The organism is Niabella pedocola, from assembly GCF_021044425.1.
Lineage (GTDB): Bacteria > Bacteroidota > Bacteroidia > Chitinophagales > Chitinophagaceae > Niabella > Niabella pedocola.
Window position 1 is genome coordinate 1 of record NZ_JAJNEC010000004.1, and the last position, 57,671, is coordinate 57,671.

42 protein-coding genes and 1 riboswitch (1 of these 43 running past the window's edge) are annotated in these 57,671 nt (G+C 47.7%); of the genes, 8 read left to right on the forward strand and 34 right to left on the reverse strand.

Annotated features, from left to right (window positions below; translation table 11 throughout):
- Positions 1-758: 758 nt before the first annotated feature.
- The 8 genes from LQ567_RS03835 to LQ567_RS03870 form a co-directional block, all read right to left on the reverse strand.
- The gene (locus LQ567_RS03835; protein WP_231002783.1) at positions 759-4,142 is read right to left on the reverse strand and encodes an ATP-binding protein; all 3,384 of its coding nucleotides are present in this window, start codon (positions 4,140-4,142) and stop codon (positions 759-761) included.
- On the reverse strand, positions 4,114-4,704 hold the full coding sequence (locus tag LQ567_RS03840; RefSeq protein ID WP_231002784.1) for a DUF4194 domain-containing protein: 591 nt from the start codon (positions 4,702-4,704) through the stop codon (positions 4,114-4,116). The genes LQ567_RS03835 and LQ567_RS03840 overlap by 29 nt, the downstream gene beginning before the upstream one ends.
- 10 nt (positions 4,705-4,714) lie before the next feature.
- Positions 4,715-6,184 (reverse strand): DUF3375 domain-containing protein, encoded by a 1,470-nt coding sequence (locus LQ567_RS03845; protein WP_231002785.1) that lies wholly within the window; start codon positions 6,182-6,184, stop codon positions 4,715-4,717.
- A gap of 284 nt (positions 6,185-6,468) precedes the next feature.
- Positions 6,469-7,671: a DsbA family protein gene (locus tag LQ567_RS03850; protein WP_231002786.1), complete on the reverse strand. Its 1,203-nt coding sequence runs from the start codon at positions 7,669-7,671 to the stop codon at positions 6,469-6,471.
- An 82-nt stretch (positions 7,672-7,753) separates the two neighbouring features.
- Positions 7,754-8,107: a hypothetical protein gene (locus LQ567_RS03855; protein ID WP_231002787.1), complete on the reverse strand. Its 354-nt coding sequence runs from the start codon at positions 8,105-8,107 to the stop codon at positions 7,754-7,756.
- A 343-nt stretch (positions 8,108-8,450) separates the two neighbouring features.
- Positions 8,451-9,104, reverse strand: a complete 654-nt coding sequence (locus tag LQ567_RS03860) for a class I SAM-dependent methyltransferase (RefSeq protein ID WP_231002788.1) — start codon at positions 9,102-9,104, stop codon at positions 8,451-8,453.
- A 62-nt stretch (positions 9,105-9,166) separates the two neighbouring features.
- Positions 9,167-10,297, reverse strand: coding sequence for a TlpA disulfide reductase family protein (locus tag LQ567_RS03865; RefSeq protein WP_231002789.1), 1,131 nt, complete (start codon positions 10,295-10,297; stop codon positions 9,167-9,169).
- A gap of 275 nt (positions 10,298-10,572) precedes the next feature.
- Positions 10,573-11,811: a sensor histidine kinase gene (locus LQ567_RS03870; RefSeq protein ID WP_231002790.1), complete on the reverse strand. Its 1,239-nt coding sequence runs from the start codon at positions 11,809-11,811 to the stop codon at positions 10,573-10,575.
- A 101-nt stretch (positions 11,812-11,912) separates the two neighbouring features.
- On the opposite strand from LQ567_RS03870, the gene LQ567_RS03875 reads away from it, so the two are divergent.
- A complete protein-coding gene (locus LQ567_RS03875; RefSeq protein WP_231002791.1) occupies positions 11,913-12,851 on the forward strand; it encodes a sugar phosphate isomerase/epimerase family protein in 939 nt (312 codons plus the stop codon).
- Positions 12,852-13,122: 271 nt separating this feature from the next.
- Here the strand turns inward: LQ567_RS03875 and LQ567_RS03880 are convergent, their stop codons facing one another.
- The 5 genes from LQ567_RS03880 to LQ567_RS03900 form a co-directional block, all read right to left on the reverse strand.
- Positions 13,123-14,406, reverse strand: a complete 1,284-nt coding sequence (locus LQ567_RS03880) for a DUF2264 domain-containing protein (protein WP_231002792.1) — start codon at positions 14,404-14,406, stop codon at positions 13,123-13,125.
- 54 nt (positions 14,407-14,460) lie between these two features.
- Positions 14,461-15,753: a glycoside hydrolase family 88 protein gene (locus LQ567_RS03885; RefSeq protein ID WP_231002793.1), complete on the reverse strand. Its 1,293-nt coding sequence runs from the start codon at positions 15,751-15,753 to the stop codon at positions 14,461-14,463.
- A gap of 37 nt (positions 15,754-15,790) precedes the next feature.
- Positions 15,791-17,317, reverse strand: a complete 1,527-nt coding sequence (locus LQ567_RS03890) for a right-handed parallel beta-helix repeat-containing protein (RefSeq protein ID WP_231002794.1) — start codon at positions 17,315-17,317, stop codon at positions 15,791-15,793.
- A gap of 480 nt (positions 17,318-17,797) precedes the next feature.
- Positions 17,798-19,582: a RagB/SusD family nutrient uptake outer membrane protein gene (locus tag LQ567_RS03895; RefSeq protein WP_231002795.1), complete on the reverse strand. Its 1,785-nt coding sequence runs from the start codon at positions 19,580-19,582 to the stop codon at positions 17,798-17,800.
- Between the two features lie 195 nt (positions 19,583-19,777).
- Complete coding sequence (locus tag LQ567_RS03900) at positions 19,778-23,122, reverse strand: SusC/RagA family TonB-linked outer membrane protein (RefSeq protein WP_231002796.1); 3,345 nt, start codon at positions 23,120-23,122, stop codon at positions 19,778-19,780.
- Between the two features lie 594 nt (positions 23,123-23,716).
- Here LQ567_RS03900 and LQ567_RS03905 point away from each other — a divergent pair.
- Positions 23,717-27,757: a hybrid sensor histidine kinase/response regulator transcription factor gene (locus LQ567_RS03905; RefSeq protein WP_231002797.1), complete on the forward strand. Its 4,041-nt coding sequence runs from the start codon at positions 23,717-23,719 to the stop codon at positions 27,755-27,757.
- 384 nt (positions 27,758-28,141) lie between these two features.
- On the opposite strand, the gene LQ567_RS03910 is transcribed toward LQ567_RS03905, so the two are convergent.
- From LQ567_RS03910 to LQ567_RS26160, 4 genes are all read right to left on the reverse strand, one after another.
- Positions 28,142-28,426, reverse strand: coding sequence for a hypothetical protein (locus LQ567_RS03910; protein ID WP_231002798.1), 285 nt, complete (start codon positions 28,424-28,426; stop codon positions 28,142-28,144).
- 161 nt (positions 28,427-28,587) lie between these two features.
- Entirely contained in the window at positions 28,588-29,871 is a 1,284-nt protein-coding gene (locus LQ567_RS03915) for a voltage-gated chloride channel family protein (RefSeq protein WP_231002799.1), read from the reverse strand.
- Positions 29,872-29,905: 34 nt separating this feature from the next.
- Positions 29,906-29,980: riboswitch (Fluoride riboswitch) on the reverse strand.
- Between the two features lie 85 nt (positions 29,981-30,065).
- Entirely contained in the window at positions 30,066-32,000 is a 1,935-nt protein-coding gene (locus LQ567_RS03920) for a menaquinone biosynthesis decarboxylase (RefSeq protein WP_231002800.1), read from the reverse strand.
- 63 nt (positions 32,001-32,063) lie between these two features.
- On the reverse strand, positions 32,064-33,089 hold the full coding sequence (locus LQ567_RS26160; protein ID WP_231002801.1) for a dipeptide epimerase: 1,026 nt from the start codon (positions 33,087-33,089) through the stop codon (positions 32,064-32,066).
- Between the two features lie 228 nt (positions 33,090-33,317).
- Here LQ567_RS26160 and LQ567_RS03930 point away from each other — a divergent pair, with 228 nt between their 5' ends.
- Positions 33,318-34,163, forward strand: a complete 846-nt coding sequence (locus tag LQ567_RS03930; RefSeq protein WP_231002802.1) for a universal stress protein — start codon at positions 33,318-33,320, stop codon at positions 34,161-34,163.
- A 267-nt stretch (positions 34,164-34,430) separates the two neighbouring features.
- Here LQ567_RS03930 and rmuC read toward each other — a convergent pair whose 3' ends face one another.
- The 5 genes from rmuC to LQ567_RS03955 form a co-directional block, all read right to left on the reverse strand.
- Positions 34,431-35,957 carry a DNA recombination protein RmuC gene (gene rmuC / locus LQ567_RS03935; RefSeq protein WP_231002803.1) on the reverse strand — a complete coding sequence of 509 codons (1,527 nt, stop codon included), beginning with the start codon at positions 35,955-35,957 and terminating at the stop codon, positions 34,431-34,433.
- A gap of 102 nt (positions 35,958-36,059) precedes the next feature.
- Positions 36,060-37,061, reverse strand: coding sequence for a bestrophin family protein (locus tag LQ567_RS03940; RefSeq protein ID WP_231002804.1), 1,002 nt, complete (start codon positions 37,059-37,061; stop codon positions 36,060-36,062).
- A gap of 41 nt (positions 37,062-37,102) precedes the next feature.
- Positions 37,103-37,450 carry a hypothetical protein gene (locus LQ567_RS03945; RefSeq protein WP_231002805.1) on the reverse strand — a complete coding sequence of 116 codons (348 nt, stop codon included), beginning with the start codon at positions 37,448-37,450 and terminating at the stop codon, positions 37,103-37,105.
- Positions 37,451-37,642: 192 nt separating this feature from the next.
- On the reverse strand, positions 37,643-38,398 hold the full coding sequence (locus LQ567_RS03950; protein ID WP_231002806.1) for an SDR family oxidoreductase: 756 nt from the start codon (positions 38,396-38,398) through the stop codon (positions 37,643-37,645).
- Positions 38,399-38,460: 62 nt separating this feature from the next.
- Complete coding sequence (locus LQ567_RS03955; RefSeq protein WP_231002807.1) at positions 38,461-38,856, reverse strand: helix-turn-helix domain-containing protein; 396 nt, start codon at positions 38,854-38,856, stop codon at positions 38,461-38,463.
- A gap of 151 nt (positions 38,857-39,007) precedes the next feature.
- Here LQ567_RS03955 and LQ567_RS03960 point away from each other — a divergent pair, with 151 nt between their 5' ends.
- The gene (locus tag LQ567_RS03960; protein ID WP_231002808.1) at positions 39,008-39,244 is read left to right on the forward strand and encodes a hypothetical protein; all 237 of its coding nucleotides are present in this window, start codon (positions 39,008-39,010) and stop codon (positions 39,242-39,244) included.
- 7 nt (positions 39,245-39,251) lie between these two features.
- Here LQ567_RS03960 and LQ567_RS03965 read toward each other — a convergent pair whose 3' ends face one another.
- From LQ567_RS03965 to LQ567_RS03975, 3 genes are read right to left on the reverse strand one after another with little or no spacing between them, the layout of a single operon-like run.
- Positions 39,252-39,965: a LytR/AlgR family response regulator transcription factor gene (locus LQ567_RS03965; RefSeq protein WP_231002809.1), complete on the reverse strand. Its 714-nt coding sequence runs from the start codon at positions 39,963-39,965 to the stop codon at positions 39,252-39,254.
- Entirely contained in the window at positions 39,943-41,073 is a 1,131-nt protein-coding gene (locus tag LQ567_RS03970) for a sensor histidine kinase (RefSeq protein WP_231002810.1), read from the reverse strand. Before LQ567_RS03970 ends, LQ567_RS03965 begins: the two co-directional genes overlap by 23 nt.
- A 23-nt stretch (positions 41,074-41,096) precedes the next feature.
- On the reverse strand, positions 41,097-41,291 hold the full coding sequence (locus LQ567_RS03975; protein ID WP_231002811.1) for a hypothetical protein: 195 nt from the start codon (positions 41,289-41,291) through the stop codon (positions 41,097-41,099).
- 1 nt (position 41,292) lies between these two features.
- Between LQ567_RS03975 and LQ567_RS03980 the strand changes: the two genes are divergently transcribed.
- Together LQ567_RS03980 and LQ567_RS03985 are read left to right on the forward strand one after the other, a co-directional pair.
- Complete coding sequence (locus tag LQ567_RS03980) at positions 41,293-41,832, forward strand: class I SAM-dependent methyltransferase (RefSeq protein ID WP_231002812.1); 540 nt, start codon at positions 41,293-41,295, stop codon at positions 41,830-41,832.
- Positions 41,816-42,391: a TVP38/TMEM64 family protein gene (locus LQ567_RS03985; RefSeq protein WP_231002813.1), complete on the forward strand. Its 576-nt coding sequence runs from the start codon at positions 41,816-41,818 to the stop codon at positions 42,389-42,391. The genes LQ567_RS03980 and LQ567_RS03985 overlap by 17 nt, the downstream gene beginning before the upstream one ends.
- Before the next feature lie 433 nt (positions 42,392-42,824).
- On the opposite strand, the gene LQ567_RS03990 is transcribed toward LQ567_RS03985, so the two are convergent.
- From LQ567_RS03990 to LQ567_RS26165, 3 genes are all read right to left on the reverse strand, one after another.
- On the reverse strand, positions 42,825-45,179 hold the full coding sequence (locus LQ567_RS03990; RefSeq protein ID WP_231002814.1) for a PDZ domain-containing protein: 2,355 nt from the start codon (positions 45,177-45,179) through the stop codon (positions 42,825-42,827).
- A 112-nt stretch (positions 45,180-45,291) separates the two neighbouring features.
- Complete coding sequence (locus tag LQ567_RS03995) at positions 45,292-46,743, reverse strand: alpha-L-fucosidase (protein WP_231002815.1); 1,452 nt, start codon at positions 46,741-46,743, stop codon at positions 45,292-45,294.
- 83 nt (positions 46,744-46,826) lie between these two features.
- Positions 46,827-47,687, reverse strand: coding sequence for an AraC family transcriptional regulator (locus LQ567_RS26165; protein WP_231002816.1), 861 nt, complete (start codon positions 47,685-47,687; stop codon positions 46,827-46,829).
- A 317-nt stretch (positions 47,688-48,004) separates the two neighbouring features.
- Between LQ567_RS26165 and LQ567_RS04005 the strand changes: the two genes are divergently transcribed.
- Entirely contained in the window at positions 48,005-48,493 is a 489-nt protein-coding gene (locus LQ567_RS04005; protein WP_231002817.1) for a hypothetical protein, read from the forward strand.
- 28 nt (positions 48,494-48,521) lie between these two features.
- Here the strand turns inward: LQ567_RS04005 and LQ567_RS04010 are convergent, their stop codons facing one another.
- From LQ567_RS04010 to dnaK, 6 genes are all read right to left on the reverse strand, one after another.
- A complete protein-coding gene (locus tag LQ567_RS04010; RefSeq protein ID WP_231002818.1) occupies positions 48,522-50,429 on the reverse strand; it encodes a glycoside hydrolase family 2 protein in 1,908 nt (635 codons plus the stop codon).
- Positions 50,430-50,612: 183 nt separating this feature from the next.
- Positions 50,613-50,906 carry a hypothetical protein gene (locus LQ567_RS04015; protein ID WP_231002819.1) on the reverse strand — a complete coding sequence of 98 codons (294 nt, stop codon included), beginning with the start codon at positions 50,904-50,906 and terminating at the stop codon, positions 50,613-50,615.
- A gap of 382 nt (positions 50,907-51,288) precedes the next feature.
- Positions 51,289-51,516, reverse strand: coding sequence for a hypothetical protein (locus LQ567_RS04020; protein ID WP_231002820.1), 228 nt, complete (start codon positions 51,514-51,516; stop codon positions 51,289-51,291).
- A 162-nt stretch (positions 51,517-51,678) separates the two neighbouring features.
- Complete coding sequence (locus LQ567_RS04025; protein ID WP_231002821.1) at positions 51,679-52,218, reverse strand: lipocalin family protein; 540 nt, start codon at positions 52,216-52,218, stop codon at positions 51,679-51,681.
- A 275-nt stretch (positions 52,219-52,493) separates the two neighbouring features.
- Positions 52,494-53,942 carry a Gfo/Idh/MocA family protein gene (locus LQ567_RS04030; RefSeq protein WP_231002822.1) on the reverse strand — a complete coding sequence of 483 codons (1,449 nt, stop codon included), beginning with the start codon at positions 53,940-53,942 and terminating at the stop codon, positions 52,494-52,496.
- Positions 53,943-54,544: 602 nt separating this feature from the next.
- A complete protein-coding gene (gene dnaK / locus LQ567_RS04035; RefSeq protein ID WP_231002823.1) occupies positions 54,545-56,461 on the reverse strand; it encodes a molecular chaperone DnaK in 1,917 nt (638 codons plus the stop codon).
- Between the two features lie 286 nt (positions 56,462-56,747).
- On the opposite strand from dnaK, the gene LQ567_RS04040 reads away from it, so the two are divergent.
- Positions 56,748-57,671: the 5' portion of a DUF4403 family protein gene (locus tag LQ567_RS04040; RefSeq protein ID WP_231002824.1), read on the forward strand. The gene runs 498 nt beyond the window's last position; only the first 924 of its 1,422 coding nucleotides appear in the window; the start codon lies at positions 56,748-56,750; its stop codon lies beyond the right edge, outside the window.

The following is a 57,671-nucleotide window of genomic DNA, read 5'->3' on the forward strand; positions in this document are numbered from 1 at the left end:
ATCACCATAGTACTCATCCGCAGCGTCCCCTACGGGAGACGCTGCGGCGAACGAGATCTCTCTTCCTTTCCATGTCTCCTGGAAGAGACGTAGAAAGCAGCATCACCATAGTACTCATCCGCAGCGTCCCCTACGGGAGACGCTGCGGCGAACGAGATCTCTCTTCCTTTCCATGTCTCCTGGAAGAGACGTAGAAAGCAGCATCACCATAGTACTCATCCACAGCGTCCCCTGCGGGAGACGCCGCGGGGAACGAGATTTCTTTTCCATTCCATGTCTCCAGGAAGGGACGTGGAAAGCGCCATCACCACGATATTGTTCCGCAGCGTCCCTCCCGGGAGACGCCGCGGGGAACGAGATCTCTCTTCCTTTCCATGTCTCCTGGAAGGGACGTGGAAAGCAGCATCACCATAGTACTCATCCGCAGCGTCACTCCCGGGAGACGCCGCGGCGAACGAGATTTCTCTTCCTTTCCATGTCTCCTGGAAGGGACATGGAAAGCAGCATCACCATAGTACTCATCCGCAGCGTCCCCTACGGGAGACGCCGCGGGGAACGAGATTTCTCTTCCTTTCCATGTCTCCTGGAAGGGACGTGGAAAGCAGCATCACCTTGATACTCATCCGCAACGTCCCCTACGGGAGACGCCGCGGGGAACGAGATCTCTCTTCCTTTCCATGTCTCCTGAAAGGGACGTGGAAAGCGCCATCACCACGATATTGTTCCGCAGCGTCCCCTGCGGGAGACACTGCGGGGAACTAGGACGCTTTCTTCATCTGCTTCTGCAGTTCTTTGATAGTCATATTATACATGATACTGTGCCGGTTGTTCACGCGTTGTGCCAGGTGCACATGGGCAATGTAATCCTGCACAATCTGGATCTTATCGCTGGGTGTTACCACCAATAACTGTAAATGCAATTGTTTACACAGCTCCATCAGGTAGGTTGCCTTATCCTCATCCTGGTTGCTGAAGCTTTCATCCACGGCTATAAACCGCAAACTGCGGCTGTTCTTTCCTTCACGGGTAATACCAAACTGGTAGGCAATGGCACTGCAAAGAATGGTATAGGTAAGCTGCGCCTTTTCTCCGCCGGATAGTTGTCCCATCTGGCGATAGGTCTTTTTAAGTTCGCCGGTGTTCCGGTATTTTTCGTCTGCCCAAAACTCAAACCAGTTCCGTACATCCATTACCCTTGCCCGGTAGGTTTCGCTTTCATCCAGACTGTCGATCAACGGCTGTACCTTTTGACGAAAATGCGTTGCTTTGTCTTCAAAGCTGCTCTGCTGCCAGTTTGCCGCCTGGGGTAACGCGTCCAGCAGCGCATTACGGAACGCATTTACGGTGGCATCCTGCACCTTCCGTTTTCCCAACTGAATATAGGTATCCGGAAGCTTATTAAAGTTGATGCCGCCCAATGACTGGTTCAGCTTATTTACGCTGTTATTAATTTCCCGTTCCCATTTTTCCATTTCTTCATTTAACCCACCGATCTTATACGTGATCGTGTCGTTCACAAAGTTTTCAAAATCCTTGCGATAACGGGGAAGGTTTTCGCTGGCGAGTTTATCAAGCCATTCTTTAAATTCCTCTGCATGGGCGGCCTCTTCCGGCAGGAACTGTACATCACTGTACCAGTCTGGAAAACGCTGTAGCAATGCCGGGGACGGGTTTTTGATCTGGCTGATACTGCGGTTCAGATAGGTTTCTTCCTTATGCAATAACCGCTGTACTTCCTGCGCTTCGCTTTCCAGCTTTGCTTTAAACTGCCCATACACCGTTTCCACATTTTCCAGTGTTACGGCTGCCAGCACCAGGGCATGCTGCTGCTGAAACTGAATCAATTCTTCTTTATCCGTTTCCGTAATGTGCTGCAACAGTAAATGCAGTTGTTCCCGCTGCTGTTCCATAGCTGCGGCACTGTTTTGCAGGGTTGTTTTTTCCTGCGCGGCACGCTCCCAGTTCCTTTCCACTTCCTGCCGTTGCCGGAGAATCTCTTCCAGCTGGGCAGTAAGTTCCTGCAGCTGGTTATTGCTTTTACTCAGTGCACCGATCTGTTCTTCTGTTTTATGTATGCTACGTTGTATACCGGCTACATCCAGCAATGCAAAGCCGCCATGTTCCTGCAGGCGGTTCAATGCATAAAATTGCTTTTGCAACCGGGTGGCCCGGTTACGGCAACGTTCGATGATCTCCGCGGCATTGGAAAGTTCATCGGCCAGCCGGTTACGATCGCGGATCAGCGCTTCCTTCTTGTTTTCGTTATTCCATCCCATCACATAACGCCCCGGATCATTGCTGCCCGGCCGGTCATCCTTCTCATGCCGGTCGCGGTTCTTGATCAGTCCGTTTACGGTGATGGCCTTATCATAGCGCTCCATTGTCTTTTCGTCTTCCAGGCAAGTATAGGAAAACTGCTGTACCACCTGTTGTTCTACCCAACCGGAAAGCGGATGTTCCGGATGAAAATCCAGCTTATGATACACCGTGCCATCTTCTGCCAGTGCATGAAACGTATCCAGTACACGGTAATACACCATTCGGGTACCTGTATTGGTTTGGTTGATGTACCGGGTTACTTTTTTATAATATTGATCCGGTATGAGCAACCGGAGCGAAAAGCCATACAATAATTTTTCAATGGCCGGTTGCCAGCGCTGCTCCTCCGGTTTCACCTGCATCAGTTCGCCTGCAAAAGGCAGCTCCGCCGTGTCCAGCTTCAGTGCCGCACATAATTGTTTGCGCACCTGCACCAAATGGGCCGGGATATTGCTTTTACTGTGGAGCAATATATTCAGTTCCTCCTCCAGTTTATTCTTGGCGTCGCCTGCTTTTTTATGCTGATTCTTGGCATCAAAATCATCGGCCTCATTCAGCCGGTTTTCTTTTTCCAACCGCTGTGCCGATTGTGCGGTTTCTTTCAACACCCGTTTATAGGCTTCTTCATCCGAAGCACTTTTATCTTCCAAGTGCAGGATACTGCACCAATCTGTAAATAATGCCAGGTTATTTTCCGCCTCTACCCTTTTAAGTTTCAGCGCCTGAAGGTCCTGTTCCAGTTGTTTGAGGCGTTGCCCTGCCTGGTTTTGATCGATCTGGTTCCGGGTCATGCGCTCTTCTTCGTGCAGGGCGTCTATGCCGGCTCTTGCGGCTGTTGTTTTTTCTTCCAGTTCTTTTATACCGGCACGGGCCTCTTCCAGCGCCTGCTGCAGCAACCGGTCCTGGGTATAACCTTTCCATGCTGTGGCAGTATGCAGGGCCTTTTGTACCTCCTGCTGCCGCACCTGCAATCCCTTAAATCCGACGTAATGTTCCTGAACGGGCTGCAGCAGCCGGATCTGTTCTTCTGCTTTTTCAATATTACGCTGCGCATCCAGCAAGGTGGCCAGGTGCTTTTTCAGTTCCTGGAATAGCGACTCCATATCCCGGGGCTCCAGCATATGGGTGCGGATAAAATCGTCCAGGTTTCCCAGTACTTTGATCCCTACCGTTTGGTTAAAAAGAGTGAGGGCCTGTATACTCTGCATACCCAGCACATCTACCAGCCGGTAAGCGTATTTGCTCGCCGCATCAAACCACTCCACCTGTTTCCGGTTTCCCTTGTTGTACTGCTGATCCAGCCGGCGTTTCCAGGCATTCCCCAGGTCAAAGGGCTTAAAATCCTCTTCGATATGCAGACTTTTATGGGCTACACCAAACACCCGTTTCATGTCGCCGTTATTAAAGTAACGAACCTGGAACAAGGTCACCTCCTGCATAGCCTCATTAGTAAAATTAGCCAGCAGGATGCTGTAAGCTTCTTCCCGGCTTTCCCGGAGGTAAAGCGCCTTGGTAACACCATTTTCGCTGTTAATGGTGCCATAGCCGCCCAGCACATAGGTTTCCTCCGTACGGTCGCCCTTTTTTTCGCTGCCGCTGCTCTGGTTATAAAACCGGTACTTTTTTTCCGGTACGATCAGGGTTAACAGGGCATCTACAAAAGTGGTTTTCCCGCTTCCGTTGGAGCCGGTAAGCAAGCTGGTTTCGCCACCGGGAATAATGGTATGAATCTGTTCATCAAAGGTACCCCAGTTAAATACCTCCATATATTGCAGGCGGAAGCCGCTCTTTTCATTATCCGTGCTGAATACGCTTAGCTGCATGTGCTGTCAATTGCTGTTTAAAATCTTCTAAAACTTCACTGTCTACCCGGGCTTTGATCAACTTCTTGATCCGGAATTTCTGTTCATCCGGTACCTCATGTGTACCGGAACGTTCCAGGAATCCGTTTTCCACCGCCCGTTCAATCAGCCGGTCGATATCCTTGAGCATCTTTACCCGGCTGGCATTTTCTTTAAAAAACAACTCGGCATATTCTTTTATCTCGCGCCGTTTCTTGATCAATTCCCGTTGCGTAGCCTCTCCTACTTCAAATTCTGCCATCATATCGCGCAGCAATACGAGCATTACGCTTTCATCATAGGCCAGCGCCCGGCGCTGCACCCAGCTTACGCTGGTGGCATCTTCTTCAGATATGGTGTGCTTTACATAGGCGTAACCATCCTGTTCATCCAGTACCAGGGTAAGCCCGAGCCGCTGTAAAAATGCGATAAGCTCCGCTTTATACTGCAGCAGTTTTTCCCAGGTACTTTTTTCAAGATACTCTACCGGTCCTTTCAGCAGTTTTATAAATACGGGGGTAAACGAGTGTATTTTTTCAGCCATCCGATTCCTTCTATTTACTAAATAACAAATAAGGTACCTCCACAAACTTGTCGGCGTTGCTGTTGAGCGGGATCAGCTCTACCGCACTGCCTACCACCTGTACCTTTTTCGATTTTTCTTTTAAAAAACTATAATAACTGATCACTTCCGCAAGGCCATGCTCCAATTGCGTAGCCTCGATGATCTCTTTTAATGTGGCGGTTTGCTTATGTTCCAGTACCTGCTCCACTTTTTTCCAAAGCCGTTTTTTGTCGATAAAACTGGTGTTCAAAAGCCGGTTGAACCGGTCTATATCCGCGATCTTCTCCACGGCTGCAGCGGGTTGTTTTAAAGCGCCCGCCGTTTTCTTCGCCTCCAGTGTTAGTGTACGGTCCATCACCATGCGGATATCGGAGGGTTCATCCAATACCAGTCCGGCGGTTACCGGCTCTTCTTCCATTAAATCGAAAATGAGCTCCTTTATACCTCCGATCTGCTGGCGCAATCTCCGGTGCCGTGCAATTTCCTTTTCGGTAATGATGCGACTGAGTTTTTCTGCCATCCGGTCATTGGCATCATAAACAGACCGTCCCTGTTCCAGCAGGAAGGATTTGATGTTCTGGAGGAAATCGGTATCGGTTTCCAGCTGGCGATCGTCGAGCAGTGACAACAATTGCTCGGTCAGCTGCCGCCATTCTTCCTGCCCGCTACGGGAAATAAGAAAATCCCAGAAGGCATAAAAACTTTTCCCCTGGTTGCTGCTGCGCAGTGCATCGTACGATTCAAAGGCAAAGCCCACAATGGCACCCTTATTTTGTTCCGCACGGGTATGTTGCTCCACAATACTGCGGTGGATCTGTTTGAAATTATCTTCTACTTCCCTGAAATCGCCGATCAGCTCATAACATAATTTAATAAACAAGTCCAGTCGCTCCTGCACCTGTGCATTGTTATAGCGCTGAGGAGCAACCCCCAGTTCCAGGGCCTTAATTTCCTTATCGATCTCCGCCTTGCGGTCTTTCAGGATCTGCAATTTGCGTTCGCGGTCGTCCTCTGTATTTTCAACCATGTCGCGCAGGGATGAAAACAGCATCTTAAACCGGCTTTCCGTTCCTACATGATGCTGCCCCAGCTGCAGGTTCTGCATCCATTGAAATACTTTTTCCGTATGTGCGCTCAGCTGGTAATTGGTGTTTCCCTCGGTGTCCGGGAAATCCTGCAGGATTCTTTTTTGTACCCAACTCAGCAGGTATTTACGGCTGCGGCTCTCCTCATCCTCCCCAAAATCAATCCGTGCCTCCTCCCAATCTTCCGTACCGTCTGCATGCGCGCCCAGGGTTTCGGCCAGCAGGGGTACCAGCTGATCCTCCCGGACCACCATCCTGCGGTTTTCTTTAAAAACGCTGTATAAAAATGGCAGCACCCAGCCGGCATTACGCAGCCGCAACATTTGCAGCGCCGGTGAAGCATTAATTAAAAACGCAATTTGATCGCTTGTCATACCTCTACAAAACCACCTCTTTACAATGGGAAGCCTGCAAAATAAGATAATCTGCCGAGATTTTACAGCAGAACATTTAGGCGGCCGGAAGGGTACCGGGATATACAGGAGGATTCCAATAATAACAGGCGGTTTGCCCTGCGATCCGGGCGGACAAACAATCCGAAAAGACTAAATAAAAAATGTATTAAAATGTCCTATTAATATTATAAATCAATACAATAAAATTTTTATACACTATAAAAATAGATGCACTATTTTTCAGTTTCCGTTTATCATTTTGACTATTTGTTGACCGCGCTGCTTTGCCTGGACTGTAACTCCCTTACCAAAACCGACCGCACCACTCCCGGCCGGGTGTCCCTGATCTGCCGGCCGTTTAGAAAAACGGCCGGCGTTCCATCGATACCCAGTGCGGCGCCCTCTGCTATATTCGCCTGGAGGATCGCCGTTACTGCCGGGCTGTTACGGAAGGCCTCAAATGCCGGCAGGTTCAGCCCACATTGCTGCGCAGCCGACGCTAGCTTTTTTTCATGACTATCGCTGGAAAACAATTCACGATGGTACTCCATAAATCTTCCCTGCTGTGCCGCCGCAAGTGCTGCCCGGGCCGCTTCGCAGGCGCCGGCGTGCATATTTTTATGAATTGTAGGATTGCAATCGGTGCTTAAAGGGAACTGTTTAAATACGACCCGACAGGTACTGCTGAACTTTTTTACAATGGAGTCGGTTTCCGCTGCAAACATCCGGCAGGCAGGACAGTAAAAATCGGTAAAGATCACCAGTGTCATCGGCCCGGAGGGATTGCCTGTACTGGCATCTCCCGGGCCAACGGGAATCTGCCGTGCCGGTTGACGGTCATAATCAGCAAGTACTTTTTTCAGATCTACGCGCTGCCCGGCCGCCACGGAAAGCGCCAGCGCCTTTAATCCGAAGAATGCGGATGCCATGAACAATCCTGCTACCAGAAATCCGAACATCTTCCAGAAACCAGCAGTTGCTGCCTGCTGCCGGGCGCCTCTTCGCATCCGGAGACTTGTAAAAAACTGTGGAAACCCATACCCGTTTATTTTTATAAGCAGGAAAAACAACAGGAAATTGATGCTATGGATGATGGTACACAACGGACAAAAAAGACCGGGGTGTACCAGCATTACGCCCATAAGGTAGATGCCGGCTCCCACACTGCAACAGCTGAACAGGAAGATAAAAAAGCGGCTCCCCTCTAAGAATGCCTTCCCAAAAAGCAGCGGGATCAGAAAAAATAAGCCCAGAACAAAATAATACAGTATCCCCCAGCCTCCCAGGGGCAGGCCCAATACTTCGGCATAAGGACCGGAGAGCGCCCCGTTACAGCTGTTGCCAAAAACAGCCGAACAAACATCGGGCCCACCGGCATGCAGATGTTTATAAAACAAATAAAAGGAAAGGACAACGGCCAATATCATCAGCACCGCAGCCAATACCCGGATTACAATAGTTTTCATATGTATACGGATTAAGCGGACTAAAAAAGCGCCACGGCATAGGATCGTGGCGCTTAAGAAATGTTTTATATGTGTGCTTTTCTTAGTCTGCTTTAAAGCGGCAGGTAAGTGTTGCCTGGCCGGAGGCACTCACAACAAAAGTATAGTCGGCCCATTGACCGGGAAATGAGTAAGACCAGCAACCGGCCTCGCCTTTTTGTACATACGCTTTCCCGGTTGAGTTGGAAAAGCCGTCGAATTTGCAGGACATGATCCCTGATGAATTTTTTGTGACCACGGTTTTTGCGGCATCTATCTGATGAAAATTTCCATCAGGATCATACACACCGCACCATTCGTCATTGATAACAACGGCACCGTTGTTCATAGCAGTCCAGCTTGCCATTAACGTCATTGCAGCAAAAGCTGCAGTAAAAAGAATGCTTACTTTTTTCATTGTAATGTTTTTGAATTGTGAAAAGAAGGATGTACGGAAATACGGACGTATACGTTTTGGTTACATATTTAAGTTTCTGGCACCAACAGCTATCTGCGGGCGCCTGGTACGAATTACTGAATCATGGATATCCGTAACGAAGGTAACCTGTACGCCCGCCGGTTTCCAAATTTTAGGGATCGCCAATTTCAGCGAGCACGCAAAAATAGCTTCCCATTAGATGCATCAGCAGCCGATCAAGGAAAACGCTTTACGACTCCAGAAAATTCAGGTTCCTGTAAACCGCATAAAAAAGGAGTGTCAGCCGTTTTCAGTCTGCACTCCCTTTTATGAATTCCGCCTGTTATTTTTCTATGGAAACCGTAGTAAATTCCCTGGAAATACGGTCTCCGGTTTTGCTTTCGATCGCTTCAACCTGGGTGGCCATATCCGCAATCGTAAACGGGCTTTTTTTGATGAGCTGTTCCATTTTCTCATTATCATAAAGGGTAAAGCCATACTTTGTGAATGGAAGTATTTCCATAAAACTTTTTTGGGCAAATGTAATGTTCAACCTTCCACCCGGCTTCAATACCCGGTATAGCTCTGATAACAGGAACTCCGGATCCTGCCAGAAATAAATAGTGTTCACCGTAAAGATCCCATCGAGATAGTGATCTGCAAACGGAATATGCAACCCGTCGTAGAGCTGGAAAACGGCCTGCTTTTTTTCTACAAAGCCCTGGCTATGGCTTACTGCCTCATGGCGCATAGCTTTCGATATCTCAAGTCCGTAATACGTTATGCCCTCGTTTTGCTGCAGCAGGTATGGGAGATGTTTCCCGTTTCCATGCCCCAGTTCCAGGATACGGCTGTTCTCCGCAATGGGAAGACGGTCTATTGCGTGAACCGTCATCCCGATATTGGTTGTATGCATCATATCGGCCACTTCGATACCCATTGCCCCATCCGGTTGCCGCAGCTGGGCGGCCAGGTTTTTTAAATCGTTATCGTTCATAATTTCGCTTTGCCTGCAGTATGCCGGTTGGTTACACCGCCATCAAACACTGTATTTATTTCCTAGTTAAATAATTCCTTTAGCCTGGTTTGCAGTTCTTCCCCCGAAATATTTTTTGCAATGATCTTCCCGGAAGGATCGATCAGGAGGTTTTGCGGAATGGCCTCAATCCCGTATTGCCGGGCCACCGCGTTATCCCAAAATTTGAGGTCGCTCACATGCGTCCAGGTTAGCCCGTCTTTATGAATGGCTTCCATCCATTTTTCTTTTCCTTCTGCACGGTCCAGCGATACCCCGAGTACTGTAAAATTCTTATCCTTATACTGCCGGAAGGCTTTTACCACGTTGGGGTTCTCTGCTCGGCAGGGCCCGCACCAGCTGGCCCAAAAGTCAAGTAATACGTACTTACCTTTAAAGGAACTCAGACTTACCGGGTGCCCAAGGGTATCATGCTGCGTAAAGTTGAGGGCAAAATTACCGATCGATGTAGCCTTGGCCTTATCAATCTTTTCCTTCATCAGCAACCCGGAGGGCGCTGCTTTTACCGCTGCAGGCAATTTTTTATAGAATGGCTCTATTTTATTTGGGTCCATATCATACCCGGCATAATCTTTTAACACATGTAATGCAATGGGCGATTGCAGGTTTGCCGCCAGGTAAGGGGCTATCACTTTTTCTTTTCGATGGTTTTCCACGCTGTCCATCTGCGATTCGATTTGCTTCATGCCTGCTTCATTTTTTTCTGCGCGGTAGGCAATATAACTGCGGCGCAGGTGCTGCTGGGCCTCATTATCCTGCTGCTGCAATGCCGTATACCGCTGGTACGCTTTATGCGCCTCCGATCCCGAAACGGCGGCCAGCTTCAGCGAATCCCGGATGGTTACGGTGGTTACACCAGGCTGCAAAAACAGCGGCAGCAACTCAAACCGGTATTCGCTTTTACCATCATCCGGACGTTCAAATTTGGCTCTCAGATAACCTAATGAAGGTTCCTTTATAGAAATAGTGAATTCAAAATTCCCATTCACGGCCACAGTACTGTCTGTTAGTTTTTTTTTGGCGTCATAGTGTACCAAATAAAGCATTTTTGGCGATCCTGTTGTGTGTATCTGTCCTTTGATGACTGCCGGTTTTTCCTTTTGCGCAAAAACAACGGCCGGCAGCATCGCCAGTAAGAAAAAAAATGATTTCATATATGGATCTTTATCAGTTTATAAATATACGTTACAGAATGATTGCCCGGTTCGGTTTGTTTTCTCGGGTCTCAGAAAGTCTGGATATCCCCAGACCGCTCACTATAAAATTTATATTTATCCGCACGCCGGGTTTAAAACGTGGGCACCTCCGCCGGCCGACGAACTAAAAATGATATACCCTGTAAATTACCGGTTGTCAGCAGCAGCTCGTTTCATAGCGCATCAATTTGTATCCATCCATTCTTTCATCGCTGGCCGAATACGGGAACGATTCAGCCCTGTGTTTTGGGTAATGCAAAATAGAAGGCAGCTCCTTCCCCGGGTGTACCCTCTGCCCATACCCGGCCCTTATAACGGCCAATGATCCGTTCTACCAGCGACAAGCCGATGCCATTGCCATCGAATTCCTGGTCACTGTGCAGCCGCTGAAAAGCGCTGAACAATTTATCGTAATGCATCATATCAAACCCACTGCCTTCATCCTTTACAAAGTAGATGATATCCTGCGGTGTTTCCTGGAACCCAACATGAATTATCGTTTTGTCTTTTTTGCGGCTGTATTTGATTGCATTTCCCAAAAGATTGAGCCAAACCTGCTTTATCAGGGTAGCATCAACCTGCACATGCGGCAGATCGCTGATGGAAAATTCAAAGGAGCGTTCTGCGGGTTCCTGTTTCTTAAGTATATTAAAATATTCAATGGCCATTTCCTTCATGGACACGTCCACACTGTTGAGCTCTTTTTTGGAAGTGGTGAAAAACACCAGCAGGTTATCGATCAGGTGAGCCATATTCATCACACTCTGCTCGATCAGGTCGGTGAGCTCCTTCCCATCTGTATCCAGTTGAATGCCGTACTCATCCTGTAGTACCTGCACCAGTCCCATTATTCCAGCCAGAGGGCTTCTCAAATCATGTGATACCGAGTATGAAAACGCCTCCAGCTGTTTATTGGCCACTTCCAGTTCGGCCGTACGCAGCTTTACCCGCTCCTCCAGTTCTCCATAGATCTGCACATTTTCCAGTGTTACCGCTGTAATATCTGCCAGCGACTGTAAGATCTGTGCTTCATCCTCCGTGGCATGATGATGTGTGGCCCAGTAATTACCAATGGCTCCGATAGGATCCATGGTGCGGATGGGCACCATTACCAGGCTTTTTACAAAAGTGGGCCGGTAAGCTTCGGCCGGGATACGGTCGTCCTTGTAAATATCCGGGATGATCACAGACCGGCGGTTCAGCATTGCCCAGCCACTGACACAGGTTTCTATGGGAAAACGGCTGCCCTTCCATAGCGGACTGATCGCATCCTCATCTACATAAAAACATTTATCCTTATCCCTTAATACGAAGGTTGCACCATCAGCCCCGGTAAGCTCTCTGGCCGCAGTGCGTACGATACGGGTTACGGTTTCCAGGGTCCTTGCCAGCGATAACTCTTGCACCACCCGCACCAATCGGTGCAGTCTTTTATCCGGAGTGCTTTCCATAGTAAGTGGATCGAGGCTCATTGATGGTGAATTTATAAACGAATATAGAGAAATCTGGCCGAATAAAGCCAAACACCGTACCTTTATCCCCTTCAGCGATCATTTAAAAAACATACATCATTATGCTTGCAAACACGAAATGCTCCGGGGCGGTTTCACGCCGGTATTTTTTGAAAAAAGGTGGTTTAGCCTCCCTGGCTTTGTTTACAGCCCCCTCCCTTTTGAAGCCCGGAAACCTGTTTAGCGGACCCGATTCAAAAATTGCGGGGGTACAGATCGGTGTTATCACCTATTCTTACCGCAGCATGCCCGGAAGCCTTCAGGAAGTACTGGCGCACACGGTAAACAGCGGTATCAGTGCAGTAGAACTGATGGGTGATGCCGTGGAGCAATATGCGGGCTGTCCTTCCGATAAAAAGCAAGTAGCTGATTGGCGGGCCACCGTTTCAATGGATAAATTTAATGCGGTGAAAAAGCTGTTTAACAAGGCTGGTGTAACAATTTATGCTTATAAGCCCAATGCGCTGGGTGCTCAGAACACAGATGCCGAAATTGAATATGCGCTCCGCGCTGCAAAGGCACTGGGTGCAACGGCCGTTACGGTGGAACTGCCCAAAGATCCGCAGCAAACGGAACGCCTGGGAAAGCTGGGAGCCAAACACAAGGTATACATCGGGTACCATGCCCACACGCAGGCTACCGATACCCTTTGGGATACGGCCCTCGAACAATCGCCCTACAATTCCATGAACCTGGACTGTGGTCATTATATTGCGGCAACCGGGCACAGCACCGAATCGCTGCTGGCACTGATTAAGAAGCGGCATAACCGGATCACTTCCATGCATCTGAAAGACCGGCAAACAGCGGCCAACGGGGGCGCTAACCTGCCCTGGGGCGAAGGTGATACCCCGATTAAAGAAATTTTATCCCTCCTAAAAACCAACAAATACCCAATCCCTGTTACTATTGAGCTGGAATATAAAATACCGGAGGGGTCCGATGCGGTACAGGAGGTAAAAAAATGCCTGGGCTACGCGCGGAAAGCGCTGCAGGGGTAGTTTTTTGTTTCAGGTTCAAAGTTCCAGGTTAGATTTCGTCCGATGCTTGATGGCGCTGACTTAACGGAACGCTTATCGCTAAATAAACGTCGCTGTTTCAGGAATGAATCCTTTGAGATCCGGACCTGCCCTCCGGGAGACGTCACGGAAAAAATAAATATCATAGGGACCCGAAACCGCCGGCTGGCACCTGATGTGTCCGGATCCCCGATCCTCTTAAGGCCCAAAAACTTCGCATGGATCAAACATCGAACCTGAAACTTTAAACAAACTAATACTCCACTTTATAATCCTTCTTAACCGGTTGCCCGCTCCAGGCTTTTTTACTGGTCCAGTCTGCAGGCGGATCGGTCCAGAATTTATTGCCTGCCGGTAGTCCAAGGGGCAGAAAACCCAGCGTTGCCATATATAAGCTTCCGGTAGAGGTATATACATCCGCCATCATGGGCTGATGTCCGTTAAAGCCCAGTACCAGCCAGCCATTAGCGTCAAAGTTCTGGTTGCCCTCGTACATATTGGAAAATACTTTTGTCAGCGCACAACGTACCTGCGCCGGTTGAATATGCTCCGGCAGCTTTTCCATTAATGCCACCTGGCCTAATACCTGAAATGCGGCTGTACGGTAGGTTACCGATCTTCCAAAAGCCGGATACGTACCATCCGGTGCAATGATGCGCTCCAGGAATTCTGCATGCCGCACCATCCGGCGCAAAGCCGTTTCATAGTCAGCAGCCGTTACATGCACTTTCCCCGGCCGCTTTTCCAGTAATGTGCCGATCAGGTCCGTCAGCATCGGATGGATCACATATGAATTATAGTAGTCCATACTGAACAGGTCGCCATCCTTATACCAGCTGTCACCGGTATACCAATCCTTCATTTTGTTCAACGCATAATCGATGCGCACGGGGTCATAATCTTCCCCGATATATCGCAAAAAGCCTTCTGTAAGGGCCGCAAACACCAGCCAGTTATTGTAGGCCCCGCTGCGGGTGCGCAGGGATTTGAACGCATCGATATACCGCCGCTTGGTAACCGTATCCAGCGGCTGCCATAAGGCTTTAGGGGCCCGCAGGAATGCATGCGACAGGTAAGCCGCGTCTACGATGGGCTGACTTTGTTTTTTGAAGTTCAAACAATCCGGGTTTGCCGGGTCTACTGCGTTCTTTAGTCCCTGCAACAACTCCTTACGCATTTTTGCACGCAACAGGCCCTCTTCGGTCTGGTCATCCGGCAGTTCCAGCCAGGGCGCAACCCCAGCAACAGTCCGGCCCACGGCCTCAAGATAGGTTACATCCTTTACTACCAGGTTATACGAAGGCCCCTGCTCCAGCGGAAGATTCTTTTTTAACGTGCCTTCGGCAAGATTATGTACAACGGGATATGCAATTTTGTACAGGCTCTTTACCCACAGGGCGCGGTCCTGCGCTCCTGTGGTGCCGGCGGGGTTCACCAGTTTTATTTTAGGATTGCGCCCCGGCTGACCGATGCCCGTAACAGCTACCAGTAACAGAACGATCCCCGATAACCCGATTTTCTTTTGTATATGTGTCATGCTTAAAGCAGTTTAATACAGCAAATATGTTGTTTTTATCAATGAGATCTGGTGTTATTCTTCAAACAATTTTTCGTTACGGGCTATTTTCCGGTATCGAAGCAATGCTTCCAGGAAATAGTAATCTGCATACACCAGGGGCACATCAATTTCGTTATTGTGCGGAATACTGCCCACGCTGTGCATGAGCATAAAGTTTCCGTTGGTATTTGCTTTTGCACGGTATTGCGGTCCTGCCAGAGACTCCAGCGTTGCAATGGCAAATTGTTTGTATTCGCCGGCTTTCTGCCCCCCTACATAACCGCTCAGTTCCAGTAATGCCGATGCCGTGATGGCGGCAGCCGAGGCATCGCGGTACGGGGGTTTTACATTCAGTGCGTTGGATTTAATGCCCGGTGTATAACCCGGTTGACCGATATTAAAATCCCAGTACGGAATCTTGTCTGCCGGCAGGTTCTTATTGTGTACATAGTAATCAGCCAGTCCCTCCGCGGTTTTCAGAAACTGCGGATCCTTTGTAAAACGGTAGATCATGGTAAACCCGTAAATGGCCCAGGCCTGTCCCCTGGCCCAGGTAGAATTATCGGCATATCCCTGTGCCGTTTCCCGGCCCACCACGGATGATGAGGCGGAATCATAACAAACCACATGATAGGTGCTGTAATCAGACCGCACCTGGTTTTTCATCGCATTCAGCGCATGGGTAATCGCAATATTTTTAAACGAAGGATCACCTGATGCTTTCGACGCAAAGAACAACAACTCCAGGTTCATCAGGTTGTCTACAATAACCGGATAGTAGTAAGTTTTATTGCCATGCCAGGAAGCAAACCGGTTCCAGGATTTAATGCTGCCCACCCTGGGATCAAAACGGGTGGCCAGCGAACGCGCAGATTGTACCAGAATATCCTTATACGCGGCATTATGCGTAAGCCGGTAAGCATTACCATAGCTGCAATACATCATAAATCCCAGGTCGTGATGTTCGGTGAAATTTTTCAACGGCTCCATTTTTTCCGTCCAGCGCAGTGCTTCCTTTTTCAGGGCTTCATCCTTTGAGTACTCGTAGGCATACCAAAGATTACCAGGGAAAAAGCCCGGTGTCCAGTCATACATGGAGGTCGTCACCAGCTTTCCGTTCTTATCCGTAGTACGGGGATAGGCGCCGTTGGAGGCTGAAAACTTTTGATCGGCATCTGCCAATTGCAGCTTCAGCATTTTCTCACCATTGGAAAAGTTCTCATCAACGAAATTATTCACGGGAGACTGTTTGTTCTCTTTCGATGTAACACAGGCGTTCAGCAACGCTACCGCTAGCGGTATGATAAAGATATTTTTTCTAAGCATTTTCAAACATACAAATTAAAAGTTATTTATATAGAGGTCAACGCCGGTTCACGGCTTTTTTTAAGGAACTGCCGGCACCCGATATTATGTATTGGAATGCACCTACGTCTGGTTTGCCGGCCGGAAGCGCGGTTCCCAAAAAGTCGGCTCCGCCGTTATTTTTGATGATCATCCCTGCATTGCGACAGGGTGATGCAGCACTTATAGTATATCCACGGGCCGTTTCAAGCCCTGAGCCGGGTAAGGGATTTACCAATAACGGGTCTTCGAAAAAATTACTATTGCGTACGGCTTCGCCCCAATTGAGTGCAGCGAAAACAGTTTCCGGATAAAAACAATTATTATTGAAATGAGCTCTTGCATCAGGCAGCTTATCAGCCAGCATTGCAATTGTCGACGTTGTATAAAATATATTATTGGAAAAAACAGCACCGGATCCTTCCCAAAACAGTTTGTCTACCGGATTCTTTAGTACAAAAATATTATTGTATACGAAGCGGTCCTTATTAGGACTATCCTGAATCAAAAAAAGCTTTTTTGCACCCGTTTTTCCAACATCATTTACGCTCACGTTATACCGCACGGTAATATGATTGGCCTGTGACATAAACAGGAAAAATCCGCCATTATTATCATGCGAATAGTTGTATTCGAAAACATCGCCCTCGGTGGCAGAAGGTCCATCCCAGCCGTCGGCATCAAATGCCATTCCATCATTGCGCCCCCCGCCTTTCATACCGTATACTTCATTACGGGAAACAATCGTATTCGTGCTGGCTACCGTCCAGATGCCGGCAAAATTGATATCATTGGTCATACAGGCGTTATATACCGTGTTATTGGTTACTCTCGCCCCGCCACTTACCTGCGCCATAACAATACCATCACCGTAAATATTTTCAATAAGGTTATTGTCAAACACAATATTTTTTGACCGTTGCTCCATATCCGAAAATCCGGTAGTACGTAATCCTTCTACCGAACAATTGGCGATATGACAATCCTGAATCCATACATCGCTCAATTTGCCGTTCAAAATAATACCACCCGTTCCTTTCACATAATTCGCCTGCAATGCCGTTGCCGCATTTACATCATGTACATAACAATTTTTGATACGGATATTCGTACAAAAAGAATCGGACCGGCTTCCTCCGTTCACCCGGATCCCGGTAGCGGCGTAGATCAGGCCGTCCGGAACCGTATTGGTTATTTCCAGGTTATTTACTTCCCAGTAGGAAACCTTATCCAGCAGCAGTGTACTCGAACCATTTGTTTTGCCTCCGCCGTGGATCACCGGTTTTGTATCACCATCATATTTATCAATGACGATCTTTGCCTTCATTGTACCAGATCCCCTGGGCTGTAAGGTTCCATTCCATACTCCCCCGCTTTTAAACAGGATACGGTCTCCGGGTAAAAATGTTACACTATTTACTTTAGATAGCGTTTTCCAGGGTGCAGAGGTACTGGTGCCGGGGTTCGCATCGCTTCCATCGGGAGCTATATAATATACCGCCGGACGCCCTTCAAAAGGGCTAGGGCCGGGTTGCTGACCAGCCATCGCACTTGATTTCCTACAGGCTAAAAAACAAGTAAAAGAGAATAGGAACAGCAACAGGATCTTCCTCATGTGTTTATTTTTAATTTGATTTTTTGATATCGCTTATGCAAAAATCTATTGATGTCTATTTACAATAAGTGGTGCAAGCGGGCAGTTTTAAACTCCTGAACATTTTATTGTATTGATGCGGCATCTGTTTTCGAGGGAAAATGCCTAATGAATCGATATGATGCTCTTTTTATCAATCCAGTGATGAAGTCTTATTCCAATCAACTTTTTTGTTCTCTTCACAGACATCCAATCCGTACATTCTACATGTCAACACTAGACACTGTCTTTCCGGAGTGCTTCCATAGGAATCTGTTTTTTCATATAAAGTCACGCTGGTCTTTCTTTAAGAAATCCTACATTTTACAAGCAGCAAGCATTTATAAACTTTCCGGGAATGGCCTGAGCTACTCCCGGAAAGTTTTAAAAGATCTAATATACCCAGCCCGGTGTGGGTTTAAGATTCTTATTTAATTCGATCTCTGCTTTGGGTACGGGCCATGTGTACCACTGATCTCCGATCCACTCATAGGTCGTACCACCGGTGCTTTCTGTCCCCCCCCATGCATGCTGGGCCACTTTCTGATCAAATTTTGTTTGTCGCAGCGTCTTCCAGCGCATTTCATCGAAGAAGTTCACTCCTTCACCCATCAGTTCTCTGCGACGCTCATCTCGCACATAATTACGTGCGGTGGATTGATCGGCAAAAGAAGCGGCCATTGTAGGCACTCCTGCACGATCCCGTACCTGCTTCACTTTGGCCAATGCGCCACCCAGATCGTTCATTTCAACCAATGCCTCTGCCCACATAAGTAATACATCGGCATAGCGGATAATCGGTTCATCAACCGGGTTCTGCTCGCGGCGTGCATACTCCAACCCCTCTCCTACGAATTTTCGGTGAATATATTTAAACTCCGCCTGAGCATTGCAACTACCAGAAGTGTAATACGTTGCCGGCAAATTCTTGTTTAAATTCGGTTCAGCACCTGATTGATCTAGATAGTTTTTTCCTGTAACAGGGAACCGGTAAGTGTACATACCCTCAGCCGTAGAGTTACTGTTTACCCCTTTAAAGCTGGCGTAGGGAGTTACCACGTTCAAAGCCAGTCGAGGGTCTCTGTTGGCGTAAGCCAATTTCAGACGTGCTTCATTGCCTTCAGGCAGATATAAATCCTTCGCCTGTGCAGAAAGCTTATTTAGCTCCCCATTTACAGCTGTTGTAATGGTACTGTGCACTTCTGTTCCATTTACTTTTTCATCACGAAGGAAAAACACCTTCCTGTTTGCCGTACTTGAAGCGCTAAGGGCATCCCATTCTGGGAAGAAATCGGACCAGCTAAAGGGTTTTACTGTATTTGCATTTACAACAACTTCATACAGGTTAACCAACGCCGGTGTTACCTGCAAATCGGTCCAGCACCCCCTGCTATCCTTGGCTCCCTGCTGAAAAGCCGCGCAATATTTTTGCAATGCCGTACCGTAACCGGTAGGTTCTTCTATGTATTGAACACTCATGATCATTTCCTGGCATCGTTCCTGCCCCACTTTAAACAATTGTTTATAGTCTGGATATAAACTATAGCCCATTTCACCTACCTTGGCAAAATCCGCCACGGCTTTGTCATACTGTTTTGTAAGCAAATAGGCTCTTCCTCTGAAAGCATAAGCAGCACCCTTACTGGCACGGCCCTCACCGTTGATTTGATTATTGGGCAGGTTCGACTCATTGATCGCATCGGTAAGATCCTGGATCACTAAGGCCCAAACATCTGCTTCCGGGCTTTGACCTTTGTTAGCCTCAGAAGGGCTGATCGGCTCTGTATAAAGCGGTACACCCAAGCCTTCCCGCCCATATAACTCATTCAAACGCATGTAGAAAAATGCCCGTAGTACTTTGCATTCTGCTACCAACCGTTTTTTCTTGCCCTCATTCATCGGAGCGGCAGGAATATGCGCAATGGCATCATTGGCACGGTGAATGCCGTCGTAAAACCATTTCCATTGAAAAGAAAAATAAGAATTGCTCGGATTTACCGCACTTGAAAACAGATTTACCAAATTATATTCACCCTGTCCCGTCATTCCGAATGCTTCGTATGCATAGTAGCCAATGTTCGCGCTGGTACCTACAATCCCGTCGCTTCTTACCGGTCTTTGCAACGAATAGTACACGCCTATAACCCCTTGGTCCACGAGGCTTTCGGTCGTCCACATAGTACCGGAGGATATTTTATCATTTGGCGCAGTTTCCAATAGCCTGTTACATGCCGTTAACATGCCTGCTAGGTATGCTATTGTTAAGAAATATATTATCTTTTTCATCTTTATATTTTTTATAAATTGTAATGCATGAATGAAACGCTGCTAATCATACATTTTATAGCCATGTTTCAGTTCATTCACAGGCTTTTAAAATGTGAGTGTAACACCTGCCGAATATAATCTGGCTATGGGGTAAACAATTATTGAGCTACCCAACTCCGGATCTACGCCTTCAAAGTCTTTATTTTTAATTGTCAGCAGATTTTCCCCTGAAAAGAATACGCGCAGATCGCTTATCCTTGCTCCTCTGACCCATTTTTGAGGAATGGTATAACCAACCTGCAACGATTTCAACTTCAAATAAGAGGAATTATACAGGTAAAAAGTATTTGATGTCATAATGGAACTTGCAGACAACAACCGCGGGAATTTTCCGTTTACATTTGCATTCGGGTCTGTCGCAGGATCATAATTGGCATAATCGGTATTCGCCTTCACCGCATCATAGGAATAGTATTTTGTCCACGCATCTGCTGAAACGCCGTCTCTTGTATTTGACAAAATAGATCCGTTTGCACCACGCTCGTTAATGTAGTGGTAAGAACCTACTCGTCCTGCCCAAAGCATACTCAAGTCTACCCCCTTCCAGGCTGCGGTCATATTCAACCCAAATACAAATTTAGGGGTGGTGGATTTTCCAGTAAATTCACGGTCGTCATCGTTACCGTATTTTCCATCACCATTTACGTCCGCCATAAGCGTCTGACCATACCAAATATTTGCTGCTCCTGACCCCACCGTATTATTGTTAAAGGAATAACCTGCCGCGATCATCGCTTTTACCCATTCAAGGTCAGCTTTGGTACGGATCATGCCGTCTTTAGGACCACCATTCGGATTTACAGAGCCGTCAGCTTTTTTATACGTTCCATCGCCTGCATAAGGTTTACGCAGGAACCACTCATCAATCATGTGCCCTTCTACGCGGCGAGTATCACCGCCGGTGGAAACATCGGCCAGGTTGGTATAACGCCAGGTAGGGTTACCCCATATATCAAGTGTTGAAGGATCCTGCTGATATTTTAAAGCACCTTTAAAATCGGTAACCTTGTTTATATTATAGCTAACGTTACCGCTGATACCATATCTAAATTCACCAACCCGATCGTTCCAGCCCAACGTAAGCTCTATACCCTTATTTCCTAGAGATGCCGTATTAGCCATGGGTGCACTGATATTACCCATAGTGAGGTAGATAATAGCAGCGGTAAGAATATCAGATGTATGCCGGTAATAAAAATCGGCCTCCGCATTCAGGCGATTCCTTAAAAACCTGGCTTCAACACCCATATTATAAGTAGTCAGCTTTTCCCAGGATAAGCTCAGGTTTTGGATGGTTTGCTGTATCACACCGTTAGCTACCTGTTCGCCGAATACATTGTTTACTTTTTGATAGAGCGTTTGCCAATCATAATTGCCGCTAACGGTGTTTCCCAGAGTGCCATAAGAGCCTCTTAATTTTAAATAATTTACGACGTCCTTAGCCGACTCGAAGAATGGCTCATTACTAACAACCCATCCTGCAGAAAATGAGGGAAACAAGCCACTGCGATGTCCAGGCGCAAACTTAGATGAAGCATCAGAACGAAAATTGGCTTCTAGCAGGTACTTCCGGTCAAACGCATAATTTAAGCGTCCGAAATAAGAAAGCATGGCATATTCTTGTTTTGCATCTCCTCCTATGGATTCCATAGTAGCCGCGGAAGTGATATCAGTAACGCTCCAATCCAATAATCCCCTTTTAGTAGCATTAAATCCGCTGGTTTGAGAACGGTATTGCTCATACCCCAACAAACCACCTATATCATGTTTTCCAAAAGTGCGGTTATAACGCAGCAACAGATCCGCAGTGTAGCTGTTCGAATTATAGGCATACCGATAGGTTGTTGCCTGATCCAGATTGCCTACACCTTCTTTGGGCGTATCAAAACTTTCACGGAAACTATATAAAGGAATATTCTGAGAATAGTTCTCGTCACTACGTATGTATTCGTTGTAATTAAACCTTGCTTCGGCTACAATTCCCTTCCAGATATCGGCATTTGCATACCAGCTGGTATTGATACGGGTATAATTATTCAAACCACCATTCGATGCCACCGACTGCAAAATATTGTTAACCTGTGTAGTATTCGGATCTTCACTGGCACCATACTTCCCTTCATATATAGGTGTAACGCCAGGAAAAGCCTGAAGCAGATAGGTCATAGAAGTGCTGCCAGGTTCTTTATACTCTTTGGTTGCATAGGTTTGCGTACCAAACGTAATACGATCGGCGATCTTAGTCTCCAGGTTCGCACGCACGTTGAACCGTTGCATACCAGTATTCTTTAATGTTCCCGGATTGTTTTGATATCCAAGGGACATTAAATAATTGGAATTTTTGCTACCGCCGGAAACCGATACACCATATCGTTGATACGTTTCTGGTTTAAAAAGAATTTGCGCCCAGTCGGTATTCGGATAAGCCAGCCAATTGGGAATTGTTTGCCCGGTAACGGGATTGGTATAAATTCCATTCGGGTTGGCATCTGCAGCACGCCAAGCATCAATAACAGACTGTGCATAGTCCTGCGAAGTAGCTGTAGGATTGGCATTCAGTTTTGCGATATTGTGCAGATCCATCCAGTCTGCGGTACTGGACATAAACTTCAAATCAGTAACCGCTTTTTCCCGCGCGTACAAAGCATTAAAGGTAATTTTAGGAGCTTCGTTCCTTTTTCCCTTTTTGGTGGTCACCAAAATAACCCCATTTGCAGCTCTCGATCCGTAGATAGCTGCCGAAGAGGCATCTTTCAAAATAGAAATACTTTCTACATCATCTGTATTTACCGGTACCATATCAGCCACCACACCGTCTACCAGTATTAGCGGCGCACTGTTATTAAAGGAGCCAGTACCTCTTATTGATATAGATACGCCTTCACTACCGGGGTTACCATTTCCTTGCGTCACGCGCACGCCGGGTGCAGCCCCGGCCAGCGTGGAGGATAAATTCATTACTGGACGGTTGGCAATTTTGTCAGCGCCCACGGTTGAAACAGAACCCGTCAGGTTCACCCTTTTTTGGGTACCATAACCTACTACTACCACGTCCTCGAGGTTTGAGGCACTTGCTTTCAGGTTCACTGTTAGCGATGTTTGGGTTCCAACAGTAACCGTTGTTGTTTCATAATTAATAGCAGAAATCTCCAACACATCGCTCTCTGATGCGCTGATCTTAAAACGGCCGTCGGTATTGGTGGCCGTACCCGCCCCGGTGGTCTTATTTACAACGGACGCATTGGGCACCGACGTATTACTACCGTCCGTTACAATCCCCTGAACTTGCTTTGACTGCGCATGTAGCAGCGAAGGCACCAATAAAAATAGTACGGCAATCAGCCAGCAACTACGCCGACGAAGCCCATGGCCTGAATCCTTAAATGGCATAAGCACAAACTTTTTAAAAATGAAAAATGACGGCAGACGTAATGATTGACAGCAATTAGACAAGCATTTCTCCCATGTACAATCTCCTGACTGCAATATCGACAGCGAGCCGTCCGGCGGGGGATGAAAATCCTAAAAGAATGGGGAGATTATTTTAAATAGAATGTTAAAACATTGATAATCAATAATAAAAAATTACGGTTTATGTTGATTTTCAAAAAACGACAACCGCTAAAACAAGTGCGGTCCTGCAGCTTAACCTAAAGGTGTTAAAAAGAATGGACCGTCGTTTTTGACAGCCCATTCTTTTCTTGGTAGATTCCCAGTTCACTCAAAAGAAGAATAATCGTAAAAAGTCACCTTGAATCATCGAAAATTAAAACTGCTCACCTTGCCAGTACTACATTTTTTCAGGACAAGTGAGCTTTTCGCTAATAAAACCACTTTCTATAAAGTCATTTCTCTTCTTATCTTTAGTTAATATTTCTACCATAAATGAGGGGTGTTAAAAGAGCTGCTGTACTATTCAATAGGTCACATGGGTGTAAAACCTGTCTTCAATATGTAATAAAGTGGTGCATAGGCCAATCGCTGGTGCTACTTACAACCATTTGTTATGGTCAACGTATCAGCTTTAATCATTTAACATCCGAGAATGGCTTATCCAATAATTCGGTACTCTCCATTACACAGGATACACAGGGATTTATATGGCTGGGCACTACGAACGGACTCAACCGGTACGACGGCTCGCAGATTAAGACCTACACCGCCGGTGGTATCCAGGAATCCGGTCTGTTTTCAAATAATATTCTTTCACTGTACCGCGATTCCCAAAGGCGGCTTTGGGTGGGCTCCAGTGGCGGATTGAACTATTATAATGATGAAAAAGACCGTTTTGAGAAAATGACCCTGCCCGCTAGCGGGCCCACAGCCGTTAACTGTATTTTTGAAGACCGTCAGCGGCGGTTGTGGATCGGGACGACAAAAGGCGTTTTTGCCCTTTCAGGCACACGGGACCGGATTACCTGTTTCGTAACCACCGGGAAACAACCCCTGGCAGGAAGCGTGGTAAAAAGTATTTTCCAGGACAAGGCAGGCCGTATCTGGATCGGATCCACTACCGGCCTGGTGCGGATATGGGAAACCGGCAACCGTTATTATTACGAGTCGTTCTACCATGATCCTGCAGATACCAGAAGCCTGAGCAGCGACAATATCTCTGCCATCTGCGAAGACCGCTCGCAACATCTTTGGATCGGCACCCAAAACGCAGGTCTTAACCTTTACGAACCCGCCACAAAAACTTTTATACAGTTTGCCAAAGGCAGCGGTCCACGGGGGCTTATCCACAACAATATCCGGACCCTGATGGCCCAAAATGACAGTTCCCTCTGGATCGGAACTCAGGAAGGATTGAGCATCCTGAACACCCATACCCGGCAAATCGTTTCCTTTCAAAACGACGGCGGAGACCCGAAAAGTCTTAGTCAGAATTCCATTTACAGTCTGTATAAAGATGCAAATGGGTCAGTTTGGATCGGCACCTATTTCGGAGGGGTCAACCGTGTGGATGCATTTACAACAGGGTTCCGGATCATGCACAACGATGGCAGCCCGAATGCCATTCCCAATAACGTGGTCAGCAGTATCCTGGAAGACCGTAATACAGATCTCTGGATCGGCACCGAAGGTGGTGGACTGGTATTGTATAACCGCCGGAACGGACAATTGAGCGTGTTTAAAAATAATGGGAACGACCCCGGAAGTATTGCTTCCAATCTTGTAAAAGTGGTATACATCGACAAGCAGGGCTATATCTGGTGTGGAACACATGGAGGCGGACTGAATGTACTGGATCCTGTAACCCGCACCTTCCGGCATTATTTATATAAGCCGGAGGATGCCGAAAGTGCTGGTCTGGAAATTACCTCGCTCGAAGAGGACGACCAGGGAAGATTCTGGCTTGCCACCAATGCCGGTATCCGTATTTTCAAGAAATCGGGCCTCCAGCTGGAGCCGGTACCGGTTGACCTTATCGATAAAAAACTCAGCCGGTTTTCTGTCAATAATATCTATAAGGACCGCGATGGATGGATCTGGATGGGTGGCCTTTCCGGTCTTTTTACCGTACAGGGCAACCAACTTCATACCATTAGCGACTCGACTTCTGTAAATACCTTCCTGGAAGATACAGCCGGTAATATATGGGCCGGTGCGCGAAATGGCACACTTATTTTTTACAACAAAAAAAAGCAGACATTATCGCCGTTTACCATACTTTCCGGACAATCGAAAAACATTGTCGGCATCCTGAAAGATCAACAGGGGTTCTTATGGCTGAGTACAGACGAAGGACTTGTGCGATTTGATCCTGTAACTAAGGCGGTGCTTTCTTATACGGTGGCCGATGGACTCGCCGGCAGGGAATTCAATTACAATTCTTACTTAAAAGACAGCAAAGGCATATTTTACTTTGGCGGATACCGGGGCATTACCTATTTCGCACCGGATCAGATCGAAGTAAACCGTTACCAGGCACCGCTTGTGTTTACAAACCTGCGCCTTAACAATACCGATGTGCGCATCGGAGCTTCCGATGAACTGCTGCAGCGCAATATCAGCCATACTGCCGCCATTTCCTTTCATCACAATCAAAACCTGTTTACCCTGAATTTTGCCCTTCTTAACTTTATAAAAAGTAATAAGAACCGTTATTCGTACCGGCTGGCAGGATTTGATAAAGACTGGAAACAGGTACGCACACCTGCTGCCACGTATACCAATCTCCCGCCCGGCGATTATACCTTTTCTGTACGGGGTGCCAACAACGACGGACAATGGACGGATCCGATCAGTATGAAGATCACGGTGCGGCCTCCTTTCTGGCGCACCTGGTGGGCTTATACGATTTACCTGCTGCTTTTTATCGGGGTGCTTTTCTTTATCACGCGTTTCCTGTTCCTGCGCGCATTGCTGAAAAAAGAAGACGAACTGCACCAAGTGAAGCTCAATTTTTTTACCAATGTTTCGCATGAGCTCCGAACGCACCTGTCGCTGATTATGGCACCGGTTGAAAAGCTGCTGGAAGTGAACCAATCGGATCAGTTCACCAAACAGCAAATCGTCCAGATAAAAAACAATTCCAACCGGCTCTTGAAACTGGTAAGTGAATTGATGGACTTCCGGAAGGCCGAATCGGATCATCTGAAACTGGAGGTAAAACAACAGAACCTGGTTTCCTTCCTCCAGGAGATCTATTCCAGCTTCAGCGAATTATCGCTGGCAAAAAATATACAGATCTCTTTTAACCACGATACAGAAACGGCATTGCTGTATTTTGACGAAAAGCAACTGGAAAAAGTATTTTTCAACCTGCTGGCGAATGCGTTCAAGTTTACGCCTGAAGGTGGGCGTATAACGGTATCCGTTCACCAGAAGGAAACCAGTACGGAAATACAGGTGGCCGATACCGGGAGGGGAATTGCGGCACCTTACTTAAACAAACTTTTTACCAATTATTACCAGGTGGCTGATCACGGCATGCAAAATACCGGGTACGGGATCGGCCTGGCGCTTTCAAAGAAGATCACCGAACTGCATGGAGGAAACATTCGTGTGGAAAGTACACCCGCCGAAGCGGATCAAAGCGGTTATACCTGTTTTTTTGTAACGCTGCCGCATGGTAAAACGCATTTTGAAAGTGATCCGCATATTTCGATCCTGGAACAACGGCCCCCGTCTGTGTTCCAGAGCAACGAACCTCCAACTGTAACGGCGGCTACGATAACCAGTCCGCTCCCGGCAAACCGGCAACATACGGTACTTGTGGTGGAAGATAATCCCGAATTACGTGCGCTTATTTGTCAGCAACTGGATCCCGGCTATTATATACAGCAGGCCGCTGATGGATTGCAGGGATGGGAAATGGCCACCGCAAACATACCGGACCTGATCATCAGTGACGTGATGATGCCCGGTGTCAACGGCATTGAACTTTGTACCCGCTTAAAGACCGACACCCGTACCAGCCATATCCCGGTGATCCTGCTAACGGCCAAAAGCACACAGGCCGACCAGGTGGCCGGCCTGGAACACGGTGCGGATATTTATATCACCAAACCCTTCAGCATAAAGATCCTGGAATTGCAGATCCGCAACCTGCTGGAAGCCCGCAGGAAGTTGCAGCAACGGACCATCCGGGAATTTACCTTGCGGGCAGCCCAGGCACAGCTACCGGAAGAATCCGGCACCGCAAGAAGCAGGATCGATTCGGATTTTTTAAATACGATCATTGATATCATCGACAGTCACCTGGAAGATGCTGATTTCGGCGTTGAAAAACTATCACGGAAAGTGGGCATGAGTACGCCCATCCTTTATAAAAAACTGCGGGCACTCACCAATATGTCGGTAAATGAATTTATCAAAACCCGCCGGTTCAAAAAAGCAGCAGAACTGATCCTTCAAAAAGAACTCACCATTAATGAAGTATCTTATGCGGTGGGTTACGAAGACCGGAAATACTTCAGCAGGGAGTTTAAAAAATACTTTGGTGTAGCGCCCAGTGATTTTACACAGCAAACCCTGCAACAGCATCAGGCAGATAAAAGTGAAGAAGCTGGGGATGGTTGATACATGCAGCATTTCTATTTTTAACAATGAGTACGAAATGATGTAAGGAAAACATCTCTAATAATACCTTTGTAAGCCCTGGCGGACTCCTGCGCACATCGCGGTTTATTTTTACCACTAAGGCGCAACGCACCCGCAATGATCGCGAGGAAAACGTCCCGGCCAATGACCTTGCGAAACCCCTGCGCACCTCACGGTTTATTTTTTACCGCTAAGACGCAACGCACCCAATGATCGCGAGGAAAACATCCTGGCCAATAAACTTGCGAAACCCTTGCGCACATTGCGGTTTATTCTTTACCGCTAAGGCGCAACGCACCCGCAATGATCGCAAGGAAAACATCCTGGCCAATGACCTTGCGAAACCCTTGCGCACATTGCGGTTTATTCTTTACCGCTAAGGCGCAACGCACCCGCAATGATCGCAAGGAAAACATCCCGGCCAATGACCTTGCGAAACCCTTGCGTACATTGCGGTTCATTTTTTACCGCTAAGGCGCAACGCATCCGCAATGATCGCGAGAAAAACTTTCTGGCCAATAATCTGCGAAACCCTTGCGCACATTGCGGTTTATTCTTTACCGCTAAGGCGCAACGCACCCGCAATGATCGCAAGGAAAACATCCCGGCCAATGACCTTGCGAAACCCTTGCGTACATTGCGGTTCATTTTTTACCGCTAAGGCGCAACGCATCCGCAATGATCGCGAGAAAAACTTTCTGGCCAATAATCTGCGAAACCCTTGCGCACATTGCGGTTCAATTTCCTCTCCCCCCGCACAAAACACCGGCAAGGATACCGATACGCTTCCTTGCCGGCAGTTTAATAAATTACTTCCTGTGAATTTTTGGAACAGCGATCCGCTGCGCCTTATAAATACCAGAATGCCCGCTAAAATAATAAGCGGTGAAACAGGCAACCGCAAAATAAAGAATGTTTTCACCACCAAACAGCTCCACCCCCATCACCATACAGGCAACGGGCGTATTGGTAGCGGCCGCAAATACGGCAATAAACCCAAGTCCGGCAAAAAGATCGGCCGGTGCGCCGCTTAATACGGCAATGGTGTTTCCCAGCGCAGCACCGATAAAGAACAAAGGCGTCACCTCCCCTCCTTTAAAACCGGCACTTAAGGTAACCGCAGTAAATAATAGTTTCCATAACCAGCTCCAGGCATCCACCCCTCCTGTAGTAAATGCGCTTACAATGCTGTTATGCCCGTTCGGATTTACCACGCCCAGTCCGAGATAATCAAAATTGCCCAATGCATAACAACCTCCGATGATCACAATACCACCCGCTACCGGGATCAGCCATTTTGCAGGAATCAGTCGTGTCCAGCCCCGCTTCAGCAAGTGGGTACAACGGGCAAACGCCATACCGGCCAATCCGAAAGCAATGCCGGCTCCAATTACTTTTAATAACAGCAGCAGATCAAAGGAAAAACCGGGGATCCAGGTGGTTACAGTTTGTGCGATCTTTGTATGAATGGTATAGTGCGTATGGATGATGCCATAACTGCTGCAAACAATATCCGCCAGTACCGCTGAAATTAAACAGGGAATCAGCGCATGGTATTTGATCCGGCCGATGAACAATACTTCCATGGCAAACAGGGCACCTGCTACGGGCGTGCCAAATACAGCCCCGAAGCCCGCGGCCATTCCACACATCAGCAGGACACTACGATCTTCCTTTTTCAGCCGGTACCATTTTGCAAAAATATCCGCAATACTGCCTCCCATCTGTACGGCAGTACCCTCCCGGCCGGCAGACCCACCGAATAAGTGTGTAATAATGGTACCCAGCAGTACTAGCGGGGTCATGCGCGCAGGTACCCCACCTCCCGGCTCGTGGATTTCATCCATTACCAGGTTATTGCCCGCTTCCGCATCCCTCCCGAAATAGTGATACAAGGCCCAAATCAACATACCGGCCAGCGGCAGTAAAAACAGCAGCCATAAATGCTGCCAGCGGGTATGCGTAGCCCAGTCCAGCAGCCATAAAAACAAGGCTACCAAAGATCCTGTTACAAATGAAAGAGGAACCAGCCGGATGGTCCAGTGTGCTAACTGGTGAAAGATTTTTCCCTGCTCTGTTTTGAATGAATACATCCTACAAATAGATTATCGGTGTAATAAAATATTACTATTTGCAGGCGCCATCAGATCCCGCACGGGGCGTGAACGGTTGGTTCAGGAAGACACCATTTCCTGTTTTGTATACGCAAATATACGGTTTATACGATAGTTTTCCGTTATCAGCTATCAGCATTCAGCCTTCTAAAACAATAACCTTCTAACCTGAACTATTCCGTCGCTGCCACTGCTTCCTGTCCGTACATCTGGTCCTTGTACTTTAAGGAGGGCGATGCGATAAAGGCTCCGATCCCCAGCGATGCCCATTTTTCATCGATCGCGCTAATGGTTGCGTCATCCGCAACGATGATGTTGGGCCAATCCCGCTGAAAGTTATCAAAGGCTTTGGTCTTAATTGTTCCGTCCAGTCCCATACAACTATAGCCTTCTTTTTGAGTAGGCGCCAGCACGTGATCCCGTACCGGATCCAGGTTATTGCAAAAACGCCAGAGTGCCAGGGGCAGATCCGCGGCATTTACCGTATGCTCTACATACAGGATCATTTTTATATATTCCATACCCGGCAGGGCAGCAATCTCCCGGTGCAGTTCTTTTATATGCCCTTTACGGTGCTTCTTAACAGAAATGATCAGACAGGGAATCTGGTCCTTCAACAGCGCATCGTTTACACCCGAGATTTCGCTAAACCGCCCGGAGAGCAGTGCAGCATAGCTGATGGCAGTATCCGGTGACAGCGCTGTATATCCATCCTGGGTTTCCTCTTCAAACTTCAGCGTACCGTCGATACACATTTTTCCGCCAAAGCCCATTTTGCTGCAGCTGTGGTCCAGTACATCCATTGGTCCCTGGCTAAATGACAGATCTGTGGCGGGGTTCAGGTTCTTAAAGATCTCCCGGGCACAGGCTTTATAATCACTTAGTTTTAGCGCCCTTCCATCCACGGTTTGCGATACCAAAACGAGGATCTTATTAAACATCATTTGCCCTGCGCCCCACATGGCATTCATTACTTTTTGTCCCTGCCCCGCATAATCCTTATGAATCTTTGTGATCACCAGGTTGTGGAATACCCCTTCCACGGGCATTTCCATATCCTCTATTTCCGGCACCAGTGTCATTTTGATCGGCGCCAGGAAAATACGTTCCGTAGCCTTTCCCAGCCAGGCATCTTCCTGCGGCGGAATACCCACAATCGTTGCCGGGTATACCGGGTTCTTTTTATGCGTAATCGCGGTGATATGAAATTTTGGATACCAGTCCGGAAGGGAATAATACCCGGTATGATCCCCGAAGGGGCCTTCCCAAAGCAGTTCATCCGCGGGGTCTACATATCCTTCGATCACAAAATCTGCATCCGCCGGCACTTCTATTTCCGGCTGGGTGATGCATTTTACGAGCTCTACTTTTTTCTTCCGCAGAAAACCTGCCAGCATATATTCATCTACATTTTCGGGCAGGGGTGCCGTGGCCGAATAAGCATAAACCGGATCCCCACCCAGGGCTACCGCCACGGGCATCTTTTTATTGAGTTTTTTATACTCATTAAAATGCTTTGCCGAAACCTTATGTTTATGCCAATGCATGGCCGTAAGCTGCGGTCCAAATACCTGCATCCGGTACATGCCCACATTGCGGATATGATTATTGGGATCCTTCGTATTGATAATGGGCAGGGTAATAAATGGACCTCCGTCCTGCGGCCAGCAGGTGATCACCGGCAACCTGGTAATATCCGGATTATCGGTAATGACCACTTCCTGGCAATCGCCACGCCCCTTTTTTACTTTTGGCATCCAGGATGCAAACGCACTTAGCTTGGGCAACAATTTCAGCTTGTCAATAAGGCCCTCTTTGGGTGCCGATAGTAACTTAAACAAATTTTCAATATCGCGGGCTACATCATCCAGCTGGTTTACCCCCAATGCCAGGCACATCCGCTTTTCGCTTCCATACGCATTCATCAGCACAGGAAAATCATAGCCGGTATTTTCAAAAAGAATGGCCTTGCCGCCTCCGGGTTCTTTGCTCATCCGGTCCGTGATTTCCGCCATTTCGAGCCTGGGGTCTACATAGGCTTTGATGCGTACCAGTTCTCCTGCTTTTTCAATTGCGTCAATAAACTCCTGTTGATTTTTATATGCCATTTTGAGATTTCAGATTCAGATTTGAGATTTCAGACTTGAGAATTCAGATGGTGGCCTGAAATATTAAACGTTAAACAATCCTTTATATTCCACGCCCAGTCCTGGTTCATTACTATAGATGAGTTTGCCGTAATCAAATCCCAGTCCTGTGGCCACATCTTCTTCCAGCAGCAAGGGTCCGTCTACATCCACATGATCAATAAAGGGGGCCAGGTGCGCAATAGCGGCTGAGCCTATCGTGCTTTCATTCATACAGCCCATCATGATCTTTAATCCCAGCCTGCGGGCATTTTTTATCATGCGCAGCGCCGGGGTAATACCACTACATTTCGTTAGCTTTATATTAATGCCGTGAAAATGGTTCACACATTTCTCCACGTCCTGTTCAAAAACACAGGCTTCATCTGCATATAAGGGCAACGAAGATTTTTCATACAATACCTTCATCCCTTCCCAGTTATCCTTAGCCAGGGGCTGTTCTACATACTCCACTCCCAACGCTTCCAGTTCCGGGATCAGCTTTAACGCCGTTTCCAGGTCCCATCCCGCGTTTGCATCCACCCGCAACGGTACATCGGTTACCGTACGTAATGCTTTTACAATTGCCAGGTCATCTGCAGTGCCAACTTTTACCTTGTATACCGGCCACGGACGTTCTTTCAGCTTTGCGACCATTTTATCTACCGTGTCAATGCCAATGGTAAAATCCGTTAACGGGTTGTTGGCCGGATCGCCTTTCAGGAGCTGGTACAGTGGCTTTCTGCTCATGCGTGCCCAGATATCCCAGGCCGCCATATCCAACGCGCATACCAGGAAGGGATTATTAGGTAATAAATGATGCAGGAAATGCCAGTACCGGTCGGGCTCTGTAAATGCAAACCGCTCAATCATCGTTTTCTTGGCCTCCAGGTCCCGTATCATATCCGCTACCGTAATATGATAATAGGTAATTGCCGGCGCTTCGCCATAACCTTTAATACCAAAATGTTCCAGCTCTACGATCAAGGTAGGCTGATGTGTTTTTGTTCCCTTGGATATGGTAAAGGGATGCCTGAATTTTAAATCAAACGGATAATATTGACACTTCACGCTTCAGTTACCGGTACCCCCGGCCGGGTTTTGGCAAATGTAAGACAAAGGAACTGAATCGCTGCTACCGGCAGGAAAGGCTTGGCAATACATTTGTTTGCAACCGTAGATGCACGTTTCCTGATCTGTGCACCGGCGGCTGTTATTCAACAAAACGCAGAAAGAATCTGCGGAGGTAACCAAAACCGCTGTATTTTTTGTAAATTTAAGTACACAAAAACGGCGATTATGAAAAAGCTATTGGTTGTTACCGATTTCTCTGACGCAGCCAGCCACGCGGTAGATTATGCCTGCAACCTGGTGAACCGGCTGGACGCAACCCATTTTTTCATATTGAATACGTATGAAAGTGTACCCATCTACGATTCCGGGGAAGCCGGCTCGCTGGCGCTGAGCATGCAGGAAGCAGATGCGCTGGAAGAAGGGCGTCATGAATCACTGCAACTGCTTAAGGAGCGGGTGCGCGATCAGCTGAAACCTCCCGCGGCACTTACCACCCTGGTTGTAAATGATGCATTGGCAACGGCTGTGAACCAGGTTTGCGCAGATGAGGATATTGACCTGGTGATCATGGGCTTTAAACCTAAAGATGAATTCGAAACCTTTCTTGTGGGTGATAATGTGCAACGGGGTGTAGACAAGATCCATTACCCGGTACTGCTGGTGCCTAAATATGCGCCCATTACCATTCCGGATCATATTGTATTGGCCTCCGACTTCAGAGCCCCGTTGAGCAAATCCATCCGGGCTAAACTGCATAAATTCCTGGACCGGCTGAATGCACGGGTAACCGCTGTACACCGGTGTTTGAAAAATGAGCTGAACGAAAAAGAAAACAAGCTGGCCAACGAATTGCAACTGGAATTGCAAAACTATCACTTCCGGCTGCATGTTGCTAAGAACGTGGAGGATCTGCCAACGGTGGTCAATGATTTTGCAAAAAAAGACAATGCATCGCTGATCATCTCCATCCATAAAATGCGCAGCTTTCTTTCGGGCCTGTTTCATAAAAGTATCACCAAAAATCTGGCCTGGCGCAGCGAGGTACCGGTATTGGTGCTACATATGGAATGAATGTTTATTTTTCGTTTAACCTTTCAGGTTTCACGCTAGAGCCGCCCGATGCCCTTCCCCAACGTCCCCATCCCGGGAACAAGGTTTAAGGTTCAAGAGTTCATGTTTAACATCAGATGGATTCGTTGCCTGGAAGCCCAACTAAAAACTAATGACTGACACTGGTACCTCCCGGACGTCCCCTGCGGGAGACATCCCGGGAACCGGAGGATTCCAGGGTTAAGGTTTTATGTCAATGCGTTCAATGCCTGGCAGGCAGTCCTGCCTTTACATGCCCGGATCATCTTCATTCCCCGGAGCTGTTTCGTCTTCGGGCAATGGTTCCAGCGCTGTAAGATATTTTTCGGGGATCTGTTTGCTGGTTTTTGCTTCAAGATTTTTGATGCGCTCAAAACGGCCGATAATGGTATGCCCTTTTTTTGTTCCTTCGGATAGATGATTCATGGCATCCCGGTGCGCTTTGGATGCCAGGGAAAGCGCATGCTCCACCCGGTCCATTTCTTCCAGGAAGAGTACAAATTTGTTATACAGCTCACCGCACTGACGAAAGATCTCTTCTACGTTCTTTACCTGGTTTTCCTTCTGCCACAACAGCCGCACCACCTTGAGGGTGGCCACCAGTGTGGTGGGCGTAATCAGGACCACCTTTCTTTTTAAGGCCTGGTTAAACAGTTCCGCGTTCTGATTGAGGGCCAGGGTGAGTGCCGATTCTACCGGCATAAAGAGAAACACATAATCCGGGGTATTCAATCCTGCCAGCGACTGGTAATTTTTATCAGCAAGACGTTCAATATGTTCCGTTACACTGCGGGTGTGCTGCCGGAGATACTCCTGTTTGGCATTGAGATCGCCGGCATTAAAATAGTTTACATAAGCGGTGAGGGAAACCTTGCTATCAATAACAATATGCTTACTGTTGGGAAGCCGCAGGATAAAATCCGGTCGCCGTACCTGTTCGTCTGCACGGTCGCGATAAACTTCTTCCCTTGTATAATCAATATATTTTTGAAGCCCTTCCGTTTCAAGGATCATATTTAGCCGGTCTTCTCCCCAGTTCCCCTGCATTTTCACTTCCGCCTTCAGTGCGGTAGCCAGGCTACGGGCTTCATCACCCAGTTGCACATTTAATTTTTGCAGCAACTCGATCTCTTTTTTCAGCGAGGTAAACTCCTGGATATCTTCCTTACGGGTAGCTTCCACTTTTTCGCGGAACTGATCCAGGTTCAGTTTCAGCGGTTCCAGGATGGTACTTAATTCCTTTTTATTGGCCTCCGTAAATGTTTTTCGTTTTTCTTCCAGCACATCGGTGGCCAGCGTTTTAAACTGTTCATGCGAAAGCTGGTGCAGCTTTTCCAGTTCGGTGGCAAACAACGCCAGCTTTTCCGTGAGCGCGCCCTCCTTTTCTTTTAAGCCTGCCAATTCATTATTCAATTGCAGGATCTTTTGATCGCGCTGCTCCACCGCGGCTTTTGAAAACTTCTGCTCCGATTCTTTCGTCAGCGCCAGGATCTCTTTCTGCTGTTGCTGCGCAGCCCATTTTTCATCCTTTAACTCTTCCTGCAAGAGGCGGATATTTTCCTGCAGTAATGCTCCCGCTTCCCGGGAAATATATTGTTGCTGTATTTCTTCCCGCGACAGGCGTGCTGCGTTGGATTGCTCCAGCACGCTGATCTTTTTTTGTAACTCATCTGCAACGGATCGCGGCACAGCCGCCGCTGCAAATATTTTCCGTGCAATCAGGTAGCCGATAAGCGCACCGATAATAATTCCGAGAAGCAGGTATAAACTTTCCATAGTCAGATCCATTCCGTTAATAAATCCCGTCTTATGATTCAACTACAAAAGTTCACCTTTTTTCTGAGATTCCGGCATCAAAAAGCAAATTTTGCCGGCCGGTTACATGAGTATGTTATTTACCGGAGTTATCGGTTCCGGCAGGTTTGTTTCTCCCAGCATGTCCCGGAGATCGATCTCGATCGTGCGGCTCATAGAGGTCATAGGGATATCATTTGCCCCTCCCTCAAAGGGATTTTCGGTGCTTTCCCCCACTTGTTCCAGTACCAGGAAGATCCAGCCCACCAATACACTAAAGGGTATAGCGAGCCACACAAACCCGTTGCCCAGTTTTGAAAATTCGCTGATAAACCCCAGGGGCAGCAACAAGGTGAGCAGGTATACAAAATACAGGTTGATGCTGGCAAACTGCCGGGGATAGGGAAAATTTTTGATCCGTTCACACTTGCCCTGTTGATCGTAAAGCTCTTTTAACAGCCGTTCCATCTCCACATAATTCAAATCGTTGATGCGTCCTTCCTGATTCAGTTGTGTTAATTGCGCCGATTGGGCAGCGATCAGCTGTGTGGCCCGGTTCTTCTTTTTTAAAATGGCACTGCATTCCGCTTCGCTCAGATAGGGCTGCAACACATCCTGCAGTTGCGTTTCCCATTCCGGCACCCGGTAGTGCTTTAAATAACGCCGGTTATAGCTTTTGGTTTTTACATGCTCCCAGCCGCGCGTTTCCCGCAGCTGGAAACGCAATGCCGCCAGCCACGCAAAATGACGATACAGCAGTGTTCTTTGTATACCCGCCTCCGCTGCTGTTTCTGTTCTTATAAAGTCCATTACCATGATACCCCAGGACCGGCTGCAATTAATGATGGCACCCCATATCTGCCGTGCTTCCCAAAGGCGGTTGTAGGTTTGGGTATTGCGGAAGCCGGCCACGAAGGCAGCCGCCGTACCAACAAGTGCTACCGGCACCCAGGGCACGGCCAGCCATTTCCACCCGGTGATATAATAGATTGCAGTGGGAATGCTGCTTACCAGCAGCATAAAACCGATCTTGGACCAGGTCCATGGAATAAATTCTCTCAGCCTGTAATGGGTTCCGGTATGCATTTTTTAAATGATTTGTTGATGTTGATTGCAACAGGGTTGTTTCATGGTTTCAGCGGATGGCGCAGCCATATGATGAGCAGGTTAAGTAGCAGGAAGGGCATTTCGATCAATGCACCTTTTATGTTGTTATCCAGTAGTTGTATGCAGGCGATGAGCAGGATGCCCGCCGCCATTATAAAATTGCCCCATAGAAATGTTTTGGGAAAAAGGATCAGTATAGCTGCCAGTATGGTAATCATCCCATTGATCTTTACCGCCATCGGGCCCATGCCCCCTTTCCCCAGTAACTCCAGCATCTCCGGTTTACCGGGAATCATCGCATATCCCTGTTTAAAGCCCATAAATACGGCGGCCAGTATCAGAATGATGTTTATGATTTTAAGGATCATGGTTTGTTATTTTAATATATTAAAGATAGCATATCCCTTCCGTTATACCGGACTGCTTTATAGTTTCCGGGCAAGGGAATTACCCGGGCGCCTGCAGCAATTTGGGCGCTGTACCCGGTTTAGTTTTAAATCAAGGGGAGCAGGCTCCCGTTGCTGGTACCTGCTCCCCTTTTTTGTGCTATAAAAATCGCATTAGCGGGTGGTATATCCTCCGTTTGCAAAGATGGTTTGTCCGGTGATCCACCAGCCACCGGTTACCAAAAACTCCACCAATGGCGCTATATCCTTAATGTCTGTTAAGCCGCCAAGTGCGGAGGCCGACTTATGATACGCCACCGCATCGGGTGATTCCTGGCCATAGAAGAAAGGGGTATCCATGGGGCCCGGTGCTACCGCCGTAACAGAAATACCTCTCCCTCCAAATTCTTTTGAAGCCATTCTTGTAAAATGTTCTACCGGCGCCTTTGCTCCGGCATAAGTAGCATACAGTCCGGTATAGGCTGCCAGCAGTGAGGTAACAATGGTACAGATCTTCCCGTGATCATTCAGCTTTTTCCCGGCTTCCTGTATAAAGAAGTACGCTACTTTGGAGTTAATATTAAACATGGTGTCATACTCCGCCTCAGTGGTATCCACAAAGGGCTTTTTCAATACCATGCCAACGGTGTTGATGGCGATATCGATGCCGCCAAACCGGGTAATTGCCTCGTCGAAAAGCCGGGTGATATTTTCCACCTTTGTGAGGTCTGCCTGAAACAGGAAGGCCTCCGCACCTGCTGCCTGCACGGCCGCCAGCGTTTCCTCACTGTCTGCCTTTGATGCTTCGCTGTTATAATGAATCGCAAGTTTCGCGCCCTGTGCCGCAAAACTACGGCTGAGTAACCCGCCCAGGTTTTTGCCGCCACCGGCAATCAGTACCACTTTTCCTTTTAGATCTTTTTGTGTCATACGGTTGTTTTTTGTTTAAAGAATCAATCAACAACCAAAGATCCGTTGCTATTGCAGCCCGGTTATGGTGAACTTTTCGGTTTTTTGTCCGGATGCTGTGCGCGGTAGGTTCCGGGTGTCATTCCCGTAAACTTCCGGAAAAATTTAGAGAAATTAGAAGGGTCGTAGGTCAGCTTCAACGCAATAACCGCAACGGACCAGTCTGTTTCCCGGAGCATCTGCCGGGCCCGATCGATGATTTTAAGATCATAAAAATAACAGGGATGATGTCCGGTGGTCTTCTGAACCGTGTCGGTTAGGTGTTGATGTGAAATAAAAAGCCGTGTAGCAATTTCAGCCAGCTGCATCATTTCTGCAGCATGTCCGCTTACCACGTCATCCAGGTGCTGATCCAGGAATTGAAGATAACGTTCTGTAATTTCCTCATTGCGCTTAATGGTCGTTTGTTTTTTATCCATGGTATGATCATTCATCAACCTGCCATTAGAAACGCTTCGCCGGTAATTTTATTATGCAGGTGGCGGGTTTGTCCCATTTTTTTGCCGGTTGAACCCATTTTTTCATATTTGCGGCACTGCTTGTTTTAATATTGTTTTAAAAACAAATCGCATGCACATAAAGTTCATTTTACTGCTACTGCTTGCCGGCACGCTTTCCTGCGGCAGCAATAACAGCACCCGTATTTCTATAAATGATCGCAATGGGGAGCTTCGCATCCAGGTTTATATCCGTAAAGGCTGGCGCAATGTGGTAAACTACGATCAAAGCTTTCCCAGCACCGGCATGAGTAAGGAACAGCGGGACCTGTTTGTAAGGCATATCGTGGATTCGTTAAAACAGCAATAGACAGGTATCAGAGTCCCATCCAGCGAAAAAAGGCCTCTTTATAATGCGTGCCGATTGGGACCTCTCTTTTTTCAACCAGGATCCGGTTTCCTTCAATACCGGAGATCTTGCGCTTATTGATGATATACGAGCGGTGCACCCGGGTAAACAAGGTTTCCGGCAGCATATTTTCGAGCAGTTTTAAATGCAGGCCTACCAATACTGCCCGGTCCTGCAAAAAGATCTTTGTAAAGTCGCGTTGGGCTTCAAAATAAAGCGTTTCATCAAAGTTCAGCCGGATGTGCCGGTTATCTACTTTCAGGAACAGATGATCCGATACAAGCGGTGCCGTGCCTGACGACTGCTCCCGGATGGTAACCACAGGGCTTGCCAACACTTCCTGCGCCTTTACAATGGCCTGGGTAAAGCGCTCGAAGGTGATCGGTTTCAGCAGATAGTCAGCCACCCTGAGATCGAATCCTTCCACCGCATAATGGGTGTAAGCGGTTGTAAGGATCACCACCGGCGGATGTTTGAGCGAGCGTAACAGCTCCAGCCCACTGATGCCCGGCATCTGGATATCGAGAAACATTACCTGGACGGTATTTTCCTGCAGGGCCTGCCAGGCTTCCGCTGCGTTGATGCACTCGTGCTGCACACACCAGTTGGGCAACCGGTTGAGGTGCTGTACCAGGATGTTTCTTGCCAGGGGTTCATCATCAACTATTATACACTGGATCATGGGCATTGTTAATTTCAATCACTACAGTATAGATGTCTTTTTCATTGCGGATCACAAAAGTATGATTCCCGCCATAATAATGTTGCAGCCGCCTGCGTATGTTATCAAGCCCGATTCCCCCGCCGCCGGCTGTTGCAGGTCCTGCTCCAACCGAATTGGCAACAGAGATATAGAGATATCCTTTCCGGAGGATCAGTTGCATCCAGATCCAGCTGCCGGAGCCAGGGGTATCCGGGCAAAACTTGAATGCATTTTCCAGAACGGGCATCAGCAACAACGGCGGAAAAAAGACGGAAGCATCATCGGCTTCAAAAGTAAAATTTACTAATGTATGATTCAATCGTATTTTCTCCAGTTCCATATAGTCCTGCAGCATCCGGATCTCCTTTCCAAGGGTATTTTCGTTGCCACCCTGGTACAGGGAATACCGCAGAAAACTGGCGAGCTGCGTTACAGCGGTGGCCGACCGTTTTTTGTCGTCGTTCAGGATCAGGCCGTAAATATTATTAAGCGTATTGAAAAGAAAGTGCGGAGCAATCTGGGAGCGGAGAAAATGCAGCTCCAGTTCTTTGTTCTCTTTTTCCAGCTTAACGGTGGTTAGCCGTTGCTGGAAATACGCCATCGCTATTTTTATACCAATGGGTATGGCGAGCTGTATCACCAGCTGATACAGGAATCCCAAACTGATCAAACGGGTGATTGCCGTATTGAGCAGTCCCCGGTCCAGGTAATTGTAGTAGTCGGGTTGCCTTACACGTAGTTCTTCCCAACAGGGCGCACACCCCTTCAGGATACGGATCTCCCAGAATGCATCCACAAAAACAAATATCCCGAATAAAAGCAGCGACCAGAAAATACCCTGCTTGTATTTTTTCCGGGCAAAGAAACGGGGGATGATTCCATACATCAGCGGGTAGAAAACAAAAGCAGCGCCAACGATGATCCGCAACGGGTTTAAAAACATGGCCGGTGCGATCTTCAGGCCTGAAACCGATACCAGACCGTAGTAAAACTGCAGCAGGTAAAAGGCCATCCAGAATAACGTATGCCGCAATACCCGCCGTACCGTTGTTTTAGAAATATATTTCCGTAAAGACCGCCGTTTCATCCCATAAAATTCGTGATTAAAGTTCAGCGGTCAAATTTTATCGACCAACGGGGCATTACCGGCAACCAACCGGAGGCCGGATCCAACAAAATGGCATCATGGCGCCATATTCCGTTAATCTGCCGCAACCGTGCGCTTGCTGCCGCCGGGCGTTCACTGGTCGATTCCATTTTCTTATCCGCCTCCATCAACGCTATTTTACAGAAAAAAACAATCATTATGTTTACTTTTTTAAGAGCTGCATACGAAAACCTGGCGCAAACAGGATCTCTTGTAGAAAGTTCCTCCCGGCTGGCCGGGCGAATGACCCGTATGGTGGATTTCAACGCCTCTGTACATATTGTAGAGCTGGGCGCCGGTACGGGAAGTATTACCCGGCATTTGCTGGAACAGATGAATATCCGCTCCCGGCTCACCGCATTTGAGATTAACCCGCAACTTTTTGATAAATTAAAAGCCATGCGACAGCACAATTTTGTGGCGGTCAATGATGATGTATGCCGGCTACAGCAATACCTGTGCAATGGTACGGTTGACTATGTCATTTCCGGACTGCCGCTGGCCAACCTGGATATGCGGACAAAAGCGCAGCTCCTTGAGGGCGTTAAAGCGCTATTAAAACCGGGCGGGCTTTACATCCAGTTCCAGTATTCACTGAATGACCGGGCCTTGTTGCGACGTACGTTCCCGCTTGTTCAGCTCGGTTTTGAGCCCATCAATATTCCCCCTGCCTTTATTTATTATGCACAGAAACATTAATCTCCGGGAACAAACGGTAAGGAAATGGGTCCGCATCCTGTGGGTGCTGCTGATTGCTGGAGGATTGCTCTTTTACCTGTACAACCGGCAATATTTTACACAGGAAGCCATTGCCGCTTTCCTGCTTCAATACCGGCAGCAGGTATGGCTGGTGTATTTCAGTATCTGTATCCTGAGGGGCCTATTCCTCCTGCCCTCCACCCCATTCCTTTTTGCAGGTATCCTGATCTTTAGAGACAGCCCCCTGCTACTGTTTGGGATATTTATGTTCAGCATTCTGGTAGTGGCCGCCTTTATTTACTATGCAGCGGGCTACCTGCGTTTTTCCGCCTTATCGGCAGCGCCAAAACTGCAGCGGATTCAACAGGGCCTGCAGGGTAAACAAGGATTTTGGCTGATCCTGGGCTGGGCCTTTATGCCGTTTACACCCACAGACCTGATTTGTTATGCTGCGGGACTGTTGCGCATCCGGTTCTGGCGGTGCATGCTGCCGCTGCTGCTGGGTGAGGCGGTGATCTGCGCGCTTTATATTATCAACGGAAGGCTGATGCTTTCCTGATCACTTGTGCGCTGTTAGGTGTTCGCCACAAAGGCTCGAAGACTCAAAGCAACACGAAGGTCCAATCTTTTCTTTGTGGTTCTTTGTGTCTTTCCGTCTTCGTGATTCTTATTGCGAGGGGCAAGCGTTCGCCACAAAGGCTCGAAGGCTCGAAGCAGCACGAAGGCCCAATCTTTTCTTTGTGTTTCTTTGTGTCTTTCCGTCTTCGTGGTTCTTACTACTTACAACAACCTAAAAAGCCGGGTTAACCGCTCTATACAAAAAACCCGGAACTGACTTTAGAAAAAGCCGGAGCCGGGCTTGATAACGAATTGCTTGTTTTAATAGTGTAAAATAAAAAAGAATATCCGGGTAAGCGTTCAATCCGGTTACCCGTTTTATAAACAAAATGATCCTAAATACAACCGGCACCATCGCCAGCCGGCTATTGACATCACCGGGTTTTTAACTCCAGGTTCACGGACTGCTGATTACGGATAATGGTTACGGGGATATGTCCCTTCCAGTTGCTGGAGCTATATATTTCCATAAGATCTTTCAGATTCTTTATGGCTTTCCCATCCGCACTGCGGATCACGTCTTTTTCCTGTAAGCCCGATATGGCCAGCAGACTTTTACTACCAGCAGCAATTACCACCACCCCGGTTTCATCGGGCAGGCCATAAGCCGAACGGTCGCCCAGGCCTTCAACGGATTTTACTTTGCCGCCCAGGAAATCGGCGATTGCTGTGGTGACACCTATCCCCCCGGTGTTTATTACAGGAATGGCAGGTTGCTGTGCCAGCTTTTTCAAAGCAGGAAGCTGTACACCAAAATGCATGGAAAAATTAACAAACCCGATCTTTAATGCCGGTGATCCCGGCACTACGGTATAATTGCCCTGAGCAGCATTCCTGAACCGGGGATCTCCAAAACGGCTGTGGCGATCCGTGCCGTTGTTTTGTGCCAGCTGCAGGGCCGCCGCATCCGGAAACAGGTTGGAATCTACAGCAAGCCCCCAGTATTTAATCTGTATCGGAAAGTATTTCTTCAGTACGATATTATGCCGGAATACATCGCCGCTGTTCCGGAACCATACATGCGGATGAAATGAATTATTCACCATAATATTGTTTTCAACAATCCGGTGAAAGCCTTCTCTTAGTTTAATACCTCCATTCAAACAGACATTATTATATATATGGTAATTGGAAGACCCATCATCCAGGTCAATATCCCATCCATGATCACAGCGGAAACGGTTGTTCCGGATAACGGTCTGCGCGCGGGCATCCAGCAGGATCAACTCCGGATGCAACGCCACGATGCTATCCATATAGCGCCGGTTAGCAGACCAATACCGGTCTCTGCCCCAGGAGTTGAAGGCACCATGATCACCCGTTTCGAGTACGGTATTGAACACATCATTGTGCTCCAGCAGGTGTCCGCCAAAAGCACCGTCACCAATGTTTAGTCCTGCACGGGGCGTATTATAGATGCTGTTATAACTTACCGTGATGGCAGCTGCCATTTCAATTTGCACACCGGTTGCCTGTTTTTCAATTTGCCCCAGGTCATGCAACAGGTTATCCGTTACCACACATTGCTGCGGATAATTGCTGTTAAGCGGACCGGGTGTTTGATCAAGCTGATCATACGATATATAGTCCTCATACCGGAATGAAGGCGAGCGCAGGGCTTTGGCATCGCCGATAAAACTAACGGCATTGGCGCCGATCCACGCAATATGGCAGCCACTGATTGTATCCCGTTTATTATAGTTGCTCACCATAATGGCATTGCCGCCAAGCTCCGTAAAATTGCAATTCTTAATCACACAGTTTTCTGTACCGTCCATTAACACCGCTCCGCCCCGGTAAATCGTCCAGTCGCTGCGCACTAATGGTTCGCGGGTTTCCATAAAACTGCGTTCATTGTGCAAAAAGTTAAGCCCTTCCAGGCGCACATGGCGCAGGGGGTTTTCGACCGTACCACTTAACACAATACTGTTCTTTAAAGCGGCTACCACGATGGAGGCCTCCGGCAACCGCAGGCCCTGGGCCGGGTAATAATATAATTCATTTTTTGAGCGATCCAGGAACCATTCACCGGGCGCATCCAGTTCTTCAAAAATATTCTCCACGAACCGGTATTGCGGATGCATCGGTGCCGGCCGGTTATTCTGCCAACCGCCGTCCAGCTCCAGGTTGCCATCCGGTTTTACCCCGGAGATGCGGTAATGAAAGCCGCCCCATTCATGGGCATGCAGGGCGTGTACATATCCGCCTGCCGGATTCTTCCACTGCCGGACCTTCTCTTTATTGATAGCATCGGCACTGGTACCATGAAATACCCGTGCGGAGCTGTCGTAATTGGGATAACGTGCCAATACCTGCAACCGGTTATTCACGTAGAGCTGTTCAAATACCAACCCGGCTGGTACCGCTGTTTTATAGATACCGTCACGATATGGTTCCCATCGCAGCTGTAAAGGCCTCCCGGCGCTAATCGTTACCTGTTCATTGTTATAAGCGGTAATGGCAAGGGCAGCTGCGTTGAATCTGGCGGCATCAATGATAACCGTTTTATCGAGATAATACGTACCGCCCCGAAGCAAAATTGTTGCTGCGCTTTTTCCGGCTGCCGCTACCGACAGGGCTTTTTGAAGCGTCCGGAACGGAGCGCTCAGTGTGCCGGCACTCTGGTCGTTTCCGGTGGTAGCTACAAAGATCTTTGTTTGGGCTCGTGCAGCCTGAAGCAGTACAGGCAGCAGGAGCAATAAAAGGATTATTGTTCTTTTTTTATGCATATGGGTTCCCGGGAATTACCGGCGATTGGTTTTAAAAATGAGATCTTTTTTCTCCAAATAAAATCCGGCAGACAGGCCCTGATATTTTCAGGGAGATTTTATGCGTGCCCTGTTACAATACGTTCTTTAACTTCACAACCAGCAACTCCCCCGGCAGTTCGCCCGGCTTAAACCCAGACAGATCTACCCAGCAGTCCTTACCAGCATTCTTCACCTTTACTTCCTTATTGTTGGCCAGCAGCACGGCAGTGGTATTTGCCGGTACATTCAGGTCTTTAATCACCAGCTTGTTTTGATAATCGGGCAACATACAGTACAGGTCCCGGCCTTTACGGGTAAAGAATAATTCGATATGTGCGGTATCCTTTTTAGGCGCTACCAGGGCTGCTGCGCTGTAGCCAGCCATATAACTTTTACCGCTTTTCCCGGGTATGGTTCCGGCGCTCCATTGTACCGGCCGGGTATACGCCTGCGTGCCGTAGATTGCGTCTCCGTTTACCTTTAACCAGTTACCGATGGCGGTCAGCCGTTGCTGCATGATCACCGGTATCCGTCCGTCTGCTGTTGGCCCGATATCCAGCAGCAGGTTCCCGCCCCTGGAAACAATATCCACCAGCATCAGGATCAGCTCACGCTCCGTTTTATAATCCGCTAATTTTTCGTTGCGGTTATACCCGTATGAATGTCCGATACCCTGGCTTTCTTCCCATACCCTGCTGGCATCCATGCCACCGCCATACTCGGAAGTGGTATAGGTAGCGCCGGTATTGTGCTCCCGGGTATTATTGCCCCACCGGTCGTTCACTACAACGTCCTTTGCAACCGGTGATTCATTGAATAACCAGGCCAGGAGTTCCGGGCTGTGCCAGGCCGTATCCGGCAAATCCCATTCGCCATCAGCAAAGATGAGCGAGGGTTTATATTTATTCACAAGATCTTTTAATTGTGGCAGCATGTGTTCGGTTACATACCGCTTGCGATCCTTTTGCCAAAGCGGGTTATACCATTCATACAGCGAATAGTAATAACCCATTTTAAGTCCGGCCGCTTTTACTGCTCCGGTAAGATCACCCAGGAGATCACGCCGCGGCGTTCCGGTTACGGCGTTCCAGGGCCGGCCCCAGCTGCGGTCGGCCTCCGCACTGTTCCAAAGGCAATAGCCCTCGTGGTGTTTGGAGGTAAGCACTACATAACGGGCTCCCGATGCTTTAAAAACATCGGCCCATTGCGTAGGATCAAAGAGTTCTGCTTTAAACATGGGTTCAAAGCGGGGATATTCGAAGTCTGCACCATAATTTTTGTTATGAAAGGGCATAAAGCTCTTATTCTTTTCAGCCAGCCGGTACCAGTACCATTCTGCATAGCTTTCACCACTGTTGGGGATCACCGGTGCATAGGATGGCACGGCATAAAGGCCCCAATGAATGAAAATGCCAAACTTGTCTTGTCCGAACCACTCCGGTATTTTACGGGTATTGAGTGAGGCCCAGTTGGGTTGATATTTTTGAGCGGCAACCGTGCAGCTCACCAGGATCAGGCAAAAGAGCAGGTACTTTTTTTTCACGTCGTTTTGAATTTTTATGTTAAGATGTATTCGAAAGATTGTCCTTCTTTTTTATACTACATGGCGCTACGTTATTGCGGTATCTAAACCGTTTGTCCGTCCTGTATCCATTTACGGTAACCGGCAGGCGTTGTATGCTGAATTTGTTTAAAAAATTTATGAAAATTAGCCGTTGTATTGTATCCGCATTCGTAACAGATAGCCGAAATGGATTGCGTTTCGTCCTGCAACAATTCACAGGCATAGCCGATCCTCAGTTCATTTAAAAACCGGGTAAAGGGTTTATTGGTACGGCTTTTAAAAAAACGGCAAAATGAATTTGTGGTCATATGGCAGAGGTCCGCAACTTCTTTTAACGGAATATCTCTTTTAAAGTTCTTTAACAGGTGCTGGTAAACGGTAAAGATGCGGCCTGCGTCTTTTTCGTCATAACGGTTATTGTACAACACCGTGGCCAGGGCGCTAAACTCTCCCGATGCGGTGAGCAGGTCAATTACCTTCAGAAAATCGATGATCTTTGCAATGCCTTCTGCTTCTGTAATCTTCGATAGCAGCTTTACCGCTTTCTTACGGGTTTCGCCATGAAACAGCATGCCCCTCCTGGATTTCTGGATCATCTGCTTAAACCGGTCCAGCGTGGCGGTTTCGTCTGTAAGATGGGAAAGAAAATCCGGATCGAAATAAATGGTGGTTGATTTTACAAAATCCAGCTCCGCATCGCTTCTCCAGATATGCGGCAGGTTGGGAGCCATCAGCACCAGGTCGTTTTTTTTAAAGTTGGAAACCGAATCGCCTACAATCCGCGTTCCGAATCCTTCCTCCACCCATACCAGCTCGCATAGATGATGAAAGTGAAAAGGACCGTCAAACCTCGATTTAACCGTTTTTTTTACCTGGATCTTCCCGGCCTTTGAAAAAATAATATCAACAAACTGTGGCTTCACGTTCCGAAAATGATCAACTGTTATTCCGCAAGCTGTAAAAATACCCGGAATAACATCCTGGCTGCAACCGTTCTGCTGGCTCGCATTGCCGTTTCCCGAGTACCCATTTTTACAAAATTCGCTTTATCAAAAGTAGGTCTTCAATGCATTTCCGCCATCGTTTTTCTTATCCGGTATATAAACTATTTTACCCTGATTCATCAAATGCATTACCCCAAAAGCACCCCCTGCAAATAAAAAACATGCAAACCTCGGGAATCCGCTACTGTTGCTTATCTTTCAGCCGGAAACTATCCGCTTATCAAAATTAATGTAATATGAAAAAAATCATCCTCCCCGTTGCCGTGCTGGCTATGTTTATTTTTGGTGCCTGCAACAGCGCGGGGCCGTCCAAAACCGAAACGACCGCTGAAAATAAGGAGCTTCCGGACGGAACGGCGATTCCCTTTACTCAGGCAACCCATTACTTCGTTCGCAACGATTTTAAAAATGGCCAGCTGGAGGATCCCCGGATTACCACGAAAGCCGGCTTTGATACCATTTTTGGAACGGCCACCACAATGGGAGGCAATGGGCAACCCACTCCTATCGATTTTACAAAGCAGGATGCGATTGCCGTGATCGATTCGGTATCGGACTATGCGGTTTCTTTTGAAAACACCACCCTTCAGAAAGATGGCGGTTACCTGGCGTTGTCGTATGATAAAATAAAAGGCGCCAAACAATCGTTTAGCACGCGCCCTTTTTTACTGTTGATCATCGATAAAAAATATAAACAAACGGTTATTCCTGTTATCAAGAAATAACCGTTTGCTGCATGCTGTTATTGTAAGATTACTGGGATACCAATCCTTTATTGTATAGCTGCTGATGCAGCCGGAACATTTTATCTTTAGGAAATTTCAACACCTTCCGGTCGTAGGTAAACAGACCGTTCGTTTCAATTTCCACGTCGGTGGTTTGCGTGTAAACAGCGGCAGAAAGCCCCCATTTTATCAGATCAGGGATCGAGCTGATCATCTCACTGTACTGCTCAAACAGTTTTTCGTTATTATCAAATGAGCGGTATCCCCAGTTGCCTTTATCGAGCCAGAGATGCTCTTTTACAGGCAGCCCCAGGCCGCCAAACTCACCCAGCACCAGTATTTGCTTTTGCCCGTAAATTTCCGGATCGGGCATTGCCGGTCCCGGATAATAATGCAGATCCACCACGGGGCTCACCCCCACAAAAAAGTTACCGCCGCTCATACCGTTCACGATCCGCGAGGGGTCCTGCTTCATGGTCCAGTCTACGATCTCTTTTGTTTTGAACTGGCCCCAGGCTTCATTGAAAGGTACCCATATCACGATGGATGGATAATTGTGAAGCGCCTCCATAATGGCAGTCCATTCTTTGCGGTAAAAAGCTTCCGATGCGGCACTCCGGTCTTTATCAAATACCAGTCCGGGCACCTGTGCTTTCAGCAGATGGGAATCATCTACTTTTTTGCCTGCCGGCATTTTTACACGCAGCTGCTGCGACCAAATGTTTCCACCCCGGTCGCCGCTGGGCATATCCTGCCAAACCAGTACACCCAGCTGATCACAGTAATGATACCAGCGTGCGGGTTCTATTTTTATATGCTTACGGATCATATTAAAACCCAAGGCCTTGGTTTGCTCCACATCAAATTTCAGGGCCTCGTCAGTGGGGGCAGTATACAATCCATCCGGCCACCAGCCCTGATCCAGCGGTCCGTATTGAAAAAGGAACTGGTTGTTAAGCATCAGCCGTTGAATGCCATTGGCGTCTTTTGCCATCGATATCTTACGCATGCCAAAATAGGAAGTAACCTCATCCACGTTCTTTCCCTTCCGCTTCACTGCCACTTTCAGATCATATAAGAAGGGCGCCTGTGGCGACCATAATTTGGGGTCGGGAATCCGAAGCACGATATGCTGGCCATCTGCTGAAGCCTGTGTGGCTACCTGTTTTTTTCCGTCCCAGGCAGAAACCTGGATTTCATCACCGGGTTGAAGGCCAGCGGCATTTACCGTTACCTGTAGTTGCTGCTGGTCGATATCCGGTGTTTGTTTGGTAGATACAATATAGGTTTCCGGCACACTTTCGAGCCATACGGTCTGCCAGATACCCGTAACCGGTGTATACCAGATCCCGTGCGGATTTTTAACCTGTTTTCCTGCGGGTTGAGGTCCATCATCGGTGGGATCCCATACCCGTACCGTAACCGACTGGCGGGTTCCCTTTTTAAGGGCGGCTGTTATATCAATGGAAAAAGGATCATAGCCACCTTCATGCTCACCAACCTTGATGCCATTCACGTAGATCTGCGCGGCCCAGTCAACTGCACCAAAATGCAGGAACAGTTTTCCTTTACGCATGGAAGCAGGCACTTCGATTATCCGGTTATACCACAATACACTATCTTTTCCTACGGTTTTGCCAACACCGCTTAGCGCCGATTCAATTGCGTAAGGTACCAGGATATCGCCCTCGTATTGTCCGGGAATGGCGTCTCCTCCACTTTTGGGTAGTACCGTGTACTGCCACAGTCCGTTTAAATTTTTCCAGTTATGGTTACGTACCAGCTGAGGACGCGGATACTCCGGCAAAGGGCTTGCCGCGTTTACCTTTTCCGCCCAGGGCGTTGTAATTTTTCCACTAACCGGTTTCCATTGGGCATTGAGGCCGGTTGCGCCGATCACGGCAGCAAACAGCAGATAGAACATTTTCTTTTTCACTTGATTGTTGGTAATTGTTTAAATTTATCGTTAATGCTGGTTATACGGCTTATCGTATTTCGGCAAATCAATTCTTTCAAAAATACAACTCCGGGAGGTAAAAAACAACCCCGGGAACCTACACATCAAAACAGCAGCGTTGAAAACAAACACAAGTACCAAACAACAACCATTGAACCGCATCTAATGCAGGGTAAGCCATTTAAAAACCTCGCGGGTGATCAGCGGAACATTCACCGCAAGATCATCAAGCGTACAATAACGCATCGCCTTTACAATGCTTGAGTTGTTGTGCCGGCAAACCAGGCACATTCTTAAAACATATGCACTATCTGCTATATCGGGAATTATACCATTCAACGAATTAAAAACCGCTTCCGCGCGGTCTTTATCCCCGCCAATAAAAAAATGGCAGTAGGATATATATCCATCAGGGGTTTTCATATCTACCACAATATAGAATGCTGTCTTATTCATAACACAACACAGTAGTATTTGTATTTTATGCCTAACAAACAGATCATCGCCATGCGGCTTAATATAACAGGAATATTTTGCCCGGGCTGGCCCAAAAGTCTGCTTTCGTTAATGGGCTTTCCGTCCGCACTTGCAGATCAGGGTCTATATTAAATGCCGGAACAAATGCATTGATAAAAAGAGCGCTTTTGACCAGCTCCGTGGCAAAACAAATTTAAAGCAGCGCAACCAGGGCATTGCGGAATAGGTAAGCATTCATCATGTTCCAGGTATCTTTATGCCCAAAAATATACCTGTACCGGCGCCCATGAAGCGGCGCTTTTAGCTCCGGAACCAGGTACCCCGATATCCGTTTGGTTACGGCTGCCTGCTATGACCGGACTCAGGCCGGCATACAATCCGGCATTTTCCCCGGCTGCAACCGGTCGGTTACGATACAGTATTTTTTACCATTGATCTCTTCCATATGCCATACCCATTCTTTAATGTTAAAAGAGGCCGTTAAGGAAGAAAGATACTGAATGGCATCCCCGGTAAAAGTTACCGGCAAAAAATGGCGTGAATCTTTGTCAAAAAAACCGACATTGTTTTCTTTCGTTACAGGTCTCATACGATTACATTATTTAAACATTAAAAAAATGACGTTTAAATACAGTACCGCATTTTGTTCGTACTGGGTGCTTTCACGGTCTGGTATTTAACAACCACGTTTGATATACTAAACAACCGGAAAACAAAAAGGTTCAATGGTTTTTCGGGTATTAATGGTCTTTTAATCTTGTTGCGTCCAGGTTAGTCTGGAAACGGGAAATCCCAAATCCCGGGCAATGCGTAGGTAGCTTTCTTTTACCGCTGCCGGCATGGTTTTTTGCCGTGAGAGCAGCCAAAGATAGTTCCTGTTTTTACCGCAAACAAGCGCATACTGGTATGCCGGATCAATGGCAATGATGTTATAACCCGCATAGAAAGGACCAAAAAAAGATACGCCCAAACGCCCCGTTTGCTCGTCTGCTATAAATTTTGCTTTCCCGGTGGATTGCTTCCATTTGTAATTGCGGTAATCGAAGCCGCGGTTGATTACCTGTATGCTGCCATCATCCCGGGCCGTGTACCTTGCAGATACCCGGCTCAGGTGTTTTTCAAAATAAAAATCAAAACGGGCTATTTCGTACCAGCGCCCCAGGTACCGGTTCTTATCAAAGCCCGTTATCGCTTTAACACCCCTGGGTATAGTACGTTGTTTTATAATGGCGGTAATCGCCGCTCCGAGGGCCACCAGCACCAGTCCTTTCACAAGTTGCTTTTTTTGCATAACGCTTGTTTTAATGATTGCGGTCACCATTCTTTAAAGAGGGTCTATCCGATCTATCTCAAAAGTTATGCCTGGAATGCATGCGGAAAAGAGCAGTTGCAAAAAAATCCACCTGGCAACTGCGGCGGACAGGGCTATATCCTGACAGCCGTCGATGTGTATGCAATTCATTTACATTGAACGGTACAGGGGGTATAGTACACTGCAACCCGACTTTCAGAAATAAAAAAGCGCTCCTCAATTTGTGAGGAGCGCTTTTAAAACCGGCATACCGGTTATTGTACGTTCAGTTGTTTAGACGCATCTTTTTTCTCAAGATTCACCACGCCGGTGGTTCCGCCGCCTTTCAGCGTCAACTCTACGGGAGCGTTGGTTTTCCAGGCGCCGCGGGTAAAGTCCGGAATATCTACACTGGAAGAGCGTTTGGCAATAGACCGGCCGCTCAATGGGAATATGCAACTCCAGGCCACTCCGTCATACACATCCTGATCCAGCGGCAAACCGTTGCGCAAACAGTCGATCAACCGCCAGTCCATCATAAAATCCATACCGCCATGCCCACCGATCTGTTTGGCGAGGTCACCAATTTTGCGAACGATCTCGGGCGTATATTGTTCGTAAAGTTTTTTCAGTTCTTCATTGCTGATCCATTCATGACCGAAGGCAATGCGCTCCGGATCGGGCCATTTCTGCGCTACACCTTTCGTACCGCTCACGAGGTGGATACGGGAGTACGGGCGGGGTGACGTTACATCATGCTGAATCATGATGGTTTTGCCTTTATTGGTTTTAATGGTAGTGGTGTTCATATTGCCGCGGTATGGTTTGCCTACGAACTGCTGAAAGTAAGGATCCTTAGCGGCAAGATCTTTTGCCATCTGCCCCATCTGGAAGTCGTTGCTGGACACAGATACCAGCCAGTCCATTTTATCACCGCGGTTAATGTTCATACACTGCGCTACAGGACCGAGACCGTGCGTGGGATACAGGCAGCCGTTGTGTTCATAATTCTGACGGAGCCGCCACATATTCTGATAACCTTTGTCTTTTTTGAAATTAAGATCCCGCAGGTCATGGATGTATGCACCCTCGGCATGTACCAGGTCACCAAACATGCCCTGGCGGGCCATATTGAGGGTCAGCAGCTCGAAGAAATCATAGCAACAGTTTTCGAGCATCATGCAATGTTTGCGGGTACGTTCGGAAGTTTCCACCAGTTTCCAGCAATCTTCCAGGGTAAGTGCAATCGGCACTTCGGAAGCGGCATGACAGCCATTTTCCATAGCAAAAAGAGCCATGGGGGTATGTAGACTCCAGGGGGTAGTGATGTATACCAGGTCCAGTTTTTCTTTCCGGATCATATCTTTCCATCCGTTTTCGCCGGAATATTCTTTCGCAGCAGGACGACCGGTTTTCTGCACCAGGGCATTGGATTTGGTGGCGCGCTCAGGAATCAGGTCACAGATAGCAACGATCTCCACACCGTCAATGTGCGACATGCGTTGCACCGCACCCGGGCCGCGCATACCCTGCCCGATAAAACCGATCCGAACCTTATCAATCTTTGGCGCGCGGTAGCCACTCATATTAAAACGGGCAGCATTTTTTTCATGTTCAAAAGAGCGCTGCATCGATTCGTCGGTAACGGCCAGGGCAGGCAGATTTACGGCAAGTGCGCCGGTTCCCACAGCAATGTGTTTAAGAAAGCTTCTTCGGTTACTCATAATGGAAGTATTTTGTTATTTAGAATGCTAAAAATAGCTATTATAATACTATAGCCTTTGTGCAAACGGTTGCTCTTGTATTTTCGCTTCATCCCGGTGTTCCCTGAAAGAGCTGCCGGGATTGAATATAACAGGCATGATGCTCCGCAGAGATCCGCTCGAGACCTTCAGCGAAAGACAACTCCCCTTCCCCCTGGTATCTCCTGAAAGGGACGCCGGTAATGGAATATAACAAGCAGGTCCGCTGCGGAAATCCTGCGGAGAAAATCACGGCCGTGTTATGGCCGGGGCGTCATTTGTTACTTCAGATTATAAAGATGAGCAGCGCACTGCCTGTAGTCGGGCCCTTTTAACAGGGATACCGGCTCTGCAGTAGCATACGATTCAATACCATTTTCTTAAGTGATTTTTATGATTGCCACAAATGCACAGATTGCGCCTGCCGCGCCTTTTCTGCTATATTTTTGGGTTGGGTTAAAGCTGATGTTGAATAATCTGCACATCTGCGGTTCTAAGGGAACGATATTGAAATACGCTTGCCCGCATATTTAAAAAAAATCCCGGTAATTGCTTACCGGGATCACTTTCTGCTATCAAATTATTTATTTCACTTCTTCAAAAGGAACATCCGTAACATCATCAGCACCACCTGCGTTTCCGCCGGCAGCCTGATCACCTCCGGGCTGGCCAGCCTGGGCTTGCGCTCCGTCGGCACCTTGTCCGGATTTATAGATATCCTCGCTGGCCGCTGTCCAGGCAGCATTCAGTTCTTCAGTAGTCTTATCAATAGCAGCAATATCCTGCTGCTTATGGGCATCTTTTAATTTGGTAACGGCACCTTCAATCACAGCTTTCTTATCTGCAGGAACCTTATCACCGTATTCTTTCAGCTGTTTTTCTGTTTGGAATACCAGGCTGTCGGCCGCATTCAATTTATCGATCTTTTCACGCTCTGCCTTATCCGTTGCTTCATTCGCCTTTGCCTCAGCCTTCATTTTTTCTACCTCTTCCTTGCTTAAGCCGCTTCCTGCTTCAATATGGATCTTCTGCTCTTTACCGGTTCCTTTATCTTTCGCCGTTACGTGCATGATACCATTCGCATCGATATCAAAGATCACTTCAATCTGCGGTACACCTCTCGGGGCCGGCGGAATGCCATCCAGGTTAAAGATTCCCAGGCTCTTATTGTCTTTCGCCATGGAACGCTCACCCTGCAATACATGGATCTGTACGCCCGGCTGGTTATCGCTGGCAGTAGAAAACACTTCCGACTTTTTGGTAGGAATGGTGGTATTGGAAGGGATCAGGGTAGTCATTACACCGCCCATGGTTTCAATACCTAAAGAAAGCGGTGTTACATCCAGTAACAACACATCTTTTACCTCCCCGGTTAAAACAGCACCCTGGATGGCTGCACCAATAGCTACTACTTCATCGGGGTTTACACCACGGTTTGGTTTTTTACCAAAGAATTTTTCTACAATTTCCTGTACTTTGGGGATACGGGTACTACCACCTACAAGGATCACTTCGTCGATCTCTGAAGGATTCATGCCTGCATCTTTCAATGCTGCCTCACAGGGTTTTAAACAACGTGCAAACAGGTTATCTGCCAGTTGCTCAAATTTAGCGCGGGTGAGCTTTTTTACCAGGTGCTTGGGCACGCCGTCAACTGCTGTAATATAGGGCAGGTTGATTTCGGTTTCGCTGGAGGAAGACAATTCGATCTTAGCCTTTTCAGCGGCTTCCTTCAAACGCTGTAATGCCATTGGATCTTTTCTTAAATCAATGCCTTCTTCCGATTTAAATTCTTCAGCCAGCCAGTCCATGATCACTTTATCAAAATCATCACCCCCCAGGTGTGTATCCCCGTTGGTAGATTTTACTTCAAACACCCCATCACCCAGCTCCAGCACAGAAATATCGAATGTACCGCCACCCAGGTCAAACACAGCAATTTTATGATCTTTACCACCTTTATCAAGCCCGTAAGCCAATGCAGCGGCAGTAGGTTCGTTTACAATACGGCGTACCGTTAACCCGGCAATTTCACCGGCTTCTTTTGTAGCCTGGCGTTGCGCATCGTTAAAATAAGCGGGAACGGTGATCACCGCCTCGGTTACTTCCTGGCCCAGGTAATCCTCGGCTGTTTTTTTCATTTTCTGTAATACCATCGCAGAAATTTCCTGCGGGGTATATAAACGTCCGTCAATATCGATACGAACGGTATTATTGTCACCCTGGGCAACTTTGTAGCTCCAGTGGCTGATCTCTTCAGAAACCTCATCAAAACGGCGGCCCATAAACCGCTTTACAGACATGATGGTGTTTTGCGGGTTGGTGATGGCCTGTCTTTTTGCAGGATCCCCTACTTTCCGCTCGCCGTTTTTCAAAAATGCAACAACGGATGGGGTTGTACGGCGCCCTTCATCGTTGGCAATCACCACCGGCTCGTTACCTTCCATTACCGCAACGCAGCTGTTGGTGGTTCCTAAGTCAATACCAATAATTTTACCCATAATATTTAAATTTCTCCTTTTATTAAAAATTACCACAATCTGTGGCAGAATTTAACTTTCAATGATTATGCCGCAGTACCCAAATATGAAAAAATGTCAGAAATCTGTGTAATCACCTTGCAACCAGACGTCCTGACGGGGAAAGGCCGCCGTATCCTGTCATTTTAGAGGCTCAACAACAGGCAGTTACAGTCCGCGGCATGTAAAACTACTCAATTTTCAATATCCCGGTGCGCTTATTTATTCCTGCCATTGATTTCCTATTTTAGCGCCAGATTTTGATATTATGAAGAACGGACTTCTCTTTTTATATACCTTCTGCCTGGCAATTGCCGGTTATTCACAGGCTATCGATTCCCCGGCACCGGCATTATCGCTGCCCGAATACCCGGCGGCCGTCATCCCCGAATCGGAACTTAACATCCCCGTACAGGTAGATCTGGCGCCCTTCTTTGCCCTGGCCAATAAAAAAGTAGATACCCTGTTCACCTCTCCCCGGTTCCCCACCGACTGGGTGCAGCAGGGATGCGATACCCGCTATAAATATAGCTTCCGGCGCGGCCCCCTGCAGTTCAGCTTAAAAAATACAACCCTCGACATTTCTTTTACCGGTTATTATAAAATCGTGGGGTCTACCCGCGCCTGTGTAAACGGTAAGGCGGTTACCCCCTGGACGCCCGCCTGTCAGTGCGGCTTTGACGAAGGCGAACGGAAAGTAAAAGTGGGTTTTACGATTGCCATTTCAATGCTGACCAATTATACCATAAAAATGCAGGTGACGCGGAAAGAGCCGGAGCCGGTAGATAAGTGTTCGGTTTGTTTCTGGGGGCAGGATATTACCCCTGTGATCATGGACGCACTTAAAAAGGAACTGGACGTATCAAAAGCAGATCTTGAAAAAAGTTATGGCCGCATCGATCTGAAGCCGCATTTTCAAACAATGTGGAACCAGCTCAATACTCCGTATAATATTAATAATATGGGCTGGCTGCAGATCAATCCGCAGAAGATCCGTATCAACAGCATTCAAACGGCTGGCAATCAATTGCAGATTAGCGTGGGAATGGCTGCCAAACCCATCGTACGGTTCGAAAAGCCGGCCGCGGTCATTTCGCCGGTACCGCATATCAGCAATTTCAGCCGCAACCAGGGGTTTCAGGTATATGCAGACCTGGTGATGAACTATGATTCGCTCAGCCGCATTCTTACC

Bases quoted from the DNA above. Each gene is read 5' to 3' on its own strand.
- LQ567_RS03860 (WP_231002788.1), bottom strand. From the start codon at position 9,104: ATGAACGATAACGATTTAAAAAACCTGGCCGCCCAGCTGCGGCAACCG.
- LQ567_RS03840 (WP_231002784.1), bottom strand. From the start codon at position 4,704: ATGGCTGAAAAAATACACTCGTTTACCCCCGTATTTATAAAACTGCTG.
- LQ567_RS03865 (WP_231002789.1), bottom strand. From the start codon at position 10,297: ATGAAATCATTTTTTTTCTTACTGGCGATGCTGCCGGCCGTTGTTTTT.
- LQ567_RS03950 (WP_231002806.1), bottom strand. From the start codon at position 38,398: ATGACACAAAAAGATCTAAAAGGAAAAGTGGTACTGATTGCCGGTGGC.
- LQ567_RS03890 (WP_231002794.1), bottom strand. From the start codon at position 17,317: ATGGCTGGTCAGCAACCCGGCCCTAGCCCTTTTGAAGGGCGTCCGGCG.
- LQ567_RS03835 (WP_231002783.1), bottom strand. From the start codon at position 4,142: ATGCAGCTAAGCGTATTCAGCACGGATAATGAAAAGAGCGGCTTCCGC.
- LQ567_RS03965 (WP_231002809.1), bottom strand. From the start codon at position 39,965: ATGATCCAGTGTATAATAGTTGATGATGAACCCCTGGCAAGAAACATC.
- LQ567_RS03850 (WP_231002786.1), bottom strand. From the start codon at position 7,671: ATGAAAACTATTGTAATCCGGGTATTGGCTGCGGTGCTGATGATATTG.
- LQ567_RS03910 (WP_231002798.1), bottom strand. From the start codon at position 28,426: ATGAACCGCAATGTACGCAAGGGTTTCGCAAGGTCATTGGCCGGGATG.
- LQ567_RS03960 (WP_231002808.1), top strand. From the start codon at position 39,008: ATGCACATAAAGTTCATTTTACTGCTACTGCTTGCCGGCACGCTTTCC.
- dnaK (WP_231002823.1), bottom strand. From the start codon at position 56,461: ATGGGTAAAATTATTGGTATTGACTTAGGAACCACCAACAGCTGCGTT.
- LQ567_RS04015 (WP_231002819.1), bottom strand. From the start codon at position 50,906: ATGAATAAGACAGCATTCTATATTGTGGTAGATATGAAAACCCCTGAT.
- LQ567_RS03880 (WP_231002792.1), bottom strand. From the start codon at position 14,406: ATGACACATATACAAAAGAAAATCGGGTTATCGGGGATCGTTCTGTTA.
- LQ567_RS03940 (WP_231002804.1), bottom strand. From the start codon at position 37,061: ATGCATACCGGAACCCATTACAGGCTGAGAGAATTTATTCCATGGACC.
- LQ567_RS03955 (WP_231002807.1), bottom strand. From the start codon at position 38,856: ATGGATAAAAAACAAACGACCATTAAGCGCAATGAGGAAATTACAGAA.
- LQ567_RS04020 (WP_231002820.1), bottom strand. From the start codon at position 51,516: ATGAGACCTGTAACGAAAGAAAACAATGTCGGTTTTTTTGACAAAGAT.
- LQ567_RS03990 (WP_231002814.1), bottom strand. From the start codon at position 45,179: ATGCATAAAAAAAGAACAATAATCCTTTTATTGCTCCTGCTGCCTGTA.
- rmuC (WP_231002803.1), bottom strand. From the start codon at position 35,957: ATGGAAAGTTTATACCTGCTTCTCGGAATTATTATCGGTGCGCTTATC.
- LQ567_RS04005 (WP_231002817.1), top strand. From the start codon at position 48,005: ATGAAAAAAATCATCCTCCCCGTTGCCGTGCTGGCTATGTTTATTTTT.
- LQ567_RS03945 (WP_231002805.1), bottom strand. From the start codon at position 37,450: ATGATCCTTAAAATCATAAACATCATTCTGATACTGGCCGCCGTATTT.
- LQ567_RS03975 (WP_231002811.1), bottom strand. From the start codon at position 41,291: ATGATTGTTTTTTTCTGTAAAATAGCGTTGATGGAGGCGGATAAGAAA.
- LQ567_RS03920 (WP_231002800.1), bottom strand. From the start codon at position 32,000: ATGGCATATAAAAATCAACAGGAGTTTATTGACGCAATTGAAAAAGCA.
- LQ567_RS03870 (WP_231002790.1), bottom strand. From the start codon at position 11,811: ATGAGCCTCGATCCACTTACTATGGAAAGCACTCCGGATAAAAGACTG.
- LQ567_RS03970 (WP_231002810.1), bottom strand. From the start codon at position 41,073: ATGAAACGGCGGTCTTTACGGAAATATATTTCTAAAACAACGGTACGG.
- LQ567_RS03980 (WP_231002812.1), top strand. From the start codon at position 41,293: ATGTTTACTTTTTTAAGAGCTGCATACGAAAACCTGGCGCAAACAGGA.
- LQ567_RS03895 (WP_231002795.1), bottom strand. From the start codon at position 19,582: ATGTGGACGACCGAAAGCCTCGTGGACCAAGGGGTTATAGGCGTGTAC.
- LQ567_RS03930 (WP_231002802.1), top strand. From the start codon at position 33,318: ATGAAAAAGCTATTGGTTGTTACCGATTTCTCTGACGCAGCCAGCCAC.
- LQ567_RS04025 (WP_231002821.1), bottom strand. From the start codon at position 52,218: ATGCAAAAAAAGCAACTTGTGAAAGGACTGGTGCTGGTGGCCCTCGGA.
- LQ567_RS03855 (WP_231002787.1), bottom strand. From the start codon at position 8,107: ATGAAAAAAGTAAGCATTCTTTTTACTGCAGCTTTTGCTGCAATGACG.
- LQ567_RS04030 (WP_231002822.1), bottom strand. From the start codon at position 53,942: ATGAGTAACCGAAGAAGCTTTCTTAAACACATTGCTGTGGGAACCGGC.
- LQ567_RS03885 (WP_231002793.1), bottom strand. From the start codon at position 15,753: ATGCTTAGAAAAAATATCTTTATCATACCGCTAGCGGTAGCGTTGCTG.
- LQ567_RS03985 (WP_231002813.1), top strand. From the start codon at position 41,816: ATGCACAGAAACATTAATCTCCGGGAACAAACGGTAAGGAAATGGGTC.
- LQ567_RS03900 (WP_231002796.1), bottom strand. From the start codon at position 23,122: ATGCCATTTAAGGATTCAGGCCATGGGCTTCGTCGGCGTAGTTGCTGG.
- LQ567_RS03845 (WP_231002785.1), bottom strand. From the start codon at position 6,184: ATGACAAGCGATCAAATTGCGTTTTTAATTAATGCTTCACCGGCGCTG.
- LQ567_RS03875 (WP_231002791.1), top strand. From the start codon at position 11,913: ATGCTTGCAAACACGAAATGCTCCGGGGCGGTTTCACGCCGGTATTTT.
- LQ567_RS03915 (WP_231002799.1), bottom strand. From the start codon at position 29,871: ATGTATTCATTCAAAACAGAGCAGGGAAAAATCTTTCACCAGTTAGCA.